The sequence below is a fragment of the Candidatus Manganitrophaceae bacterium genome (assembly GCA_016200325.1).
Lineage (GTDB): Bacteria > Nitrospirota > Nitrospiria > SBBL01 > Manganitrophaceae > Manganitrophus.
In genome coordinates, this window is the sequence record JACQEZ010000018.1 from 1 (window position 1) to 57671 (window position 57671).

The window sequence follows — 57671 nt, forward strand, 5'->3', positions numbered from 1 at the left end:
ACACTTTCGTGATCGCAGAGGTCAACGTCGTCTTCCCATGGTCCACATGCCCAATCGTCCCAATGTTCACATGCGGCTTCGTCCGCTCAAATTTCGCCTTCGCCATCTATCCCTCCAAAGTGCCGCTTCCCTGCATCTTCGTTCTCCATCTGGCCGATGTGCCCAGGGAGTCCGACCTACTCGGAAGCCTGATCAATCATAATCTGGAGCCCTCGACCGGGATCGAACCGGTGACCTCATCCTTACCAAGGATGTGCTCTGCCAACTGAGCTACAAGGGCTTAACTCACGCTCTCACATGAAGCTAAGAGCGCTCGGTCACTAGAGCGATCTCATTATTCGTTTGTTGCTAAAATGGTGTTTCTTATTTATTTGGAGCGGGAAACGGGATTTGAACCCGCGACCCCTAGCTTGGAAGGCTAGCGCTCTACCGCTGAGCTATTCCCGCACGATGCGACCATAATGCTTTACTGAACCAAAAACCCAGACCGCCCCAAGGGGGTCTCTCCCCTTCATTATTGAGGGAGTGGGGAGGGGAGGATTCGAACCTCCGAAGCCCGAAAGCGACAGATTTACAGTCTGTTCCCTTTGTCCACTCGGGTACCTCCCCAGCGAAGGTCTCGCTTTCTATAATCTCCTGCAGGACGAAGATGGCCGTTCCACATGGAGCTGGCGAAGGGAATTGAACCCCCGACCTGCTGATTACAAGTCAGCTGCTCTACCGACTGAGCTACGCCAGCAATATACTTTGCAACGAAGAAAAGATTGTGCTATAAGCTCCCGTGTTTTCTTATTGAATTTCAGATAAAATTTTGTCCCGGACAGAAGGGGAAAAGAGGCTAAACTTGCCAGATAAACGATTAATTATAGTTTTGAGCGAGCCAATTGTCAAGTGGGAAAAGAAAAAATTTCACAAAAACCGGTCCAAACCAAACTCTAACCTGAACGGGAGGCATTCATGCTGAGAGTATTCAGAGCCGACCTCTGGATCCCTGTCGGTCTCTTTGTTGTAAGCATCCTTTATCTAACGACACCGGCCCATGCCGCCGATTTCGATCTTCATCTCGCCGGCACCACCCTCAGCCAAAGTGAATTCAAAAGCCTTAGCGAGGAAGCGGGGCTGGCGCTGAGTTATCTTCCTCTGAGCCCGGCTCAACCACTGGGAATCCTTGGGTTCGATATCGGGGTCGAGGTGACGGCGGCCGATATCCATGAAGATCGCTCCTTCTGGAGAAGAGTCACGACGGATCCTCCCGGCCAAATGATTCTCCCGAAGCTCCATGTTCAAAAGGGACTCCCGTTTGGATTTGATATCGGAGCGGTTTATTCAAAAGTCCCCCAATCCAATATCTCGATGGCGGGAGGAGAACTCAAGTGGGCGTTTGTGCCGGGCAATGCCCTCTACCCGGCGGTCGCCATCCGGGGCTCTTATACAAAACTCCTTGGCGTCGGCGACTTGGACTTACAGACGATCGGTGCCGATCTCTCAGTCAGCAAGGGGATTGCATTTGTCACCCCCTACGCGGGAATCGGCGAAGTGTGGGTCAAAAGCAAAGACAAAGCGGCCGCGCCTGCCCTGGGTCAGGAAAACCTTAATTTAACAAAAGGATTCGTCGGGGTCAAGATCTCACTTCTGATCGTCAACTTCGTTGCCGAAGCCGACTTCTCGAAGATCCCTCTTTACTCACTTCGGATCAATGTCGGTTTCTAGGAGTGGTTTTAGGTAGGTTTGATGAGGATGAGGGGGGGAGGATCTGGCAACCTCCCTTCTCTTTTTTATAGAGGGTGCCGCAGGCGGAGCAGGTCGCTTTCGATCCTTTGAAGGCAAGTTTCACCCCGCATCGGCAGACCCAGCCGTGCTGAGCAGCCGGGTTTCCATAGACCAACGCGAAATCGGGTATATCCTTTGTGACAACGGCGCCGGCGCCGACGAAGGCATAACGGCCGATCGTCCTTCCGCAGACGATGGTTGCGTTCGCCCCGATACTGGCCCCCTGCTTCACCAACGTTTGCTTGAATTCTTCTTTTCGAGAAACCGCACTCCGCGGATTGATCACATTGGTGAAGACCATGCTCGGACCGCAAAAGACATCGTCTTCCAGCATCACGCCGGTGTAGATCGACACATTGTTCTGAATCTTCACGCCGTTTCCGATCTTGACTTGAGGCGAGATGACGACATTTTGGCCGATGTTGCAGTGGCGGCCGATTTCACTTCCTTTCATGATGTGAGAGAAATGCCATATCTTCGTTCCTTCTCCGACGACCGCCCCCTCATCGACCCGACTGGTCGGATCGACGTAGAACCTCTCTTGCGGCGAAGCCTCGTTCGATAGATTGCCGACGCGGACCGCTCTCCCCTGTTGCTGAAGAGAATCTTGGCAGGCCTGCAGCACCTCCAAAACGCGCAGCCCCTCGGCTCCATCCGTTTTCGGGCGCTTCCGGTTCGAGAGACACTCGAGAAAATGGAGGCATTCTTCGTGAAGCGGCTCCTTCATGGTAAAAGACACGATCTCTCCGCTTCCACGCGAGGGGACCGGCTCCCGATTGATCCATTCTATCTTATGGGGAAAGAGAAGGAGTTTCCGGTCGGGTGAGACATCATCAAACACAGCCATCTTCTTCTCCCCGACAATCACCATCTTCTGCTCTTTGTAAGGATGCAGCCAGCTGACGAAGAGATGCGCCCGAACCCCGCTCGCGAAAGAGAAATTTGTAAACGTTACATCGGCGATCGTCGGATGGAGGTAGTTTCCTCCGTGGGTCGAGACCTCTTTCGGCAGCTCGCCGAGGAGCATCAGAATCACGGAGATATCATGCGGGGCGAAGCTCCAGAGGATATTCTCCTCTCTTCGAATCTTTCCGAGATTCAGGCGGGTGGAGTAGATATAATCGATCTTTCCAAGCTCCCCGTTGTCGATCAGCTCCCTGAGCTTCAGAACGGCCGGATGGTATTGCAGAAGGTGGCCGACCATCAAGATCCGCCTTTTTTTCTCGGCCAAATCGACCAGGTGACGCCCCTCTTTGGCATCGAGGGCGAGCGGCTTCTCGACAAAGACATCCTTTCCCGCTTCGAGCGCCCGTTTTGCCAAATCGAAATGGAGCGATGCCGGCGCTGCAATCACGACCGCATCGATCTCCTTGTCTTCCAAGACCTCGGAAAACGCCGGGGTGAACGTCAAATCGGGATAGGCTTCTTGGATGACCGAGAGGCGGGTCGGATCGCTCTCGCAAACTGTCCGGAGCACACCGAGATCGTCAAAATTTCTCAGGAGATTCTTACCCCAATATCCGCTTCCGATTAATGCGATGTTCTTGGAGCGGCCCTCGTTCTCTTGTTTCATTGCTCTCCTCCTTATCGGACCTTAATCAAAAAAGTGGGGAACACAGAAGAGCAGCGCCCCCATCAATGCGATGATTAAACTTAGAGAAAGGCAGAACGCGCTGACGGTGTCGTAAGGTCGCTTGAGCGCACCCTGTCCCCACCAACTCAGCCCGATGCCGACGACGCCGAAAGAAATCATGACTAAATATAAGAGTGTCATCTTTACGCCTTCATCATCCCGATGATCCAGAGCGTGTAGAAAAAAAGGATCAGCGCTCCCACGAAAATTCCGCGTTTTAAGATTACCTGCCTCTTCACGTTAAACCCGACCCAAATGAACAGAAGAACACCGGCAACCCACCCCCAGAATCCAACCTCCAGAACGATCGACCATCCCGGGTCCGGTTTCTGCGGGACCTTTTGAATCGCTAATGCCTCCGCCGCCCGCTGTTCGACCGTCTTCTTTTTTTCCGCATCCGAATAGGGAGGCTCTTGCGCCATGAGCAACACGATCTTTTGATCCGATCGATCGATCCATGCTTTTCCCGGCGTGTAAAAACTGCGGGTTGCATAAAGCGCCGTTCGGAGCGATCGATAGGCATCCAGCGCAAGGGTTGGATCTTCCTTCTCTAAGCTCTCCCCCATTTTCCAAAGACCCTCTGCCGACGACTCCACATAACCGCCGGCCGGAAGGTACCAAAGCATCGACCGCTCATAATGCGCGATCGCCTCCCGGTAATCGCCTTTTGCCAGAGCGGTTTCCGCATTTTTGAATTCGCTTCTTGACGAAAAGAATACCTTTAAATATATCAAAAAGAAGAAGAGAACGACGAAGCAGAGACCCCAGCCGAGTTTTCTGATAAGTTCGCTTTTCATCATTTACTTAAAATCCCGCGTTTGAAAGATGACAGACGATAAAAACAGCAAAAGCGAAATATAAACCAGCGCATAAAGAGATCCTAAAAAGATCTTCCCGCTTTCCAGCGGCAGGCCGTAAACCACCTCGCCCTTGATATTAAAATTCTCCAGGTCGGGAAGGAGATAGTACATGAGCGCGGTCAGCCGTTCTAACAGAAGATTTCCGGAAAGCGCCCCCAGTCTTTTGAGGTCCGCCGTCAAATGACCGATGATGTAGATGGCCAGCGTAAACATCCCGCTCAGGAATGGCGTCGAGAAGGAGGAGAAAAGAATCGCGGCGGCGGCGACCACGGCCAGCTCCATAAAAATAAAGGCAATCGCTTCGAACAGGCCGACATCAAAAACGGGGCCGCTCCCCGCTGCATATATTCCCAACAGGAAGAATAAAAAAAATGACATCACCATCACCTCAACGGCCAACGTCAACACGATTCCGAAATATTTTCCGATTAGGAATTGGCTGCGGCGCACCGGCTTCGCCAAAATCGGATAAATCGTCCGCTTGTCGATCTCCTTATAGACGAGGCTGATTCCTACGACGATGGCAATCAAGACACCAAAAATATTAATGCTGGCGAGTCCGAAGTCTTTAATGATTTTACTTCGCTGGCCGATGGTCACCTGATCGAGAACGAGCGACAGCCCCATCATTACGAGCGCAAAAAAGATCAGACTGTACAGAATTTTATTGCGAACCGCTTCTTTGAAAGTATTCCGGGCAATCGCCCACAAGACTCTCATTGACGCGCTCCCTTCATCTCTTCCATAAAGATGTCTTCCAAACTCTCCTTTCTCGGCACGATCGAAACGATTTCCCCCCCCTGCTGCTCAGTCCAATGGATCAGCTTTGCGAGGGTCTCTTGATTATCCAGCGTCAGATAGAGCTCTTGACCGCGGATCGTGAGCCGTTCTGAAAAGGCTTTCAACGAAGTTTCTTTTTCCCGAGAGAGGCCGGTGAGGCAGACCTCAATCGACCTCAGCTTGGGATTGAGCATCTCTTCCAGCTTCCCCTTGTTTCGAAGTCGGCCTTTAATGATAATGCCGACTTCGTCGCAGATCATCTCCGCATCGGAGAGGACATGGGTGCTGAAGAAAACAGTCTTCCCTTCTTCCCTCAATCGAACAATAATATCACGAACGTCCTTCCGGCCAATCGGATCGAGCCCCGACATCGGCTCGTCCAAAATAACCAATTTCGGGTCGTTGATCAGCGCTTGCGCCAACCCGATTCTCTGAAGCATCCCCTTCGAATATTTTCGAAGCTGCTCTTTCTCCGCCCCTTGCAAATGTACCAGCTCAAAAAGTGCCGTGATTCGTCTGGACCGCTCTTTCTGGCCCATTCCAAAGAGCTGTCCGCAAAAATCGAGAAATTCGAAACCGGTCAGATAGTCATAGAAGTAAGGACTTTCAGGAAGAAACCCGATTTCCCTTTTCACGGCAATCTCAGAAATTGACTTACCGAAAATCAGCGCGTCGCCTGAAGTGGGGTAAAGGACCCCGATCAACAGTTTAATGGTCGTCGTTTTCCCGGCGCCATTATGGCCGAGAAATCCGAATATTCTTCCCTCCTCAACCTCTAGATTCAGATCGGAGAGGGAAAGCGTCTCTTTTAACCAAAAACCGGTCCGAAAGCTTTTAGTGAGATGTTGTGTCTGTATCGCCAGTGCCATATTTTTCCTCGCCCGACAAAACACGATCGATCTTTTCTTTTATCTTTTGCCGGATCATCCCATCGCTCGTATGTTGATACGCTTCTCGATAAAAGTTAAGCGCCGCTTCCTTTTGCCCCGATTTGGAACTCAGATGGGCGACCAATACCTTGAGGTAAGGGGGTGATTTGGGAAGAGAAGAGGCTCTTTCGAGGTAAGGGATCGCCTTCGATGCATCCTGTTTATGATAGAAATAATTGAACCCGACGTAGAAAGGAAATTCCCAGCGTTGAGGATAGGCCTCCATCCCCCTCTCCAGGATCTGATTGGCTTGGTCCACCTGGGATGCTTCCAACGACAGAACCACCCCTCCAAAATAATAAGGAAAATCGAAGCGGGGATCTAGGTCGATGATGAGGGTCAAAATATGGTAGAGCCAGGGATACTGCTTATCGGTCAGATAATGGCCGCCGAAATAAGAAACGGCTTTCATCCAAAGAATATCGGCGGCAACTTGGTCATATCCCAAGGCGAGCGGTCTCAGATATTTTCCGGAGGGAAGATAGATCAACGACTCGATTTCGACCGTCTTATAGGCATGGAGTTCCTTTTGAACGCCCCAGAGAGCAGTTAAGAGAGCGGCCAGTGTGATGATCGTGAATACGCGTTGTTTCAGTTCTTTTCCCGGTGAAAGAGTCCCCATGTCAAAACCAGCACCGAACAAAATAGTTCAGCCAAAATCCACCAAATCCGTGAAACCAGCGAGATCCCTATCGATTGATGCGGCGGCAGATAAAAGTTGAGAAGATAAACCAACGCTCCTTCTCGAACGCCGATACCAGCCGGTATAAAAAAAACGAAGCTGGCGACGATCCAGGCCAATGGATAGAGTCCCCATAAAACCAAGACCATTTTAAAAGGAATCGGAATGACCGCCTCGATCATTTGATAAAAGGCAATCCCCACCATTCCCCAGAAGCAAGTATAGACCAAAAGGAGAAGAGAGACCTCCTTCGATTTATTTCTGAAATCGGTGAGATCCACCGTCCCACCGACATAGCTTCCAATTTTTCGTAATACAAATGGCGAAAAAAGAAGCGAGAGGACAATCACGAGGCCGACCCAGAGAAGACCAATGATGAAATGCGGAATCGTCTTCCAGAAGAACGCGGAGAGTAAAAAGCAGACCACTCCGCTGAGGCTGAGAAAAAACACCTCCAAGAGGGTAATTAACAGAGCGATCTGCTTCTCAACCCCTTGTTGGTTCAACAGATAAACCCGTCCGACATAAGACCAGACTCCCCCTGGGACATACTTCCCTAACTGGGAATAGAAATAGGCCTGATAGCTCTTTGAAAAAGAGATTTTTCGATTTAAGATTTCAGCCGTCATCTTAGAAGCGAGCGGAAGGAGGGCCAATGCAAGAGAAAGAATAAGGATGGAGAAGATAAAATCAGCAACATTGATGTCGCGCAGGCTTGCCTGCGGAACACTCCATCCCTCGGCAAACTTCCTTCCGAGATAAAAAAGGATCAGCGAGACCACTGCAGCCTTAACCCAAAACCACTTCCTCTTTCCCGCGGTCATGCCGCTTTTTAATGTCAGCATCCAAGGGTCACTCATCAGACTCTTTTTTCCTCTCTCCGATGATCTTGGCGGGAGCCCCTGCAACAATGGCAAAGTCCGGCACATCCTTGGTGACGACCGAGCCAGCCCCCACGACCGCCCCTTCTCCGATTCGGGTGACCCCGGGTAGGATCGACGCGAAAGCCCCCACCCACGCGTCTCGGCAAATCTTCAACGTACTCAGCCGGACCTCTTGATCCTTCTTGAGGCGGCGCGTTTTGACGACATGCTTGTGGGTATCAATGAGAACAAACTGCGAAACCCAGACGTCGTCTTCGATTTCAATGCCGCCCGAATAGTCAATCTCCACATCATGATTGATGGCGACCCGTTCTCCCAATGTAAGAAAGCCGCCTGTAAATCCGTGCGGTCGGATGAAGAGGACATTTCGCGCAATAAGACTCTCACGTCCCACCTCAAAAAAAATCCGATAGGCACCCATCCTGAGATTGATCAGCCCGGGGGCGTCAAACCATTTGCTTGAAATCAGCATCTGGAGGCCCCGCCGGATATATTCGGAATTGAGACGACCCATTATCGAAGATGCTTGTTGTAGTCCATATCGAACCACATACCGAAAAAGAGAGATTGTAATCCAGAAATGATGAGAAAGGCCGAAAAAAGAGCGCTCGTCGTTGCGACGGGACCGACCAGAATTCGATAAGCCACGAGATAAAATCCCATCAGCGTGCCGAGCGGCAATAAAACCATTCCGAGGGCATAAAAAAAGATCAGTGGATGAAAATCCTTGATCACATATTTCAGTCCCATTCGTCTGAAAAAACCTTTGAAGAGAAGCCAGGAGATGACCGGAATGACCTTTTTTAGACGGATTCCGGATATTTCTCCAATGTTGTAAACCGGTCGGACTGAAACGTCGGCCACTTTAAAGGCGGCAATATTCAATTCAATCAGCAAGTCATTCGGGAAACCATATCTTGGATAAATGCGATCGAAATTCAACCGGGCGAGCGCCCGCTTTGAAATGGCGGTGTAGCCACATTGGGAGTCAGCGATATGCCAATAACCGGAGGCGAACTTTGTCAGCAGCGACAAAACGGAATTTCCCAGATAACGATAGTGGGGAATCATCTCCCATGACTCGCCTCTGAAAAGGCGGTTCCCCTTGGCATAGTCGACCTCACCGCGGACGACCGGAGCGATCAGGCGATCGAGGTCGTTTGGATCCATCTGAGCATCTCCCGCCATGACGACTACGACATCGATCTCTTCTTTGAGCGCCGCTTTATAGCCTGTGAGGATCGCCCCTCCGACCCCTTTGTTTTGTGCATGCTGAATGAGGAGAACGTGATCCGGGTGCTTCTTAACATACGATCGAACGACATCCGCGGTTTGATCCCGGCTCTGATCATCGACGATGAGAATACGATCGACATACGAAGGCATCGTTTCGATGACGCGCCCAATCAGCTTCTCTTCATTAAAGGCAGGAACCACCACCCCGATCTTTTTATTCTCTATCAAGGCCGCTCTCCTAAGAGTTCATCCGCTGTTGAAGGCTGTTCACCTTATCCTTTGCATCTTCAAAATCGGGGTTTCCTTCTAGAACCTTCTCAAAGTAAAATAGTGCTTTCTTAATATCTCCTTTTTCTTCTTCCATCACGCCAAAGTAAAAGGTGGTCAGGAAATCGGTCGGATCCATATCGGATGCTTTTTTCAAAAGTTTCTCCGCTTCTTCCGGCTTTCCCTTATAAAAATAGAGCAGACCCAAATCCCGATACACTTCATGGTCTTGCTTGTTCACTGACATGGCTTCGAGGTAGAATTTTTCCGCCTCTTCAAGCTCACCCAGTTGGATGTGCGTCGCCCCGAGCATCTTCAGGCTCCACATGTCGTCGGGAATCAGCATTCGGGCCATTTCAAAATAACCGAGTGCCAATTTAAAGTTCTTCTGATCGAAATAATACGTCCCGCGGCCATTTAAAATATTCCAATAAAAGGTTTTCTCTTCACTGTCGTGGAATTCCGTATTGCGGGTGATCTGCTCTCTGAATTTATTTAAAGAACGCTGCTTCGTCTCTACATCAAGGGTGACAGGGGATGTAGAAATCCGGAAGAAGAATCCGTCGGGAACGAGCTGATCTAAGACGAGCTTATTATATTTAAAACTCGGCTCCCAATAAATTGGATGATCGTTAATATTCGCTTTAATGAATGAGGGTCCGAGTTTCTCTCGGGTTGTGGTCGGGACCACGACATGAGGGTATTTTGCCTGCTCAACTTTCGTGAAAACCCGCGGCTGCATAAAATCGACCACACTCAACAGGGTCACGTCGGGACGAAAGCCCTCGATCTGTTGCAGATAGCTCAGTCCGAAACCTGTATTCACCATGAAGATGATGGAATTGTGTGGAACGCCATTTAAGATGGTCCTGTAAATATCTCTCGTAAACCAGTAATTCTCGTCGGCGTTGTCCTTAAAATGGCCCCAAATCAAAAAGCATAATTGAATTCCCAGCAATCCCCAGATCACCTTAATGTAATTGGGATTAAATGCATATCTTTTCTGCCACATCAGACACTGCTTGCATATGAACCGGATACCGATTCCAAGGAGGAGCGTAACGACCAGAAAGGTCGGGATAAATGCTGAGTTCCACCGCCAATAACGAACAAAAAAGATAAAAGGAGGAAAATAAAAAAGAGCAAACATCGCCAACAATTTTATTTCTTTTTTTATTACGAGATAGATCAATCCAATCCCAGCGACCAAGATACCCAGAAACGAAAAATTTTCCATGAGTAATTTTAAATAAAACAAAAACTGAGGGAGCAGCGGTTCAGGAAGGCTGAAATGATAGCTCGCATCTTTGCGATCTGTAATATGAATCAAAAAATTCGAAAGGGTTTCCGGGTCTCCCCAATTATAAAAAGGGTTCCGTGAAGAGCGAATTGGGAGATAAAGATAGACTGAGAACCCCAGCAAAAAAAAGAAAAAGAGGAGCGCGTATGTCTTAAAGATATCCTGGGAGAAAGGCCTCAGCCAAACGAAATAAACCAATAGAAGTAAAAGGGGAAGATAAAGAATCAAAATAGCATGAGCGCCCAAACTTAAGCCATATAGAAACGACAGTGTGAAGAACAATTGAAATACACCCGCATTCTGGGGTCCAGATTGTTTGGAGAACAGATCGGTTTTGAGCAGGATCAAAATAAAAAGCGCGGTAAAGAAATTTTGAAAGGCATACACTTCGGTAGAGTTTGAATTCTCCCAAAGCGCATTCGAAAACGAAAAAACAAGTGTAGCAAAAAAAGCGATCCATCGAATGCCATCGGATGAATCGAAGGCGGTGTCCTCGGTTGATATCTGTTGGAGCAAAACAGAGAGGATTAAATAAATAAGTGTCGCCACCGCTGCGCCGAAAAAGGCCGATACCAATGTGGTTTTAAAAGCGATGCTTCCTATTGGAATAAAGGTAAAAAGTTTGGCCATCATGGCATAAAGGGGCGATCCGGCTGGATGGGCGATATCCAGCAAGAACCCAATGGTCTGGAACTCAGGCGTATCTCGCCAATAGGTAGAAGGAAGGGCGGTAAAGAGGTAAGTACTGAACGAAATAAAAAAGATAAGGGGTGGGAAAGAGTCGGTGATCCTCTTTGGCGTCATAGAAACGGAATAAAAAGAGGTGGATGGACCTTTCGATCCATCCACCCCGGTGAGGTTCTTAGGCAGTAAATGAGGATGCCTTCGAATCGGTCAGCGTTTTGGTCTGATCGATTTTCCAGACGTCACCGATAACACGCCCCGCCGTCCCTGTTGCCTTGGCGGTGAACGTGGTATTGGCTAAACCGGAGAGTGTATATGTATACCGTGGCGACCCCGATGTCGTGAACCCGATGATCGGTAATGTGGCGCCGGTAAAGCCGGTCGTATTCGAGGCGGAATAGGCGACCATGCTGGTAAAGACCGCGCCTAAATTCGCCTTGGCCTCAGCCTGCTGCGACTTGGCTTGATAATTGAGAAAGTTCGGAATCGCAATCGCCGCAAGAATACCAACGATTGCAACCACGATCATCAGCTCAATCAGTGTGAAACCCTTCTGGTTCTTCGCTCTGTTAAACATGATTTCCTCCCTTTGATGTAATCTGAATCTACTCCTGAGTAATTCAGATTGCGAGTTCGTACAAGGACATTGCACGTTATGTGCCACCATTCGAACCCAGCAATAAAATGAAATAATTCACTATTTCAATAACTTACAGGACTGTATTCCCTTCCGGGATAGATTCGCATCCAAGGATTGTCACTGTTTGAATACGGATCTGACACTTTTCGTCAACAGAGACTGAATCTTTGTAAAAATTCTTTAGAGGAATGGGAGAAGGGCTGATTAGTGGAATTCTTGGGATCGCCACCTGAAAGATTTTGAATTCGTTCGGTCGTTTAAATATCACTGGCGATTCGTCCCTGAAATGCCAATTACCTTCGCGTCGGGGTTTGACGCATTTAATCATCGATTAACATCAAGTCGTGCTGCAGCCGCTGATTCTATCATTAACGTGCATTATTCTGATCATTAAAGCAACAACATTCCTACACCCTTAGTGTAAAGATCCTTTCTGGACATCTTTCTGTACAGAGGATTCAGCAGGAAAAATCTCCTGACTATCAGATCTTTTTTGAGAGCGGTCTTCAACGAGCGGTTCTCCAAAGCCGGCCTGCTTAAAGCGGGTGATTAACTTATCATTTTTCGGATCCAGTTTTAATGAGTGAGTCCATGCCTCTTTGGCAAGGTCGAGATGGTTTTGTCGAAGATAAAGCTCGCCGAGATGCTCATGAATGACCGGATCTTCGGGGACCAACGAGACCGCTTTCTGAAGCGTCTGTAGCGCTTCTTCCATCTTCCCCTTTTTATAGTATGCCCACCCGAGGCTGTCGATAAAGTAGCCGTCATCGGGTCGAATAATGAGGGCACGATTGATAAGATCAATCGCCTCATTCAGATGGACCCCTTTCTCGGCATAGGTATATCCAAGATAATTGAGTGCGTTTGCATGTCGAGAATCCAGCTCGATCGTTTTTTCCATTTCTTTCACAACGTCATCAAATCGGTTCAATTTGTCATACGTCGCGCCGAGATGGAAATGCAGATCTGCCGCCTTTGGATTTTTTTCAATTCCCTTCAAAAAAATCCGGCTGGCCTCCTCATAACGGTTTGATTCGTAAAGAACCAGCCCGTTAAAAAGATAGGCTTCCGGTTTCTGACTGTCGATCTGGAGCGCACGTTCTCCCTGCTCAAGCGCCTCGTCGATCTGTTTCAATTTATAAAAATAGAGCGCTCCCAGCCGGATTCGAACATCATACAACTTGTTATCTTTTTCCAGAGTCTCGCGATAAAGGGAGACCGCTTTTTCGTATTCCTTGTTTTCCTCATAAAGTGTCGCCAGATAGATCTTGAGGCGAATATCCTCCGGCCTTCCCTGAATGACTGTTGAAATTTTCTCGATCCCTTTAGCGTATTCTTTTTTCTCAACCCAGATCAGCGCCTCTTGCAAGGCGATGTCGAGATTGGACGGATCCAACCTGCCCAGCTCGTCCAAGAAACCGAGGGCTTCATCATACGCCTTCTGCTGGATGAGGAGTTGTACCAGCCGGCCCCTCGCTTCTCGGCTTCTCGGATTGACCTCTTGTAGAATAAAGCGGTAGACCTTGTCTGCTTCTTCCGGTTTATTCTGAAGTTCATAGACGCGGGCAATTTCAAGATGCCCATGTTCAAAATTAGGATGGAAAGAGACCGCTTTCTGATAATAGGACAATGCGCGATCAAGTGCTTTCTTCTCAACGGAAATTCGACCGAGATAGTAATACCCCAATCCGGAGGTAGGATCGACATCGATCCCTTTTTGAATCATTTCTTCTGCCTTTGTCAGGTCCCCTTGCGCCGCATAAATTCCGGCCAAACTATAGTAGACTTCTATCTTTTTCGGATCAATCTCAATGAGCTGCCGAAAGACCTTCAAACCCTTTTCAGACTGCCCCGCCGCAACATAAATATTTCCGAGCAGATTGAGGACTCGAGGATCCTTCGGATGAAGCTGGAAGGCGCGCTCCGCATAAGCCGTCGCTTGCTTCTGATCTTCCATCTGACCGTAGAGCGATGCGATCCGGGTGAGCAGAAAAGCGGAGCTGGGGTCATATCGGAGCGCCGTCATATAGGCTTTCAACGCCTGTTGGTCTTCTCCCTGATCCTCCAATTGAAGACCAATCACGGCATGATAGTAGGCGTCCGGCAGGGGAATTTCTTCACGAGAAGCTTCTCCTGCTGAAGGATCAATAGACAGATGGTTCTTCTTCAGGACAGCACAAGAAAGAGCTTGCGAACAAAGAAGAAGAATGAACAGAACTTTGGAGACAGACCTCAAAGGAAGAGACAGATAGGACATTGAACCTCTCTTAATTAACAACTCCGCCGACACTCAATGTTTTTCCGCCCCTGCCTTCTGAGCCTCTTCCTTTTCTTTTGGGGTCACATCAATGGCCTCTGCTTCGGACATCCCTTTTTTAAAACCCCGGATGGCCTTCCCGAGACCCAATCCGATTTCGGGTAACTTTCCAGCGCCGAAAATGATCATAATGATAACGAGCAGAACCAGAAGCTCAGGCATCCCAATTCCAAACATAAAAATACCTCTCAGTTAAATGATTGGAAGATCTCAAAATGAGGGGCAGGCATTGCGGTGAAACCAGAACGAAGAGCCCTTCACACCTAATTAAAACGGGGCAATCCTATCTTGATATTTTTTAGAAAGTGTTGAAGAACGCGCCGTGAGCGCAATTCTTACGCGTACCAATTTTGCCTATCTAAATGATCGCGTATTCAGCAAATTATAGGAGGAATTGAAGACCTTGTCAAATCGATTTATAGTTCCATTCCGGCGGGAAGCCGTTTGGGATGGTCGTCGGCCAGATCTTCGAATCGCGTATAGCGGTCTATAAAAGCCATCGGGACATCGCCGATGGGACCGTTGCGCTGTTTTCCGATGATGATCTCCGCCAATCCTCTTCGTCCGCAGATGCACTCTCCGTCCCGCGGACATTTACAAGGATCGTACACCTCTTCGCGATAGATAAAGAGGACGACATCCGCATCCTGCTCAATCGCGCCCGACTCTCGCAGGTCGGCAAGCATCGGCCGCTTCTTTTTTTCCGGCCGTGATTCGACGGCGCGAGAAAGCTGGGAAAGGGCGATCACCGGAACGTGGAGCTCTTTGGCCAAGGCCTTCAGAGAGCGTGAGATATCAGAAATTTCTTGCTGACGATTGTCGGCATCTTCCCGACCCCGCATCAATTGAAGATAATCGACGATGATCAAACTCAGATTGTGTTCCGCTTTCAGCCGGCGCGCCTTCGCCCGCATCTCCAGAATGGACATTGACGCGGAATCATCGATGAAGATCGGCGATTCACTCAATTTTCCTGCCGCCCGAATCAGTTGCTGCCAATTGTCATTGCCCGGCCGCCCGAGATAACCGGAACGGATCTTGTGCGAATCGACCCGCGCCTCAGAACAAAGCATGCGGAGAACCAATTGCTCTTTCGACATCTCCAAGCTGAAGACACCGACCGTTTGGCGGTTCTTAATCGCGACATTTTGTGCCATCCCTAACGCAAACGCCGTCTTTCCCATGGAGGGCCGGCCGGCCACAATGACCAAGTCACCCGCCTGGAGGCCGGAAGTCATTTTATCCAGATCTTTAAATCCGGTTGGAAGACCGGTCAGCCGCTGCTCCGCCAGTTTCTCGATGATTTCGAACCCCGCTTTCACCAGTTCTCGCATCGGAACGAAGGTTCCCTGCATCTTTTTGTCGGAGATGGCAAAGATGCTCCGCTCGGCATGGTCCAGCAGATCTTCCACCCGTCCCTGCGATTCATAACCGACGGTCACGATGTCGGTTGCAATGCTGATCAAATTTCGAAGCAACGCTTTCTCATGAATGATCTTGGCATGCAGCCGGACATTGGCCGCGGTGGCGACGCTGTTGAGGATTTCCGCAAGGTAGGACGCTCCGCCGACCGCTTCAAGCTGTCCTTTGACGCGAAGATATTCGGTTAAGGTGATCATATCCACCGCCTCATTCGACTCATTTAGCTCGAGCAGCGCGGAGAAAAGCTTCCGGTGACTCTCTTTGTAGAAATCGTCCGACCGGAGGATCTCAACGACCTTATTAATCGCCTGTTGATCGAGGAGAATTGCGGCCAACACCGCCTGCTCCGCCTCCAGGTTCTGAGGGGGAAGCTTTTGAATCGAAATTTCTGTCGGACTCATCGCCATAAGACAACTCGGAATAGAGGTTAACAAAAAATCTGACTAGGAAGATTTCAGCCACGCCAGAAGATCAGGCTCATCCTGGCGCTGCTGTCGTCCCGTTTGAACATCAATCGAGCGGATCGTTTTGTCACGTCCACCCGGAAGGAGAAGAATCTTAGCGACCTTTTGCTTGCGCGCATCGGCCAAACAAGGTTCGACATCGCCGCGGAATCCGTTTCGGCGGATCACGCGATAGCCTTCCCGGCGAAGTTGGCGGGAAAGCGCGATCGCCTCCGAGGAGGCGTCGCCGGCATGGAGGATGAGAAAATCGGCCGACGCATAATCGTTGCCGTTTCCCGATGCCTGCTCCAGCACACACTGAACCCGCTCGAGATGGAGCGCAAAACCGGTGGAGGAGGAGGGGGTACCGAACTTTTCCAACAGAGCGTCATACCGCCCCCCGCCCCCCAACTCCGCGCCGATGCCGTCGGCAAAAATCTCGAAAATCGTTCCGGTATAATAATCGAAGCCGCGGACCTCGCTCAGATCAATCAACAACGATTCTTCATGCCCCGCCTGCTTTAAGATCAGATAAACCTCATGAAGTCTCCGAAGCGCCGCTTTGCAGGCGGGGCGCGTCGAGAGCCGCTTTGCAGCATCGAAGACCTCTTCGCCGCCAAAAAGCTCAAGCAGAGCAAGGACCTGTTTCTGGACCCCGGCTCCGACCTGCGCTTCCTTCATTAATGCTTCCAAATGGGATGCATCTTTCTTCGCAACCGCCCCTAAGATTCGCTTAAAAGAGGCGGGCGATGATTCAAACGGCTGAAGCACCCCCCGGGTGAATGCCATCTGTCCAAGGGCAATCTTAAATTTCTTCAACCCCAGTTTCTGCAAAATCTCAATGGCAAGCGAGATCGTTTCCGCATCGGCTTCAGCATCGGAGGGACCGATCAACTCCCCGCCGATCTGATGGATTTCGCGCTCCCTTCCGGCATGCTCCTCCTCATGGCGGAAGACATTGGCCGAATAACAGAGCCGGAGCGGCAACGGTTGATCGGAGAGAAGCGTCGCCGCGATCCGGGCGATCTGAGGTGTCACATCGGGACGGAGAACCATCAATCGACCGGTTGCACGGTCGACAAATTTATAGGCACGATTGAGCAGTTCCTCACCCACACCCAATGAAAAGACATCGAGGTATTCAAAGATCGGGGTAATGACCTCTTGATAGCCCCATTGGGAGAAGATCGAGAGGGTTTGTCGCTCGATCTCCCGGCGCTTGGCGGTTCCCTCCGGAAGAAAAGTGGCCACCCCTTTGGGAATCATTGTTCTTGGCTTACCGGGCAGTTTCATGGGTGAGTCGGCTTAAACTCGCGATTTCCGCAGTGATGTCTCAACATGCAATCTAAACAGGGAGAGTGGGAGAAGCGGACTGTTGAACTCGTTCGTGGAGGCGGCCCCTCCCAAATTCAAAGGGGCCGCTTCACGCTTTATTGGTTTCGACCGCCTCGGCGGTTACAGTTTCACCCGCTTGACGGAAAGGACGTGAGGAAGCGCCTTGATCTCTTGGAGAACCTGCGGTGAGACCACCCCGTCGATACCGACGACCGAGATCGCTTTGCCGCCCGGCTTCTCTCTCCCGAGCTGCATCCGGGAGATATTGATCTGATTTTTGGCAAGAAGCTGACCGATCCCGCCGATCACCCCCGGCTTGTCCTCATTGAAGAGGTAGAGCATATCCCCTTCCGGAATGACTTCCAGAGACATCGAATCAATCTCAATGAAGCGCGGCTCCTTTTTATTAAAAATCGTTCCGGAGACCGCCTTGGTCTGCGTTCCGGCTTTCACGCGGATCGTGACCAGGCTCGCGAAATTCCCCGCATCGCTGCTCTTGGCCTCATTGACCTCGATGCCCCGCTCCTTCGCGATGCTCGGCGCGTTGACATAATTCACCGTCTCTTCCAAGATCGGTGCAAGCAGTCCCTTCACCGCCGCGAGCGTAATCGGGCTGGTCTGAAGGTCGGCTGCCTCGCCGTGGTACTCGATCGTCACCTTCTCGATTCCCCCTTCCGCCGTTTGACCGAGAAAAGCCCCCATCTTTTCCGCCAGCTCGACATACGGCTGAACCTTCGGAAGCAGATCGGCCGAGATAGAGGGAAGGTTGACCGCATAACGGACCACGTTCCGAACAAGGAAATCGACCACCTGCTCCGCGATGGCCCAGGCCACATTCTCCTGAGCCTCGTTGGTGGCGGCGCCCAGATGCGGCGTGCAGATAAAATTCTCAAGGGTCAGAAGCGGGTTGGAGGGATCGACCGGCTCTTTTTCGAAGACGTCAAATGCCGCCGCCCCAACGCGCCCACTTTTTAAAGCTTCATAAAGGTCGGTCTCATTGACAATCCCGCCGCGAGCACAGTTGATGATCCGAACGCCTTGCTTCATTTTCTGAATCGCCGCCGCGTTGATCATATATTTCGTCTCGGTGGTCAACGGAGCATGGATGGTAATGATATCGGCCCGGGAGAAGAGGGTATCGAGATCGACCACTTCCACCCCCAACTTTCGGGCATTCTCCGGAGAGAGAAAGGCATCATAGGCGATGACGGTCATGTTCGCCCCCTGTGCAAGCTTGGCGACATAGCTTCCGATCTGCCCGATCCCGATGATTCCGATCGTTTTATTGAAAAGCTCGATCCCCATGAACTTATTTTTTTCCCACTTGCCCGACTTGACCGACGCGTTGGCCTGGGGGGTCTGGCGGGCCATCGACATCAGCAGGGAGAAGGTGTGCTCGGCGGTGGTGACGGTATTTCCACCCGGAGTGTTCATGACGACAATGCCCCGCTTCGTCGCGGCAGGGAGGTCGACATTATCGAGCCCCGATCCGGCCCGGCCGATGACTTTCAGGTTTTTTGCCGCGCCAATCACCTCTTTCGTCACCTTCGTCCCACTCCGGATGATGAGCGCGTCATAATTCGGGATCTCTTCAATCAACTGGGCCGGCGTCAGCTTCGTTTTGACATCGACCGCAAGGCCGGCCTTCTTTAAAATCTCGACCCCCCGCTCGGAAAGGGAATCACTGATCAATACTTTCATAAGACCTCCAGAGAAAGCTGCCGGCCATCGGCGTCAACAAGCCGCTCAACCAAAAACCGGTCAGCGGATGGTTGAAAGCGGATGACTGAACGCTTCACTATTTCTTCAAAAGAATTTCTTGCGCGATTCCGACGCCGGTTCCGAGCTTGAGAGGATGCCCCATCCCCTTCAGGACCATTTCGACCGCCGCGACCGCAGTGATGATATCAAACGTGTCGGTATATCCCATCGTGGAAATCCGGAAGACCTTCCCCTTGAGCTGATCCTGTCCCCCTGCCGCCGTGATCCCATATTTGACGCGAAGATCTTTATAGATCGCCTGGCCGTCATATCCTTGGGGTGACTCAATCGCGGTCACCGCATCGCTCGGATACTCCTTCGGAAAGAGGGAGAGCCCCAAGCCCTTCATCGCCTCCCGTGTTGCTTTGGCAAGAAGGCCCTGGCGAGTAAACACATTTTGCAGCCCTTCGGCTTTTAGCATTTGAAGCGACTGATCCAAACCGAGGATAAGTGAAACCGCCGGGGTATAAGCGGTTTGGTTTTTCGCCAGCGCTTCCCGCTCCTTCTTAAAGTTAAAATAGAACTTGGCGTTCTTCGCCTTCTCCGACTGACGCCACGCCTTTTCGGAAACGGAGACGAAGGCCAATCCCGGAGGGAGGGCCAATGCTTTCTGCGAGCCGGTCACGACGATGTCGAGGCCCCATGCATCGGTCTGAATGTCGAAGACCCCCATCGCCGAGACGGCATCGACGACCATCAACGTCCCTTCAAACTGTTTGACCACTTCGCCGATCTCTCGGATCGGGTGGGCCACGCCGGTCGAGGTCTCATTCGCTTGGGTGAAGACCGCTTTGATCGACGGATCTTTCTGGAGCGCCGCCTTGATCTGCTCCGGCTTGACCGCATATCCCCACTCGACCTTAATCTCCTCCGCCTTCACGCCATAGGCGCTGCAAATCTTTCCCCAGCGTTCGCCGAACTTTCCGCCGTTGACGAAGAGCGCCTTGTCGCCGGGAGAGAGAAAGTTGGTGACCGATCCTTCCATCCCGCCGGTCCCCGAGGAGGCGATAATCAGGACATCGTTCTGCGTCTGAAAAAGCCATTTCAAATCTTGTTTAACCCGCTCAAGGATTTTCGCAAATTCAGGGGCACGGTGATGCAAAATCGGCTGAGCCATGGCCAAGAGAACTTCGGGAGAAACCTGCGTCGGGCCCGGCGCCAAGAGGTACTTCTTCATCTTTAAGACTCCTTTTGAATTGGTTCAAAATGGGGGCTTTTTAAGGGATGGACTGAAAGCTGAGAATTTTTCCACGGTAACATAGCAGGGCAAAAAATGTCAAGAAAAAGGTTCTATTTATGATAAGATAAAAAAGCTTTTAACGGCACTCTTTTAGTATGTTTTTGCGGGGATAAGGATTGATGGCTAAAGCCAAACGGGCCCCTCGGCGCCTTGGATCGTTGATCCATTTTACCCCCTTCTTTAATCCACTGATCCTCCTCATGACGATCCTTGCCATCCTCGCGGCTCCGCCGGCCATCTTCCCGGCATCTGACGGAGACGATCTCAAGGAGGCGGAGAGCTGCCGTCAATCTCTTAAGGCGAGTCCGGAGAAGAAGAAGATCCGCACCCACTGGGAGCGGTGCATTCAAAAATACAAATCATCGCGCCCCTTCATGGAGAATGACGGCCGGACGATGATGCAGGTCGCCCGCCTTTATCAAGAGCTCTATCTCTACTCCAACCGGCCGCAGGACCTCAAAGAAGCTCGGGACTATTATGCGGCGGTGGCTGAGAGATCGGCCCACGCTCCCCTCGGAAAAGAAGCGCAGCGTCAGGTCACCCGGATTGAAAAACTCCTGGGATCGGCACTCGCCGCCGACAGCCCCCAAGAAAAGAGTCCTGAGAAAGGTCCGGCCGATTCAGGAGAGACTGCCGTCGTCTCGAACATTCGGCATTGGGCCTACCCGGATTACACCCGGGTGGTGATCGACTTGAACCGCGCCGTCTCTGTCGACGTCGAGAAGACATCCTCCGTATTGATCGTTCGCCTTCCGAAGGCCTCTTTGGGAGAGCTTTTTCGGAAAAGTCATATCATTCCGGTAAGGGATGGCACGCTCAAGCAGATCGAGGCAAAGCAGAAAGAGCCGGATGCGATCGAGCTGCTCCTGACATTCAAACAGCTCGGCTCTTATAAGGTCGTCCCGCTCAGCGATCCGGACCGGCTGGTCATCGACCTTTTCACTAAAAAACAGGAGACGAACAGAGCGACGGCGGAGAAAGAAACTCAGGACGGGCGGGCGAGCGCCCCCTCCCTTCTTCCTTCGCCTCCCCCCTTCAATGTCCAGATGATCGTGATCGACCCTGGTCACGGCGGAAAAGATCCGGGTGCGATTGGAACCAGCGGCCTCGAGGAAAAGGAGGTGGTGCTCGACGTCTCCCTGCGTCTCCGAGATCTCATTCAAAAAAGACTGAAGAAAAAGGTCGTCATGACACGGGACCAAGATGTCTTCATTCCGCTCGACGAGCGGACCCTTCTCGCCAACTCGAAGAAAGCCGACCTTTTCGTCTCGGTTCACGCCAATTCGAGCCCGAAGAGAAACACGCAGGGGATTGAGGTTTACTTCCTTGGAAGGGCGAGCGACGACAGAGCGATCGATGTCGCCGCCCGGGAGAATGCGACCTCCCGGAAAGCGACCCTCAACCTTCAAGAGGTTATCTTAAACGATCTGGAACGAGATTTTAACCTGAATGAATCGCTGGAGTTCGCACACTTTACCGAGGGGGCGTTTGTGGAGCACCTAATCGCGAAGTATCCAACGTCTTTTCTCGGCGTGAAGCGGGCCCCTTTTTACGTTCTTGCAAACACGCATATGCCGGCCATCCTTGCAGAAATTTCATTTCTCACAAACCCGACGGAGGAAAAACGGCTCCGAAGCAACTCCTACCGGCAAAAAATAGCCGAGTCGCTGTTCAAAGGGATCGAACGTTACCTCGATTCGGTCAAAACCAGTTCATAGGCGAAACCCAACGCGTTCCCCATGACCGATCGGCTCATCAAACTAATCCTCGAATATGACGGCACCCATTACCACGGATGGCAGATTCAGCCGCACCTGGTCACGATTCAAGGGGTTCTCGAGCAGACCCTCCGGCAGTTAACCGGACATTCGGTCCGCCTGACCGGCGCAGGCCGGACCGACGCCGGCGTGCACGCCCGGGGTCAGGTCGCCCACTTCACCCCGCCGGTCCCTTTCGATCTCAATACCTGGGTTCGCGGACTCAATGGCTTGTTGCCGGAGGACATCGCCGTTCGATCGGCCGAAACGGTTCCTCCCTCTTTCCACGCCCGGTTCTCGGCAAAGAAAAAGAAGTATACCTATTTTATCTACCCGAACCGCCTTCGCTCCCCATTGCATCGACGAACCGCCTGGCATGTCTTCCAACCGCTCGATCTCCTTAAAATACAAGAGGCCGGTCGGCTTCTGCTCGGCCGCCATGACTTTACCTCTTTCTGCGCCGCCAAAAGCGAGGGAGACGATCGCTGGGTCGATTTAGAGACGCTGCAGGTGAAAGAGAGGGAAGATCAGATCGAAATCAATTTCGAGGCCAGCCGCTTTTTGCAGTATATGGTCCGAAACATGGTCGGTCTGCTGGTCGAGGTGGGACGGGGGCGGAGGCGGGTCGAAGAGGTTTCCGCAATCTTAGCGGGGCGCGATCGTCGTCTGGCAGGCCCCACCGCGCCGCCCCAGGGACTCTTTCTGGTTCGAATCGATTATTAATCCCGCGGCTTCTTGGCTCGACGGGGCGCCGCTCTCCAGCGGCCGACGTTGAGATAAAATCCGATGTTGGCGTCGGACCGAATGACCGGTGAAAAAAGCCCTTCCTTGCTGGAGAGAAGCGTTTGAACGCCCGGACCGTGACCTGCCAGCTGACTGTCGCCATGAACCACGACGCCGATGGAGACCGCGCCCGTTCGGTAGCTCCAGCCGAACGAGCTGTCATGATCCAAGATCGCCACGATATCGCCGAATCGAAGTCGATCGAGCCGGTGCTCTCGAATCATTCCCATGTCGCTCGTCTGGATGTCGTAATCCCCTTTAAAGACGTCGCTATGGCCCAGTCCCGAGCCCATCAGCTTTCCTGGCACAATGGCCGTGACGGGAACTTCCAATTGACCCCGCTGGGCCACGTGGAGACCGAGCTTCTTAAGTAGGCTCGGGTCGAGGCTAAAGCAGTGGACCTCGGGATAATCGAGAAGCCGAAGCCCCTGGCCGAATGCGCGAATGAGCACCTTATCGTCGTGCGTCAACTTTTCGAGGGCATGATCCGGAAAATCGGCCAGCACATGTTCGACCCCGCCGTGATGGCCGGTGACCATCCCCTTCTCCCCCTTCGCATCGCCGGAAATGATCACCGCTTCATTGCCGATACAGGAGAAGATATTAAAACCCCGATTCGGATCTTGCGTCAGCTTGGTCGGATCGCTGGTGAACGAGACCGCCGGCTCGATATGATCGCCGGCAAGACCGAAAACCGAATCGCCGACCTTCACATTGTAGGTGATCCCGCCGACGCTCGGAAGCATCATCGGCTGGCCGGTTCGCGATACCTCCCAGCCATAGCTCCGCGGATACATCACCGTTCCCTGAACGGCGAATCTGACCAATGATGCCTCATTGGTTCGAATCGGCGACGCGCTCATCTCCCTCGCGGTGCAGATCGGCCCAACGGTCGATCCCGCTCATCCTTTTGATATTGAAGCCATGCCATGATTGCGCCGATCAAAAACATCGGCAGACTCAAGAGCTGTCCCATGGAGAAGGGTCCCAAGATTAAACCGAGTTGCGGATCGGGCTGCCGAAAAAATTCGGCGATAAATCGGAACAGACCATAAAAGAGAAAGAACGCCCAGAAGAGAACCCCACGCGGGAGGTTACGATAAGATAAGAGCCAAAGAATGGCAAAGAGAGCAATCCCTTCCAGTCCGGCTTGATAAAGCTGAGAAGGATGGCGGCAGACCTCACCCCCTTGCGGGAAGATCATACACCAAGGAACATCGGTCGGCCGGCCATAAAGCTCGCCGTTGATGAAGTTGCCGATCCGACCGAGTCCCAGCCCGATCGGGACGGCCAGGATCGCGACATCGGCCACCTCATAAAACGAATAGCCGTACCGCTTACAGAAAAGGGCGCCAGCGACCAAGACCCCGATCAGTCCGCCATGAAAGGACATTCCCCCTTCCCAGACGGCGATGATTTTGGAGGGGTTCTCAAGATAGAAAGGGAGGTTATAAAAGAGAACATAGCCGAGCCGTCCTCCTAAAATAACGCCGATCGCCGCATAGAGCATCAGATCGGAAATTTCTTCCTTGGTGATCTTCAGCCCCTTCCGGATAGCCGTCACCCGAATGACGAAGATCGCCGCGATAAAGGAGATCGCATACATCAACCCATACCAGCGGAAGGCCAACGGACCGATCCGAATGAAGACCGGGTCAAGATTGGGATAACGTATCATAAAATCCTTATGGCGTGAGGCGGCTGGGAAAAGGAGAGAAAGCTTTTCCCTTGCCGCCTCACAGATTTGCGCTTTCGCTAAGGGGTCTGTAAACCGGGGGAAAAGCCGGCGGCGCTAGGACGCGTCGTTTCGCCGGCCATCCCCGGTTCTGCTTTCTTCGTCTTTTGAGTCGCCTTCTCAACCATCTTATCGATCAGTTCCGGCAACTTTTCATAAAGGACATCCAGCCCCTTACCGCGGCCGACGTTCATCAGGGAGACACTCTGATCCTTGACCACCAGGAAAGCGATCGGCTCTACTTTCACCCCGCCCCCCCCGCCGACCCCTTCATTCTGCTGGGACTGTCCGCCGCCGCCGACGCCGATTCCCATTGAGATACGTGAAACCGGGATAATGGACACCCCGCCGGCCAAAAACGCCTCGCCGATGATCGTATCGGTACTGGCAATCGCCTTCAGTTGCTCTAAAAGGGTCTTCATCAACTCTTCCGCGATACTCATGCTGAAACCTCCTCTTTTCTGACAGGACCTGGATGTCGAACTTCTTTATACACCTGATACATTTCCGAATAGGGCAGATGGATCAGAACCCGCAGCGTCGGAACAGCAAGCCGATATAAAGGGAGGGCAAATCGACCGACAAAGCGATTCTCGCCCCAAAAATTCACTGCAAGATACACCCGTTTTATCTGGACTCCCTGGAGGGCGCCGTAGCAGATCCCGTTGATCATCGGATCGTCCAAAGAGAGATCAAAATCAAGATGGGAAACCGAAAAGGCACGCAGCAGATCAATCAGATACCGCGTTGCCAGCTCGGTCAGATGGACCATCAGCGCGCGGTGCGAGAACAACACTTTCACCACCGACGGCCGCTCCGGCGCTTCCCCTTTCTCCGGCCTTTTTTCATTTTCTTCGCGCGCGCGCTCATCCCCTTTTTCCGTTGCCTCTCCGGAGGGAGGAGTGGGTGCCTTTGTACCCTTCTTTCCCCTTCCTATCGGGATGCCGACGACCCGAATCGTGAGACGCTGCCGCGTAAAATTAAATCCGATGTTTATGAAGAGCCACCGGACGGAGAAACGCTTTTCTTCCGAGTCGACGGTAAAAAAAAAGGGCACAAATAGAAAGAGAACAGTCACAATAAATAGAATCGAAACAATGGACCAGCCGATCGACATGAAGGGATCTCACACTACAGGGGGGTTCTGGATAAAGAGATCAATTCAATATAACACAAACAGAAATCAAAAAGAAAGAAAGGGAAGGGCGCAGAAGGAAGGGGGCACATCCGGCAGAGGGCTTCTCCCGGGGCGTTCATCGTAAAGGAAAGAAAGAGACAAAAGGGATCTCTCTTTCCTCATTGATATTACCAATTCACCTTCACACGAAGCGACTGATTCGACCGATCGGTGTAATAGATGAATCCATTCTCAAATCCGAAAAGATGGAGATCCCGCGTAATTCTGACATCCTCCTTGCAATAGAGGGCGATGTTGGCAAAGTTCCCTTCGCGATACCATCGGATGGCCTGGAGGCCATCGGCGCTCTTGCCCGAATTTAATGTCGCCGATGCCAGGTTATCAAGTTTTGGACGAAACCCCAGGGCGGTCCGAAGTGACACCAACAGATCGAGCGTCGGCAACGCGGAGAGGTTCACATCGGTGTAAGCGGAGAGAACGGCGTAGTCGAAGCCGAGGAGATTGTAGCCGACGATCCGGTCGGCGTCACCCAGGACGCCGATCAACTCAGGAATATCCTCTTCTTCGTATCCACGAAAGGCCTGGTCTTTTGTCGAATAGGTGACGCCGAAAGAGAAACCCATCCGCTCTTTTCGATCCCACCCGCCGACCTCCTCCGCACTCCTCTGTGTCTCTAAATCAAAGTAGACGACATTCATCGGATACCTCGATGGCCGCGGTGCAAGGGTGCCGGAGGGGAATCCTCCCGCCTTGCGATGGGGGTCAACTTAATAAAATAAGACCGCCCTGTCAAGAAATTTGAACCAAACGCAAAATACATCCGGCCCGCATTTAAAAATCTATCATTACCGACAATCTCGATGCCTCCATGCTTTTCGGTATGGACTTGAGCGATTTCCGGTGTATCGTCGGTGATGGGATGTAAAACGGCCGCTTTCACCAAAAACCGATATAGACAAAAACGCCTCTATCTTATAAAATGAAAATAATTTAGAACAGGTCGCGATTGGCTCTTCCACAAGATGAGGGGATCCCCGAAAAATGAAGGTGACGGCAGCAGGATTAACCGACGTCGGTCGAGTCCGTCGTTCCAACGAGGACAGTCTCGGACTTTTTCCAGAGTTCAATCTTTATGTGGTTGCAGACGGAATGGGGGGACATGCGGCGGGCGAGGTCGCAAGCCGGATTGCCGTCCAGTCGATCCAGGAGTTCTTTTCCTCCCCTGAGATTACCGAGCAGACGGCGGAGATGAAGCTGGCCCGCGCCATCGGGTACGCCAACGAGAAAATCTATGAGGCGGGGGAGAAAGATTCATCCCTCAGTGGGATGGGAACCACCGTCGTGGCGGTCGTCGCCCACCCGACCGAGACCATCATCGGTTACGTCGGCGACAGCCGCGTCTATCTATTTCAGGAGGACAAGACGCGGCAGCTGACGCAGGACCATTCCCTCGTCAATGAATATGTCCGAAAGGGACTTCTTACCGCAGAGGCCGCACAACATCATCCCCTGAAACATGTGATCAGCCGCGCCCTGGGAACCAGCCCCAGGGTCGACGTGGAGACCCTCCGACAGGCATCGGTTCCAAGAAATATTCTCCTCCTCTGCTCGGACGGGTTGAGCAACAAGCTGACCTTGGAAGAGATCAATACCATTCTCACCACAATGAACGACAATCTTGAGAAAGCATGCCGTGCATTGGTGGAGAGGGCGAAAGAAAAGGGAGGCGAAGACAACATTACGGTGGTCTTGATCGGCTATCAGTAAGCAGCAGCCGCGCTCTCTCCAGACGCCTCTCTCCGGAAATGTGCCGGAGGCCTGAAAGAGCGACGCATCCGTTTCCCGGTCCATTCAGATTCATATCGAATCAATCAAACTCAACCAGAAAGCGGTCGGTCGGCGAGACCCGCCAGGGCGAGATGAAGAAAATCCTCATCATCGATGATGAGAGCAGCGTCCAGGAGTCCTTCCAAGCCTTCTTAAAGAAGGACTACTCCCTTCTTTTTGCGTCGGACGGCCGAGAAGGAATCCAGCGCTTCCAAGAGAATCAACCCGAGCTGGTCCTCCTCGACCTCCAGATGCCGAGGCTGGACGGAATGGCGACGCTGAAGCGGCTGCGAGAGATCGACGAGAAAATCCCGATCATCATGCTGACGGCGACACGGACGATAAAAACGGCGGTCGAGGCGATCAAGGCCGGCGCCGATGACTACGTGACCAAACCGTTCGACCTGGAAGAACTTCAATGGATTCTGTCAAAAACGCTGGCCAATCGCGATCTGGAGAAAGAGGTCCAGTCGCTGAGGACGGAGGTCTCCAGGCGATATGGCTATGAGAATATTATTGGAAACAGCCGCGCCATGCAGGAGATGTTTGAGAAAGTCCGGCACGTCGCCGACACCAAGACGACCGTCCTGTTGCTCGGAGAGAGCGGCACCGGAAAAGAGCTGATCGCAAAAGCGCTCCACTATAACAGCAGCCGGAGCACCGCCCCGTTTGTCGCCATTAACTGCGCCGCCATTCCCGAGACCCTCCTCGAAAGCGAGTTATTCGGTCACGAGCGCGGGGCCTTTACCGATGCACAGTCACGCCGAATCGGGCGGTTCGAACAGGCCCATCGCGGCACCCTCTTTCTTGATGAGATCGCCGAGCTCTCCCTTCCGTGCCAAGCGAAGATCCTCCGTGCCCTGGAGGAGCGGAAATTCATGCGCGTCGGCGGCTCGCAACTCCTGGAGGCCGATGTCCGCCTCATCGCGGCGACGAACAAGAACTTAGAAGAGGAGATTCAAAAAGGATCTTTCCGTGAGGATCTCTTTTACCGAATCAATGTCATTCCCATCGTCCTCCCCCCGCTCCGGACCCGGAAAGAAGACATCCCTCTCCTCCTCAAGCACTTCCTTGAAAAAAAGAGCCTGGCGCATCGTCTCCCGATGAAATCGATCACCCCTTCGGCAATCGAAGTCCTCATTCAACATGATTGGCCGGGAAACGTCCGCGAGATGGAAAACATGATCGAGCAGATGAGCGCCCTGGCCGCTTCCGACCAGATCGACCTGAACGATATCCCGGCTGCAATCCGAAGAGGGTCCAACCGCGCCCCGGCGGCGGGGGCGATCCCTCTGGGTGAGATGACGCTGGAGCAGGCGGTGGAACGGCTCGAGCGGCAGATGATCTCACAGGCGCTTCATCAGACCCGGCAGGTGCAGACCCGCGCCGCCAAATTGCTTGGCATCACCCGCCGCCAGCTAAAATACAAAATGGATGCATTGGGATTAACGGAGAAATACGAAGGAGGGGAACCCGAAGAACCTCAATCGGGGATCATGGGGGATCATGAATGATCAATAAAGTTTAGAAACAGACCGTCAATTCGACGTTTTTAGCCCTTCTCTCCCGGACCTCGGACACCGCCGCTTAAAAGCCGCTCGACATATTTCCCGATCAGATCGCTCTCCAGATTTACCTGACTGCCGACCTGCTTCAGCCCCAACGTCGTCGCCTTCGCGGTATGGGGAATAATGGAAAGGGTCACCCCGCGGTCGGTGAGGGTATTGATCGTAAGGCTCACCCCATCCACGGCGATCGACCCTTTTTTGATGCAATACTTTAAAATGTCCGGCGGGACCTCAATCGTCAGAAGGATGGCATTCTCTTCCTGTTCGCGCGCTCGGATCATCCCGATTCCTTCCACATGGCCCGAGACAAGATGTCCTCCGATCCGGTCCATAATACGCATCGCCCGCTCCAGATTGACCGGATCTCCCACCCTCAAACCTCCCAAAGTGGTTACTCGCGCCGTCTCCGGAGAGAGGTCGACCGTGAAGCCGCTTTCCGTCCGTGTGGCGGCCGTCGTGCAGACACCGTTTAGTGTCACACTGTCGCCCAGCTCCAGATCCTCTAAGATCGCCGTCGCCAACAGGGTGAGCCGCATCGACCTGAGATTTCGATCGATCTCGGTCACCACCCCCATCTCTTCAATAATTCCGGTAAACATTATTTTGCTTTTCCCGTTAAATCCACGGTCACAGATGCAGGATACAGGGCACCCGGATCATGACGTCGCTTCGTCTCCTTTAAGAGAGGCACAATCTCCTCCGAAAGACGCCCTTCGAAACTCTTCTTGCCGTTGGTGAAGACGACCACCGGCTTTGAGAAATCGATCAGCTTTCGATTAAAGAAAAGGGTATAGCGTCCTACCCGCTCGGTCGTCACATTGACCCGGTTCTCCTTGACTTCGGCCGTGAGCGATGAGAACGCTCCCTTTTTCACCCGCTCCGCCTCTTCCGGCTCGAAGATCGATCCCAACACATTCGCCACCTCCCCTTCCGTCTGATTGATTTCGGTCCAATAGAACGGCTCCAGATGCTCCGAATCCCGGAGCGAGACGACCCGCTTCGGATAAGGCTGGCGGTGCTGCTGGTCAAACCAGGCGACCAGATCGGGAAGCTCCTCTTTCGGAAAAAAATGGCCGCCGGCCATCGGGTGCAATCGGTCGTGCTCTCGATAGACAAAGGGGATCTGGTGTTCCGTCAGATACTCACTGATCTTTCTGGAGAGCATCACCGGCATCACTTCGTCTTTGGCGCCATGGACGATATAAATGCCGGTGGTCGAGAGATTCTGGAGGAAGGGAAAGATCTCGTCTGGAATACCGGACGCCATCGGGGCGATGGCGGCAAAACGGTCGGCGTGGAAAATCCCGATCAAGTAGGCCCCGATCCCACCGTTCGACATTCCGGTCAAATAGATCCGATTCGGATCGATCCGATACTTCGATTGAACCGCATCGATCACCGACAAGACCAACGCCTCTCCTTCCGGCGTCCACCAGGCCCCATTGACCATGGTCGGACAGGCAAGGAGCGACTTCTCCCCAAGCCGTGCCTGCCACCGCTCCAAGTAACTGTCTCCGGTAAAACCGGCTCCATGGAGACAGATAATGAGCGGATAGGGATTCGCAGGATCATACTTCTCTGGAACATACAGGGCGTAATCGGCCTGCTCTTCTCCCATATTAATGTTGAGATGAAGCGGCCCGACCGACGGCTGCGGCGGATAGAGCACCCCCTCCTGAATGGCCGTCTCAATCTGTACGACGGTCACCCCCTTCTGCGACTGAATTTCACTAAGGAGCGCCTCCGATTGCGTGTCGTCTTCGGAGGCGAGGTATTGCTGGACAGAGAGATTGAGATTCCCCTGCGGAGCGGGACCGCCGGTCGGCCCGGCGGCCGGACTCACCCGTTGGGTCTCGGCACAGCCGGCGCAGAAGACCATTAAGAAGAAGAACATCCAAGTTCGCATCGGCCTCACGCATCACCTCCTCTTTCCCCCTTCCGGGGGTAACCTTCAATTCGTAGATCTTCTCCTACCTTCCGAGCAGTCATCTGCTGGAGATTGAGTGCATCGTTGAGATTTGGAATCGCCTTCCCGGAGACGACACTTCGCGCATCATCGCCGCAGAGGAGTTTGGGAGCGATGTAAAAAACAACCTTATCGACCACCCCGGCGCGAAGCGCCATCCCATTCACCACCCCTCCCCCTTCGATCATTACACTCGTGATCTCACGTGCTCCGAGCCGCTCGAAGAGAAGATTGAACGGGATGATTCCTTGCCTTTGAGAAAAACGGAACAGCTCGACCCCGCGCTTTTCCAGCGCCCTTGCTTTTTCGGCGGAGGCCCTCCCCGTCGTGACCACCCAGGTCGGCGCGTCTGAAATCGATGTCACCAACCTCGATCGGACCGGAATCTTCAGATGTGGGTCGATGACCACCCGCACCGGATTTTTGGCTCCCGGCCGGCGCGCGGTCAACATCGGGTCGTCGGCCAACACCGTTCCGATCCCCACCAAAACCGCATCGACCTCCGATCGAAGCCGGTGCACCTCTCGTCGGGCCGCCTCCCCGGTGATCCAGCGCGACGCCCCCTTCGCCGTGGCGATCCGGCCGTCAAGGGTGGCCGCCGCCTTCAAGATCACGAATGGCCGGCCGGTGGTGATGTACTTGATGAAGACTTCATTCAGCTGCGCCGCCTCGGGTTGCAGCACCCCTTCGGTAACATCGATTCCCTTTTTTCGGAGGAGATCCAGCCCGCCGCCGGAGACCGCCGGGTTCGGATCGATCATCGCAGCGACCACCCGCCGAAGACCACTTTTTAAGATCGCATCGGTACAAGGAAGGGTGCGCTTTCCGGCGTGACAGCAGGGCTCCAGGCTGGTGTAGAGGGTTGCTCCCTTGGCTTTCATCCCCGCTTCGGCAAGGGCCAACACCTCGGCATGCGGCGCGCCCGCTTTCGGGTGAAAACCTTCACCGAGAATGACGCCGTTTTTGACGACCACCGCGCCGACCATCGGGTTCGGCGCGGTTTTGCCGCGGCCTCGTTCGGCCAGACGAAGCGCCCGCCTCATATATTTTCGGTCTTCTGGCTCCGACATGACCGTTACTATATAAGCGGGCCGCTTCGGATGTCAAATCGATTGCATTCAGGTTAGCATTGGGAGAGAAAGAGAATCAAGGGAGGAGGTGGATAGAATTTATATTCATAAAAAACAGACGCGGGAATACTTGAAAGAAAAGGCGGACGCGCCGTTTCTCCATCACTTCTGAATTCTGACTTCTGACTTCCGACTCCTGCTTTTAAAGCCTCATTTTCAGTAGTCTTCCATCGTGTCTTCTTTTAGAATCTGTCCCATTTCATCTTCCTCCTCTTCATCCCGGAGGACGCCATATATTTTCTTCTGGAGGGCTTGCGCTTTTTCCCAGCTTTCCGTGAAGAGGATCGCTTCGGTAAAAGAGGAAGCGGGGCCAAGTTTTGCTTCCGGGAAATTGGATTGCATGAGTTCGATATGGTCTACCTTGGAAAACTTCACCCAAACGGCCGGTCTGGCCGGGATTTTTAGGACCGGGTCGGTCTCGGCCGAATCCTTTGTAAAACGATACCAGGACAGGGCGAACTCATGGAGCGCTTCGTCCTCATCGTCGGGAACAACTTTGACCGCCCAGACCGTCTGAATCTTCATTGCCGCCTCCCTGTATTGAAAAACGTAGGGGCGTATTGAAATACGCCCCTACGAATGATGAACCCGATTTGTCTAAGATAGCCGATCAGACCGTGGCGCGGTGGCCGGCCTCTTTCCCCTTGGTCTTCATCTTTCCTTTGATCGCCGCCTGCGCCGCCGCGAGCCGCGCGATCGGCACACGGAACGGAGAACAGCTGACATAATTCAAGCCGATCCGATGGCAGAACTCGATCGAGGTCGGCTCGCCCCCATGTTCGCCGCAGATTCCGATCTTCATCCCGGCGCGGGTCGAACGCCCCTTCTCTACCCCCATCTTCATCAGAAGCCCGACCCCCTCCTGATCGACGGCAACGAACGGATCTTGGTCGAGAATCCCTTTTCGGATATACTCCGGCAAAAACCGGCCGGAATCGTCCCGTGAGAGACCGAAGGTCGTCTGGGTCAAATCGTTGGTGCCGAATGAGAAGAACTCCGCCTCTTTCGCAATTTGATCGGCCACCAGGACTGCCCGCGGCAGTTCAATCATCGTTCCAATCGAATACTCCACCTTCTTTTTATACCGGGCCATCACCTCCTGCGCAATTTTGACGCAGAGCGCCCTCATGTCCGACAGCTCTTTGATGTGGGCGACCAGCGGGATCATCACCTCCGGAATCACCTTCATCCCCTCTTTCCCCAGCTCGCAGGCCGCTTCGAAGATCGCCTGCGCCTGCATCTCGTAAATCTCCGGATAGGTGATCCCGAGGCGGCATCCGCGGTGGCCGAGCATCGGGTTGAACTCGTGAAGGCTCTTGTTCTTCGCCCGAAGGAGCTCGACCGCCACCCCCATCTCGCGGGAGAGCTCCTCGAGATCGGCCTCCGTCTGCGGGAGAAATTCATGCAGCGGGGGGTCCAAGAGACGAATCGTCACCGGCAGCCCCTTCATCTCCCGGAAGATTCCGATAAAGTCGCTCTTCTGCATCGGCAGGAGCTTTGCCAATGCCCGTTTTCGCCCTTCGACCGTGTCGGCGAGGATCATCTCGCGGACCGCCTTGATCCGGTCTCCCTCGAAGAACATATGTTCGGTCCGGCAGAGTCCGATTCCCTCCGCGCCGAAGCCGCGCGCCACGCGGGCATCGTGCGGAGTATCGGCATTGGCGCGGACCTTGAGGGTCCGAGCGTCATCGGCCCATCCCATGATCGTTTTGAAAGCGGCGGAAAGCTCCGGCTGGATTAATTCGACCTGGCCCAAGATGACCTCGCCGGTCGAGCCGTTGAGGGAAATATAATCCCCCTCCTTCACCGTGACGTTGCCGGCGGAAAAAACCTTCTTCTCTTCGTCGACCATGAGCGCGCCGCAGCCGGCCACGCAGCACTTCCCCATCCCGCGGGCGACCACCGCCGCGTGCGACGTCATCCCCCCCCGGGCGGTGACGATCCCCTCCGCCGCATGCATCCCGCCGATGTCTTCCGGCGACGTCTCGGTCCGGACCAAGATCACCTTCTCATGCCGCTCCGCCATCCGCTGCGCCTCCTCGGCGGTGAAGACGACCTTTCCGATTGCCGCGCCGGGCGAAGCGGGAAGCCCTTTGGCGATGACATGCACCTTCACCTTCGGGTCGATCATCGGGTGTAAAAGCTGGTCGAGTTGGAGCGGATCGACGCGGAGCAGCGCCGTCTCCTTGGTGATCAGCTTCTCCTTCGCCATGTCGACCGCAATCTTGACCGCCGCCGCTGCGGTCCGTTTGCCGACCCGCGTCTGGAGCATGTAGAGCTTTCCCTCTTGAATCGTAAACTCGATGTCGAGCATGTCTTTGTAATGTTGCTCGAGCTTTTTGTAGACGTTGATCAGATCGCGATAGGCTTTCGGCAACTTCTGTTTTAAGGCGCCAATCGGCAGCGGCGTCCGAATCCCGGCGACGACATCCTCCCCCTGGGCATTGAAGAGGAACTCGCCGAAGAAGCGCCGCTCGCCAGTGGACGGATCGCGCGTGAAGGCAACACCGGTCCCGGAGGTCTCCCCCAGATTTCCGAAGACCATCGCGACGACGCTGACGGCGGTCCCCCAGGTATCTGGAATGCCGTTGAGCCGGCGATAGGTCATCGCCCGCTGTCCGAACCAGGAGTTGAAAACGGCGTTGATCCCAAGCCGCAGCTGATCGAGCGGGTCTTCGGGAAAGCTCTGGCCGGTTTCATTCAGGACGATTTTCTTGTAGGTCTGCACCAGCTCTTTCAGGGCGTCGGCCGAGAGCTCGGTGTCGAGCCGGACGCGGAGCTGCGATTTTTTCTCCTCCAGCGCTTTCTCGAACTTCTCCCGCTTCACCCCCATCACGACCGCGCCGAACATCGAGATGAACCGGCGGTAGGCGTCATAACCGAACCGCTCGTTCTTCGTCTTCTCGATCAGGCCGACCACCGTCTGGTCATTGAGGCCGAGGTTCAAGACCGTGTCCATCATCCCCGGCATCGAGGCGCGCGCGCCGGATCGGACGGAGACAAGCAGCGGGCTCTGCGGATCGCCGAACCGGGCCCCCATCAGTTTTTCAACCCGCTTCAGGGCAACGAGCGCCTCCTCCCAGAGCCCCTTCGGATGGCGCTTGTCGTTGTCAAAAAACGCGATGCACGCCTCGGTCGTAATCGTAAACCCCGCCGGGACCGGAATACCGAGCCGTGTCATCTCCGCCAGACCGGCCCCTTTCCCGCCGAGGAGTTCTTTCATATCCCCCCGTCCATCCGCTCGGCCGTCGCCGAAAAAATAGACAAACTTTTTCTTTGTTGCCATTCCTGCCTCCCATTTCTCTTCTGAGATCAGAATCGTTGTGAAAAAACCTTCCCAACATCCACGATATTTATTCTAATGATTTCCTCGTTTCAAATCAGCAGATTCTTTTACAAGCGGGATCTGAATATTAATTCCACTTTTCGAGGCAAGCGGAACGACCACCAGCCGCTGCTCCGCAGCGTAGAAACCGACCGGCTCTCCGGCATCCCAAAGATGATTCCCGTTGAGATCGACAAAAGCCCTCAGATAATAAATCCCCGGACGGACGTGAAGGGCGTAAGCGCCCGATTGCATTACGGCGGTGGAAAAGACCGGCCGCGGCGAGAATTGGGGGCGATCATAGACTTCGATGACGATCGGTCCGGGAGGGTTTCCGACATAGATCACCTCCCCGCTGATCGTCAAGATCTCCGTCTGGATCCCGGCTCCCCCCGACGCAGACGCCCAGAGAAGGCCGAGCAGGCCGGCGAGGAGCCCTCCCAGCGTGGCCACTCGAAATCTCATTTTTGCTCCGGTTTGGTCGCGCCCTCTCCTTCCACAATCTTCGAAAAATCACCAAACGCATCAAAGCGTTTTTTGATTCTGAATAAGAGACTCAATCGATTCCGCTGGACCTCGGGATTCGGGTCCATCACCATGACCCCCTCAAAGAAGCGATTCAGCGGCTCGTACAGCGTCGCCAAGATCTCCAAGACCTGCTCATACCGGCCCTCCGACAGATCGGCGCGGATCGTATTGTCGACGCGGGAGATCGCCGCATAGAGATCTTTTTCAACCTGTTCTTTAAGAAGGGAGGGATCGACCTCCCCCGAAAAACCTTTCGGCAAAATTCGAATCGCCCGTTTGAAGCCGGTCATCAGCGGGCCGAAGAGGGGTTGCTTCGAGAAGCGGACCAGCGCCCGGGCCCAATCGATCATCACCTGGGGGCGGTCGAGCTCCCCGGCGAGGACGGCATCGATCAGATCATACCGAATTCCCTCGGACTGAAGATAAGAGGCGACCCGCTGCTTGAGAAAGCCGGTCACCTCCGCCGCGACCTGTCCGGCGGAGAACTTCTGCTGCATTTCATAGAGCCGGATCGACTCGCGCACCGCCGCCTGGAGGGAGAGGGTCCGAAGCGGAGAAGACTCCATCACCAAAATCTGAATCAGTCCGAGCCCCTGACGCCGCAAGGCATACGGATCTTCCGAGCCGCTCGGGATCAGCCCGACGCCGAAGCAGCCGACGAGGGTATCGAGTTTGTCGGCCACCGCCACCGCCTGGCCGAGCGGGCTCTTCGGCAACGCGCCGCCTGAATACCGGGGGAGATAATGCTCCTCGATCGCCGAGGCGACTGCGGCCTCCTCTCCGTCGAGCCGGGCGTAGGTCCGGCCCATGACCCCCTGCAGCGCGGGAAACTCACGAACCACGCCGCTGATCAGATCGGCCTTGCAAAGGAGCGCGGCGCGCCCGATTGCCTCGGGCGACGTCCCTGCCTCCACCCCGATCTGCTGGGCGAGCGGGACCAGCCGCTCGACTTTCTCATGGAGTGTCCCAAGCTTCGCTTGGAAGGTCACCCCCTTGAGCCCTTCGACCCGGTCGGCCAATCGGCTCTTGCGGTCTTGGCTGAAATAAAATTGGGCATCGACGAGCCGCGCGCGCAACACCCGCTCGTTCCCCTTCCGGATCGTTTCCGGTTGGTCGGTCGGATTGTTGACGATGGTGACAAAGTGGGGCAGGAGCGCGCCTTGTTGATGATGAAGGGGGAAGTAGCCTTGGTGCTCTTTCATCGCCGTGATGATCACCTCCTTCGGAACCTCCAGGAAGGAGGGATCAAAGGCGCCGCAGATTGCTTTCGGATACTCCACCATAAAAGCCGCCTGCCAGACGAGCGCTTCGTCTTCTTCAATCTCCCCTTTTTTCTCTCGGGCGAGATCGCTCATCTCTTGGATGATCAAATCATATCGCTCTTTGGGGTCGATGAGGACAGACCGACGCCGCATCTCTTTTTGGTAAGAGGCGAAGTCGGCGACCTGGAACGATTCCGGGGCGAGGATCCGGTGGCCGTAGGAGATCCGATCGGAGGCGACCCCCGCGAACGAAAAAGGAACCACCTCGCCATTATAAAGCGCGACGATCCAGCGGACCGGCCGGACGAAGGAGACCCCTTCATCGTTCCATCGCATCGATCGGGGGAAGGAGAGCGAGGAGATCATTTCGGGGAGGAGCTTTTGAAGAAGGGTCGCCGTCGGCTCACCGCGGATCTCCTTCTCGACCGAAAGGTACTCTCCCTTCTCGGTCTGCCGGACCTTTAATTCCAACACGGCGACCCCTTGCGATTTGGCAAAACCGATCGCCGCGGGGGTCGGATTCCCCTGCGCATCGAAGCCGACCTTTTTGGAAGGGCCGGTGGCCACCTCGGTCCGGCGCTCCTGTTGCGGGGCGAGCGAGGGGAGGGTCAGGATCAGCCGTCGCGGCGTGCCATACACCTGCGGCGGATCGAACGGGATCCCCAGGGCGGAGAGACGCGCCGTCACCCCCGCTTTCAGCTGCTCCAGCGCCGAGGCCATGACATTGGAAGGAATCTCCTCCACACCGATTTCAAGGAAGAGCTCCCGAGGTCCCTTTCCGGTCGCCTTGGAAACGGCGCTCTTTTTTCCGGGACGGCTCCCCGCGCTCCCTTCTGCGGAACCCTTAGGAGCCATGGTTCTTGTCCTTTAAGAGAGGGAACCCGGCCGCTTCACGTTGTTTGAGATACCCTTCAGCGCAAAGCCGGGCCAATCCGCGGACGCGGGCGATATAGCTGGTTCGCTCGGTCACGGAGATCGCGCCCCGGGCATCGAGCAGGTTGAAGAAATGGGAGCTCTTCATGCAGTATTCATAGGCGGGAAGAATGAGGCCTTTGGAGATCAGCCGTCGAGACTCTTCCTCGGCGCGATGGAACGCTTCTTTCAGGTGGACGATGTTCGCCTCTTCGAAATTAAACCGGGAAAACTGGACCTCCCCCTCATGATGGACTTCGCCATAAGAGACCTGGTCATTCCAGGCGAGATCGTAGACGTTGTCGACCTGCTGCAGGTACATCGCAACCCGCTCCAGCCAATAGGTGATCTCCACCGAAATCGGATTGAGCTGAATCCCGCCGATCTCCTGGAAATAGGTGAACTGGGTGATCTCCATCCCGTCTAATCGGACCTCCCAGCCGAGTCCCCAGGCGCCGAGGGTCGGCGACTCCCAATCGTCCTGGACAAATCGGATGTCGTGCTCCTCCATCTTGATGCCGAAGGAGGAGAGGCTCTGAAGATAAAGCGCTTGGATGTTCTCGGGCGCCGGTTTGAGGATCACTTGGTATTGGTAGTAGTGCTGAAGGCGGTTCGGGTTCTCGCCGTAGCGGCCGTCGGCGGGGCGGCGCGAGGCCTGAACATAAGCGGCATTCCAAGGCTCCGGCCCGAGCGCGCGCAAAAAGGTCGCCGGATGAAAGGTTCCGGCGCCGACCTCGGTGTCATACGATTGAAGGATCAGACAGCCTTGCGCGGCCCAGTAGCGGTGAAGCGACAAAAAAAGCTCTTGAAAGGTAAGCGGCTTGCGGGCTGTTTGAGACGTTTTGTGGACAGAGGCCGTCGCGCTCTTTCTCTGAGAAGTGGTGGCTTTCAAGGGGTCCTTCATTAGAATAGCGCAAGGTGAGCGTTCGAGCTACAAGTTAACAAAAGATTTCGGAGATTGTCAAGCAAATCAAGCGAATTTAGATGCAGGACCATCGGTTCCGAGTTGCGAAATGAACCCGGCTTTTTCTTACTCCGCATTCCGCAATTAAAACTTTTTTAGGAGTGGACCGGCTCCGGAACAAATTTTGGGGAAGGCGCCCCGGTGATATAGGTAATGTGATCCCCGAAGAGGACCTCAATTTCCGACCGCATCGCGGCAGTGAGTTTAATCCGATGCGCGGCGGCATAGTCCATCCGCTGCGATCCCCTAAGAAAAGCGAGGGTCCCTTGGGAGATCGATGCGAGCCGCTCCATCCGCTCGGCACAGGGGGGGCAGACGGTTCCGCCCTGGCCGGGGGAGAAGTAGATTTTGGGCTCGGTCAGCCGCTTGCGGCATTTTAAGCACTGGTCGAGCCTCGGTTGATATCCGCTATAGGCGACCAGACGGATGACAAAGAGGATCGCGGAGAGCTGCCGGTCGGCCCCCTTCTCCAAATAGGTGAGCGCTTCGAGCAAAAGACGAAAGATCGCCGGGTTCGGCTCCTCATCCGGGGTCAACTTCTGGACCATCTGAACCATATGGGAGGCGAGATGAATCTCGGACCAGTTCTCCCGGAGCAGCTGAAAAGAGTGGACGATGTCCGACTGGTTGATCCGGGCGAGTTTGTCCCCCGGTTTTTCGAAGACAACGAGATTGCAGTGGGTAAACGGCTCCAGCGCGGCACCGAACCGGCTCTTCATCCGACGGGCCCCCTTCGCCACCCCTTTTAGCTTCCCTTTTTTAGCGGTAAAAAAAGTGACCAGCTTATCGGCCTCACCGAGCTTAATGCTCCCGAGAACGATCGCCGGCGTGGTCAGTAACGACATGCCTCTCCTTATAAAATAATAAAGTAAGAAAAATTTTATTTTACTTCATAGACGGTCTATTTACAAGGAGGAGGTTCGGTTTGGATGGTTCTCATTTTCTGAACTTAGGGAGGAAGGAAAAGGTAGGTGGAGCGATTGATTATAACCGAGGGAAGCTGCGTCCTCGCTCCACCCCTCCCCCAGTAGGGCTCTTTCTCTCCGACATAGCACGCCACCGAGGAGATAAACCTAGAGCTAGTGATTTCTGAATCAAAAAAAAGATCGTAAGCGCCTGCGCGGCAAGGGCGCACTACGCCCCCCCCCCACTCTGCTGCGTTTTATATCAGACGTTCCATCGACCGAATCAGGTCACCTGTCGAAGCCCCATCCGCGGTGCTCTCCCGCACGTGGTGCAAGTTGTGACCGTGGGGGGGAGCCCCCCCGCTGCACGGGAGGCCGCAGGGGAGCCCAAGGCGCGACCGGCTATTGATTCAGACGGCAGGGAAGGAACACCGTAAAGGTCGATCCTTTTCCTTGCTCACTTTCGACGCGGATCTCCCCCTCGAGCAGATTCACCAGGTCCTTAACGATCCGCAATCCCAACCCGACGCCGCCGAACTCCCGGGTGAGGTCGGCATCGAGCTGATAAAAGGCCTCGAAGATTCTCGGCAGCGCCTCCGGCTTCATGCCGATGCCGGTATCACTCACCGCCACCTCGACGCCGTCGCGTCGCGGTGCCTTCCGCGCCGTCAAGGTAATGCCGCCGTGGCGTGTGAATTTGACCGCATTTGAAAGAAGGTTGACGAGAATCTGCTTGACCTTCCCCGCATCGGTCTCCAGCGTCGAAAGGGTCTCTTCCACCTCCTGCTTGAGATAAAGTCCCCGTTCATCGATCAGGGGTTGCATCCCGGAGATCACCTCCTCGATGAGGTCGTGAAGGTCGAACGAAGAGCGCTGAATTTTCAGCCGCCCCGCCTCCATCCGGGAGAGGTCGAGGACCTCTTCGATCAGATGCAGCAGGTCGTCGGCGTTTCTCAAAATTCCTTCAAGCGGCTTTTTCTGATCCGATCCGACGGGACCGAAGGTTTCATCGTGCATCAAGGTGGCATAGCCGAGGATGGAATTCAACGGGGTTCGAAGCTCATGTGAGACGTTTGAGACAAACTGCGATTTCAAACGGCTCGCCTCTTCCGCCTCATGCGTCCGCCGCTGGAGCGCCTCGTTCGCCGTCTGCAACTCCGCCGTCCGCTCCCGCACCCGAATCTCCAGCTCTTCATTCAATTTACGGATCGCATTCTCCACCTGTTTCCGTTCGGTGATATCCTGCGCCGTCCCGAACATCCGCACCGGCTTTCCTTCTTTGTTGAGGAGGACCTCTCCCTGGCTGTGAAGGATCCGTACGATTCCATCCGGGCGGACGATTCGGTGCTCGAAGGCGAAAGTCTGGCCGTTCTGATATGCCTTCTCGATGATCTCTTTTACGGAAGCAAGGTCCTCCGGATGAAGAAAGGTGAGATACCGATCATAGGTCATCCCTTCCGATCGGGAAGAGAGCCCATAGATCCGATAGAGCTCGTCGGACCAGGTCAGCGTGTTAGAGGCGATCTCCCACTCCCAGCTCCCGATATGGGCGATCCGCTGGGCAACGGAAAGCTGCGCCTGACTTTTCCGAAGCCGCTCCTCCGCCTCTCTTCGCTCGGTCAGGTCGCGGGTGAGCTTCGAGAAGCCGATCAGCTCTCCCTCTTCATTCCGAATCGGGGTGATCACCGCGCTGGCCCAAAACCGGGAGCCGTCTTTTCGGACGCGCCATCCTTCATCTTCAAACTGACCGTCTTCAACGGCCCGCTTTAACTCATATCCCGCTTTGTCCCACACTTTATCTTCATCCGGATAGAAGACGGAGAAGTGCTTTCCGATAATTTCGTCGAGCTGATATCCCTTGATCTGCACCGCCCCCCGATTCCAGCTCACCACCCGCCCTTGGGGATCGAGCATAAAAATGGCATAGTCTCGGACCCCCTCCACCAGAAGACGGTGACGCTGCTCCGCCTGTCTTCGCTCCGTCAGGTCCCGGGTAATCTTTGCAAAGCCGATTCGCTTTCCTTCATCATTCTCTAAGCGGGTAATCACGATATTGGCCCAGAATCGGGAGCCGTCTTTCCGAATCCGCCAGCCCTCTTCCTCGAATCGCCCCTCTTCCAAAGCGCGGGACAGGTTGTACGCCGGTTTCCCTCGACGCTGATCGTCCTTGGTATAAAAGGCAGAGAAATGTTTGCCGATGATCTCCTCAGGACGGTATCCCTTGATCCGCTCCGCCCCCTGATTCCAGCTCATCACCTTTCCCTGAAGATCGAGAAGGTAAATCGCATAATCCTTCACCTCCTCTACCAGGTGGCGATAGCTTTCTAAACTCTGCAGAAGCGGTTCTGAATCGCGACGCGCTTTCCCCATTATGTGACTTCCCCCATTATTTTAGATATTTGGTTGAAGACCCTTTCTGCGGTCACTTTCGGCTGAGTCGGATCGGCAGCGTGAAGGTGAAGGTCGATCCTTTTCCAGGGTCGCTTTCCACCCGGATCCCCCCTTCCAACAAAGAGAGCAGCTCTTTAACGATCGCGAGCCCCAGACCGACCCCGCCGAACTCCCGGGTGGCGGCGCCGTCCACCTGATGGAAGGTGTCGAAGATCCGCGGCAAATGTTCGGGACGGATGCCGATTCCGGTATCCTGAACGGCAATCTCGACTCCGGTCCCGTCTGCCTGCATCCTCGCTCGGATGGTGATTTCCCCGTTGGAGGTAAACTTCACTGCATTCGAAAGAAGGTTAACCAAGATCTGTTTAATCTTCCCGACGTCGCTTTCAATCGAGGGAAGCCCCGAAGCAATACCGCAAGAGATCGGGAGCCCCTTTTCCTCGGAGAGGGGATAAATTCCGCTCACCACCTCGTCAATTAAAACGGCTAGATCGACCTTCGAAGGGGTCACCGACATCTTTCCCGCCTCAATCTTCGCCAGATCGAGCACATCGTTCACCAGCTGGGTCAGGTCATGCGCATTGCGTCGAACCCCTCTGAGGGCAAGCCGCTGCTCTTCTCGGACCGTTCCGTAGACCTCTTCCATCAAAAGATGGGTATAGCCGATGATCGCATTGAGCGGGGTTCGAAGCTCGTGGGAAATATTGGAAAGAAAGTGCGACTTGAGCCGGCTTGCCTCCTCCGCCTCGATCTTCTTGCGCTGCAGCTCCTCATTGATTTGCTCAAGATGGCCGGCATATTGCTGATTTGCAATCGCCAAGGCGATTTGATTGGCTATCGTCTGCATCAGCTGAATGTCCTCGGAGGTAAACGGCTCCTGCTGCTCCTTATCGCAAATCCAGAGGACGCCGAGCGGAATGCCCCGGATTTGGAGCGGAACGGCGAGAATCGATTCAATGCCGAGCCGCTCGATAAAGGGCCGATACCGTTCCATGCCGGGGTCGCTCCAGATCGGATGAAGCCTCAGCATCTCCCCCCGGTAGAGAAGGCGATAGATCGGATCCCCCTCCTCCTCGATGAGCGGCGCTTCGAGCCGCTGCATCACCCCCTCCTCAAAGCCATAAAACGCGTGGGGACGGATCGTTTTCCGGTTTGAATCGATCAATGAGATCCCACAGCGGGTTGCCTTCGTCAGTTCGGCGATCCGCCTCACCACCTCGGTCAGGAAGAGATCGCTCTTCTCCCCCAACGCAAATCGACTGGAGAAGTGGTGGAGGGCCTGCGAGATATCGAGCTGCCGCCGAAGCTGCTCCATCCCGCCCGCCAAGGCATCGTGCGCCTTTTGAAGGGCCGCTTCCGCCTGCTTCCGCTCCCACGTCTCCAGGGCGAGGGCGGTGACATCGGCAATCGACGCTGAAAAGTGCTGCTCCTCGGAGGTCCACCGTCGGGCGGGGCCGACCTGCTCATGGCAAACGACCCCGACCATCTTTCCATTCAGCCAGATCGGGGCGTCGAGCATTGAAGTAATCCCGAGCGGGGCAAGGTAAGACTCCGAGAACTCTTCCGTGCGCGGATCGGCATGGGCATCGTGCGCCGGGATGATCCGCTCCAATTCCAACGCTTCAAAATAGGCCGGATATCGTTCTGCAGGGAGCTCCATCCCTTCCGAATGGCGGGAAAGGCTTCGTTCGTAGAGGTCGAAACAGCGGATTTTAGAACGCGCGTCGTCATAAAGCCAGACGCTGGCACGCTCGACCTCTAAAACATGCGCCGCCGCCCTCGTGATTTCTCCGAAGGAAGCCTTCAGATCGACCCCCTCGGACAACCGGCTTCTCGCGAGCCGTCCCAACACCCGGTTCTGGCGACGCAAGCGGTTTTCTCCCTTCCGCTGCTCCGTGATATCGCGTGTAAAACAGCGGACATGGACGAACTTTCCGTCTTCCCAAAAAACGTTGGAGTCGATGAGCAGATGCTTAATCGAACCGTCTTTGCACCGAAACCGGGCTTCATAGTGACGAAGCGTCTCCCCCTGCGAGAGCCGCTGCAGGAGATCGTTGGCCACCTCCACATCGGCATGAAATTCGGAGATATGGCGGCCGACATACTCTTCGCGTTGATACCCGAGCAGATCGAGCTCCGCCCGATTGGCCCGTAAGATCATCCCGTCCGGCCCGATCCAATGCAGACCGACCGCCGCATTTTCGAAAAAGTCGGCCAACGTCTGCTCGCTTCGACGCAGCGCCCGCTCTATCCGCTTCCGCTCGGTAATATCCCGTTTCACACCGACGTGACAGACCACGTCGCCCGCGTCGTCTTTCATCGAGAAGGCGGTGAGCTCGATCTCGATCTTCTTCCCCGACTTGGTCCGGCTGACATGCTCGCCCTGGTAGCTTCCGCTCTTCTGCAATTGCTCCGCAATCCGTCGGAAGGGTTCCTCTCCGAGATGGATTTGAGGCGTTTTGCCCTGGAGCGCTTCATCGGAATAGCCGATCAGCATCCGATGGGCGTAGTTCTGCTCGAGATAGTATCCTTTGGCATCAATGATCGCGATGGCATCGCTCGCGGAAGCGATGATCCGCTGATAGAGATGCAGCCGCGCATCGGCCCGCCGGCGCTCGGCGGTCTCTTCCTCCAGCTGCCGTTTCTTGAGCGCGAGCGCAGCTTTTCCCTCGCTCAGTGCGACCGCATCGCGCTCCCGCTCGACGATATGACGAATCAGCCGCTCCACTTCCTGGGCGGCGCCCCGATCTGTAAGAAACTCATCGGGTGGGATGTAATACTGATTCTGGCAGACGAGCCCGCCGGAAATGACCTTCGGATGGGTCCGGATGACATCCTGGATGAGCTCCGGCTGGAACCGGTTTCGATTGTACTGGCAAATGGCCACGACATTGTTGCTGGGGAAAAACCGATTCAGCTTTGCCTCATACTCCATCAACCGTTCTGCTCCCGGGTCCCCCCCCAATGCCCAGGTCATCTCCCCCGTGATCCTCAATGCCGTATACCCGGCCCGTTCGGCCGCCTCGACCGCCCCTTTTAAAAAAGCGATCATTCCATCCGGATCAAAATATCCCTTATTGAGGTAGACCTGTTTGTCGGCAATGGTCAGGGCGCCCGATTGGATCGCGGCATCGACATTGATCCCCTCCTGGTGCATGGCGTCGATCACCGTTGCCGCGACATTCTCATCGACAATATAAACGCACTGCTCCCCCCGCTCTAACCCGATTCGGATAAAGGAGACGGCGGCGGCGAGCTGCTCTTGAAGGGTCTCATAGATCAGACAGAGGTGATCGTGCGGCGCGGCCTGTTTGATGGCCTGAACGAGGGAGGAGTGGCTCTCTTTGGAATAATGCATCAGTTCTCCGTGACGTGATTCTGTTGTGATGGCAAGAAGGGAGGGAGCGCGTTTTAGGCGACTTTTATCACGTCATTTATCGCATGAAAATCATGCAGATAAGGGTTCTATTTTTAAGAGAAAAGGGATCTGAGTCATTATAGGAGAAAGACCGGTAATGATGCAAGAGGAGGATTTTCGTGATCCACCCGATCCCACGCCGGATTTTACGCCAGCCGATAAATCGGGGTAAATTTCTCCTTCAGATATTGGACGAAATAATCGGGGTTCAGCGTCTCTCCCGTAATGCGAAGGATCAGTTCATCGCTCGCATATTGTTTGCCCCAGCGATGGATCTTTTCATTGAGCCACTGCTTCAAAGGCAGCAGATTCCCTCGCGCACTCTCCCCTTCCAGGTCGGGGATCTCCTTCTTTGCCTGATTCAAAAATTGAATTGCATAGAGGTTGCCGAGCGTGTAGGTCGGAAAATAGCCGAATGCCCCTCCCGACCAATGAATATCTTGCAAGACCCCCTGCGCATCCGAAGGGGGGGTCAGGCCGAGGTAGAGGCGCATCTTTTCATTCCAAAGAGCGGGGAGCGCCTCCACCGGAAGATTCTCCTCAATCAGTGCACGCTCGATTTCGAAGCGGATGATGATGTGAAGGTTGTAGGTCAGCTCGTCGGCTTCCACCCGGATCAGCGACGGCTGCACCCGATTGATCGCCGCGTAGAAGCGCTCCAGATCGACCCCCTCCAGCCCTTCCGGAAAGGTCTTCTGGAGGATCGGATAAAAATGCCGCCAGAGGGCCTTTGACCGGCCGATCCCATTTTCCCAAAGGCGGGACTGGCTCTCATGGATACCGAGCGAGCGCGCCTCACCGAGCGGGGTTCCATAGAGGTCGGGGTTCAGTCCCTGGTCATAAAGGGCATGTCCTCCCTCATGAATCGAGCTGAAAAGGGAGGAGAGCAGATCACCTTCATCCACCCGGGTGGTAATTCGAACGTCGGTCGGATGAAACGAGGTCGTGAAAGGGTGGGCTGAAATATCTTGACGGCCGCAATTGAAATCATAGCCCATCGCCTCCAGCACCTTCTGGCCGAACGCCAGCTGCTTCTCCGGCGGATAGGAGCGATGCAAAAAATCACCGTTCGGCTGAATGGGGGAGTGAACGATCTGCTCCAGCAGCGGCACCAACTTCGCCCGAAGCGACGCGAAGAGCGGGACCAGCTGCGCCACCGTCATCCCCGGCTCGTAAGCGTCCAACAGCGCATCATACGGGGAGCGTTGATAGCCGAGGTAGTCGGCTTCTTCTTTTTTCAGGGCGATCATCGTCTTCAGATGCGGGGCGAACCGAGAGAAGTCGCTCTTTTTTCGCGCCTCAACCCAAACCTGCTCCGAAATCGAGGCCGCTTTTCCAAACCGCCGAACAAACTCGGACGGCAACTTGGTTGCCTTATGGTAGTCGCGCCAGCTCTCCCGCAGGAGGGCGCGCGCCGCCTCGTCCCACGTCTCCTCATTCCCTTTAATCGCTCCGCTTTCCAGATCGACCCACTGGGAGAGGATCCGCTGCATCTCCGGCCCGACGCTCTTGTCGTGCGCCAATCCCCCCAACGCCGACAACTGCTCCGCCCGCGCCCCCCCCGCCCCCGGCGGCATATAGGTCTCCTGATCCCAATGAAGCAGCGAGATCGCGCTCGAAAGATGTTGTATGTCTTGAAGGTATTCAATCAACGGCTTGAGATCTTTCACACCCTTCACGGCAGCCCCCTCCAAACGTTTTTTGCCATTGTAGCCAATCTCTTCAGAGAAGACAATGCGGGGGCGATGGGAATGGGCCATAGCATAAAACGTCTGACGCCGACAGCAGCGCGCTCCCGACATGATGATTGACAAGCCACTCCCATCAGTTTAGAATTTTTTATTACCCTTATTTTTGAAGGAGAGACCCCCATTAGCGATTCATCCAAATTTTATCGACCCGAACGCGATAACCCAAAAGAGAAGCGCTCTCAAAACCCGCTCCAATTGATTGATCATATTTTGTCGATCACAACGCAGGACGATCCCCGCCATTCGCTTCTCTATGCGCTGCGGGGCAAGATTCTCGAGGGCGATCTCAGCCTGCAACAGGTCCAGCAGGAGATCCAAAAGCTGAACCAGGTGGTCGAGAAGGTCACCGCGCCGGCCAACCGGATCGGCACGCTGTTGAGCCTTCCCGCCCCCGATTTGGCGCACATCGTCGTCGGCGGCGCCGACTACTATACCAATCTCGACCCGCGCCTCACGCCGGAAGAGCTACCGGTCGGCACGCAGGTTCTGGTGAATGAGGCGTTTGTCGTCCTCCGAGCGATCGGATATGACCGGAACGGATCGATTCAAAAAATCACCGACGTCCTCCCCGACGGCCGGCTGCGCGTCGGGCAGGACCTCGGGGCACAGTCATCGTTGGTGATCCGATCGGCCCAACTAGCCGACGCGCCATTGAAGACGGGAGAGGAAGTTCGCATCGACGCGAGCCACCGTGTGGCGGTCGAAAAGGTGAACAATGCCCAGCGGCGCGAATATTTCCTCGATGAGACACCGAAAGTCGGCTGGGAGGAGATCGGCGGTCAGAAAGAGGCGATCGACGCGATCCGCGATACCCTAGAGCACCCGCTTCTTTATCCCGATCTCTACAAAAAATATAACTTTTCTCAGCCGAAAGGCTTCCTCCTCTATGGTCCCCCCGGCTGCGGCAAAACATTAATCGGCAAGGCAACGGCGTATAGCCTGGTGCAGAAGCTGAAGGCACAGGGAAATCCGCAGGTCGAAGAGTTCTTTCTCCACGTGAAGGGGCCGGAGATTCTCAACATGTGGCTCGGCGAGTCGGAGCGGATGGTCCGGGAGCTCTTCTCCCGCGCCCGCGAAAAACGGGGCGCCGGCTTTCTCCCCTTCATCTTCATCGATGAGGCCGAATCGATCCTCGGGACGCGCCGATCGAGCCGCTCCCACAACATTTTAAGCACCCTCGTCCCGATGTTCTGCGCCGAGATGGACGGAATCGAATCACTCAAAGAGATGGTGATCATCCTCGCTTCCAATCGGCCCGACCTGATCGACCCGGCGGTCCTTCGGCCCGGACGAATCGATCGGAAGATTAAAATCAACCGGCCCGACCGGGTTGGGACCGAGGAGATCTTCGGTATTTACTTGACCCCGGAGACCCCCCTCTCCCCGGCGCTCCTGGCGGCGCATGGAGCCGATCCGGCCGCCGCCCGGCGGTCCTTGATCACCGCCGCCGTCGACGCGATCTTTACAAAAAGCCCGGCGCAGCAATTTATGGAGCTTCAGCTCCGAAGCAGCCGCCGCCAGATCCTCTACCGATCCGACTTCATCAGCGGGGCGCTGATTTCCTCGATTGTACAGCGGGCGAAGGAGAAAGCGATCAAGCGAACGATCGCCGGGGGGGAGGAAGGGGTCCGACTCGACGATCTCCTCACCGCGGTCGAGACCGAGTTCCGGGAGGGAGAGATTCTCCCGCCCAACGACATCCTCGAAGATTGGCTGAAGTTGATCGACGCCGACCCCGAAAACGTGGTCGGACTCTCGCTGCTTGATAAAAAAGAGCGTCCGCGATCGGAAAAAAGAGTGATCTGATCCCCCCACACTGGGGACCAGAAGGCGATTATTCCTGCGAATGGACCGGAGCGGATGATTAAGCTTTTCGGAATTGAAACGGAATATGGGATTACCCGGGAAGATCTCGACCAGGTCGATCCGGTCGTCGAGTCGATGGAGCTGGTCCGGGCCTATCTCAACCGGCCGTTCCGCGCCGGCTGGGATTACAGCGCCGAAGATCCGCGGCAAGATGCCCGCGGTTTTCGCGCAGACCATCTGGCGCAAGACGAAGAAGAGACCGCCTTCGAAAAACTCGATCGCCACCGCCCTTTTTCGTTTCATGAGATGAAGAGCGATCTTGCCTTGACCAACGGCGCCCGTTTCTACAACGATCATACCCATCCCGAATATTCCACCCCTGAATGCCGCTCGTTACGGGACCTGATCATTCATGACAAAGCCGGCGAGCGGATCGTCCAGCAGTGCGCCGACCGGCGGAACGCCGCCCTCGGAAACCCCGTGGTTCAAGTCTACAAAAACAATACCGATTTCTACGGCCACAGCTACGGCTGCCACGACAACTACCTCCTCCCCCGGTCGATTCCGTTTGATCGGATCCTTCGCTCTCTGACCCCGTTCCTGGTGACCCGCCAGATCTTCGCCGGCGCAGGAAAGGTCGGAATCGAAAGTCCGGAGGGATACCGATCCGGTGTTTACCAGCTCTCGCAACGGGCCGACTTCATCGAGGTCGAGATGTCGGTCGATACGATGGACCGCCGGCCGATCATCAATACCCGAGACGAGCCGCACGCCGACCGGAGCCTGTATCGGCGGCTTCACCAGATCTTGGGGGATGCCAACCTCTCGGAGACCGCCACCGCGCTGAAGGTCGGGACGACCTGGTTGGTGCTGCGCCTGATCGAGGGAGACGCCGCCCCCGATGCCGCGATCCCCGAACCGGTCGCCGCCGTGCATGCCGTCTCGCTCGACACCACTTGCAAAAAGCCGGTCCCCTTAATGAACGGCAAAACGATTACCCCGATCGATCACCAGCGTCTTTATCTCGCCGCCGCGCAGAAAGCGTTCGGACAGGAGGCCGACCCCGACACGCAGTGGGTCCTCTCTAAATGGGAAGAGGTTCTGAACGATCTGGAGGTCGATCCGATGTTGTTGACGAACCGGCTCGACTGGGTCGCCAAGAAATGGCTTCTGGAGACCTTTTTGGAAGCGGAGGGGTGCGGCTGGGACGACCCGCGCCTCCGAGGACTCGACCTCGAATACCACAACCTCGCCCCCGATCGGGGCCTCTTCATCGGACTCGAGATGGAGGGGACGATGGAGCGGCTTTCCAATGAGGTCGACATCAAGGAGGCAATGACCGCCCCTCCCTCCGACACCCGCGCCGCCATCCGGGGACTCTGCATCGAGAAATTCTATGACGACATCCATCGGATCCAGTGGGAACAGGTCGTCTTTCAAAATGGCCTTTTCAAGAAGACGCTTGAGATGAACACCCTGTTTGATCCGGCGGAGATTGCTTCCCTCCGGACGCGGATCGCCGCGGCAGGCAGTTTCAAAGAAATTTTTAATTAGTCCGCCGTCCTTCCGCTTTCGCGGGAAGGACGGCAACGAAGAAAACGCTTGTTAAGGAGAACAACGATGATCGAATTCGAACGACGCGAGCGGCCGGTGAATCCGCTCGAAAAACCCCGAGAAGAGACAGGACCGAAGCGTCCCGACACCGACTCCAGCAAGGAGAATCTTTTAAAGCGGATGCGGAAGGTCGATCCGAAACAGGCCGAGCGCTACCGCCAGCGAACCGGAGAATAAAAGCGGGAGTTCCGATGCATAATGGAGATTTTTGGTCGCTGCTGAAGACGACCGGTTACCAGCTCGGGCCGGGGGCCCTCCCGGAGGGTCGGGAGCCGATGGGGACCCGCCTGCCCTTCACCCAAGGAACGACCATCTTCGCATTGAAATACAAAGGGGGGGTCCTCGTCGCCGGCGATCGGCGCGCAACCGCAGGGACGACGGTGATGTATGACCGGACCGACAAGGTCCTGGTGATCGATCGTTACTCGGTGATGGCGATCGCGGGGGTTCCTGCCACCGCCTTCGAGATCGCACGGGTGATGGAGCATACCTTCAAATATTACCGGCGAAGCCAGCTTCAAGAGCTGAGCCTCGAAGGAAAGGTCCGCGCTCTCTCGAGGCTGCTGAAAGAGAACATCCCGATGGCGCTCCAAGGGATCGGCGCCGTCGCCCCGATCTACGCCGCGTATGACCTGCAGCGGAAAGAGGGGAAAATTTTCTTCTACGATATCCTCGGAGCGGAGTTCGAAGTCGTTGAATTTGCCACCTCCGGCTCCGGCTCGCCGGCGATTCGCGGCGTTCTTCACTACGAGAACCGATGGGGAAAGCGGGCCCTGGGTGATCTGCCGGAAGAAGAGGCGCTCACCCTCTCGATGCGGCTGCTCGAGACCGCTTCCGAATTTGATTCGGCAACCGGCGGAAGCAACCGGGACGCCCATCTTTATCCGATCATCAAGCTGGTCACTCAAGAAGGGGTCCGCGAGGTGGCGCAAGCGCAGCTCGAATCGCTCTTTGCAAAAAAGGTAATCGGCCGCCCCGTCGAAGGGGGACCGGGTCTGAACGTCGGGTAAATACCTTCACTTTTAGAAAAGGAAAAAACAATGGCGTTCGATGAGCCTTACCGTTGGGTGGAAGCGGTCCGGAACCGACGCGATTATCTCGAAGAGCAGCTCTCCGCCGGCAGCCCGATCGTCGCCCTTCCCTTCCAAAACGGCATTTTAATCGCGACGCTCGGTACCGGCACGTCGAAGCTCTATGAGGTGTACGACCAGATCGCGTTCGGTGGAATCGGACATCCGGCCGATCTTGAAAAGCTCCGGAACGTCATGTTGGACACCGCCCACGTGGAGGGATTCAACCGCTCCCCGGCCGATGTCACCGTCCGGCGGCTGATGAAATTCGTCTTGGCCCCGATGGTCAAACAGGCGTTCGAGGAGGTCTTGCACGCCCCCTACATTGCGAAGATCGTGATGGCGGAGATCAGTCTCCCCTCGGGCAAGCCGCTCTTCTTTCGTTTGAACTACGATGGGGTCTTCGAAGAAGAGGAAAAAGGGACCGTCCTGACATCGACGCCGATCATGGCGGAGCGGATGGAGGCTTTCCTCAATACGGTCGGCGACACCTCCGCCACGTCGTTTTCGGAGGCCCTCCGGACCTCCCTCCGAACCTGGGCGATCTCGCAATTGGAGACCGATCTGGAGGCGGAAAAACAGGCCGGCGCCGTCCCGACCCCGGAGGCACTCGACCCCCTCCTCAAGCGAAGCCTCGAATCACACACGATTGAGGTCGCCCTCCTCGATCGAACCGAGCCGGGAAGCTCCAAATACCGGACCCCTTCCCGCGACGAAATTGAGCAGGCGCTGAAGGGGTGGCTGAAATGACGTCGCGGATTATCGGGCTGGAAACCGAGTATGGCTGCCTGATCAAACAGGAGCAGCCGAATGCATCGCCGGAGCGGATCGCCTATCGGATCCGGGATGCGATCTTCAAAAAGGGAAAGCGCGGTCTGATCGATCTGCATCACCGGGCGCACGACGAGCCGCCCGGAAACGGCGGGTTTCTTCTCAACGGCGGCCGGATTTATATCGACATGGGTCACCTCGAATATGCCTCTCCGGAGTGCCTCTCCCTCACCGATCTCGTGGCCTATGATCGGGCGGGAGATCGCATTTTGCTCGACGCGGTCGAATCGCTCGGCCTCTCGGATCAGGTCTCCATCATTAAGAACAACATCGACCATGAGACCGGCGCCACCTTCGGGTCGCACGAGAATTATCTCGTTCCCCGAAGCTTTCCTTTTTCATACGACGGCCTCGGACAGTTGATCCCTTTTCTGGTGACCCGTCAGATTTTCACCGGCGCAGGCCGGGTCGGCGCTCACCTCATCCCCGACGGGTGGGTCCTCCTCGGAGAGCAGGCCCTCCCGCAAATCGATTTTCAGATCTCTCAACGGGCCGACTACATCGTCAACGATTTCTACCAATGGGTCCAGTTCAACCGCGCCATCATCAATACCCGCGACGAGCCGCTCGCCGATCCGAACCACTACCGAAGAATCCATCTGCTTCTCGGCGACTCCAACATGCTCGAATATGCCACCGCGCTGAAGTTTGGAACCACCTCCGTCATGCTGTCGTTGATCGAAGAAGGGACCGCACCGACCGATCTGGCGCTGCAAGACCCGGTGGCCGATCTCCGGCAGCTCTCCCGCGATCCGGAGCAGCATTGGATGGTGACCCTTCAGGGGGGGAAAAAGATGCCGGCAATCGAACTTCAAAGACGCCTTCAGGAAACGGCGGTGCGCGCGTTGATGGGCAAGGATGAAGAGACCGATTGGGTTCTCACGGCATGGGGAGAGACCTTGGCGGCGCTTGCCGACGATCCCCGCCGGCTGATCGGCAAGATCGACTGGATCTCCAAAAAATGGCTTCTGGAGACGTTTATGGAATCGGAGCAGGTCGGATGGAACGATCCCTGGATCGCCAGCCTCGATCTGGAATACCACGATTTGAATCCGGCGCGCGGACTCGCCTTTGCGCTGGAAGAGGAGGGCAAGGTCGTCCGGAAGACGACCGACGCGGCGATCGATCTTGCGACCGGCGCTCCGCCTCGCAACACCCGCGCGTCGGCACGAGGCGAGTTCATCCGTGCCCTGTTGGCTAAAAAAATGCCCTACGTCATCAATTGGTCGAATATTCACATCGACGGCAGGAGAGCGTTGTCGATGGATAACCCTTTTAAAACTTATCTTTCCGAGATTGAGACCTATCTTCGGGGCTAGCTCGATCGCTCGCCGCAGGGTCGGAGCGCTTCAATCTTCTCCAACAGCAGCTCAAACGAAAATGGTTTGGCAAGGTAATCATTGGCGCCGGCCCGACGTCCCTCGTCCTGAACATGCGGGGCGTCTCTTGCCGTCATGATTAAAATAGGGGTCGCCAATCCCTGAAGCCTTAACTTCCGGCAGAGATCAAGGCCGCTGATTCCGGGAAGATAAATATCGAGGAGGAGGACATCGTACGAATGGGTTTTCGCCAGATCGAGACCGATCTCGCCGGTGGGGGCGGTCTCGATCTCATGTTGCTCGGCCTCCAGCCCTCGCTTCAAAAAACCCAATATCCGCTCATCATCCTCAACGATCAAAACACGCATTCTGGTCTCCTCCGGCTCAATGCGACAGGCAAGACCTTCTATGAAGATCGACGCGCCGGTCTGTGGATCTCGCTGCAAATTTCTCGTTGAATGGCAGCGCGTCCGATCTCCGGCCCTGGCCGTTCTTTTGATTAGAAAAATGGGATCGAACGGAGAACACCGACGCGCATTCGGGAGGCGGCGGACGATGAACCGACCTCTCTCACGACATCTTCTTAGTAGATAAACCTCGCACCGATCTTAAAGTGAGCGTTAGGCATTTTTTCTACCCATCGGATCTCAATAAGGGTCGGGATACTGATCGGGAGGGATTCCAGCTTAAAGGCCAATCTTAAGAACTGATTTACTTCCAGCTTTGTTTTCGTGATGAGACAGATGCCGCCGTTGCTGACATTCTGCGCACGTGCGCCGATAGAGGCGCGGGGCGGCCGATTGGATTGAAACGTCCCCCCTCTCCAAAGCACCACCTCTTCTTTAAAGGCCATCCGCCTGTTTTCTCGCGCCGGATTGAAAGTGGTTTCATCTATCGTCGTGTCCATGATCGTTGAAGACATTTTTTTCTCCTTCACTTTCTCCTTACCCGCTCTCAATCGCATCGAGGTGACACTCAATGATTTATCCTACGGCAAACCGCTCCTGTCTCAACAATATCCTAATCGGGAAAGATGAAATCTGGATGAGGAACAAATTAGAAATTTATTAAAATAGAAAAGACGATAAAGATCTTTAAGAGGGGTCTCTCTGAATCGACTTGGACTGAACGGAGATCGGGAAAGCGGGAACGTTGAATGACGAATTCAATCCGAGATTTTATAGCCGATGTCCCGGATGGTCTGGATGAGCCGCTTCGGATAGCCTTCGTCGACTTTTTTCCTAAGATACCGGATATAAACATCGACGACATTCGTAAGGGTATCGTAATGATATCCCCAGACTTTCTCTAAAATCGAGGTGCGGCTGAGGACTTTGTTCGGATTGGACATTAAGTATTCGAGGAGGGCGAATTCCTTAGCGGTTAATGGAATCACCTTCCCTCCCCTTTGAACCTCGTGCAGGTCGCGGTTGAGCGTTAGGTCGGCGACTTTCAGCTCCGAATGCGCCTCTCGATAGGGGCCTCGGCGCAAAAGCGCCTTCATCCGGGCGAGGAGCTCTTCAAAAACAAACGGCTTGGTCAAATAATCATCGGCGCCGATTCGGAGTCCCTCTACCTTCTCTTCGATGGTATCCTTTGCCGTGAGCATTAAAATCGGAATCCCGATCCGCTCTGACCGCAGCGCGAGACAAACATCGATGCCGCTCTTCAAAGGAAGCAGCAGATCGAGGATAATTAATTGATAGGGAATCGCCCGGGCCATGTCGATTGCCTCCTGTCCGTCGCGGGCCACATCGACACGGTAGTGCTCCGCTTCGAGGCCTCTCTTAACGAAACTGACAATCCGCTCATCGTCTTCGACGAGGAGAATTTCCATCAGGCCTGGACCCTCTCAAAAATAGGAAGACGCACCGTCACCCGGGTTCCGATATTCACTTCGCTGGCAATCGCAATCTTACCATCATGGGCTTCCGCAATCCACTTCGCAATCGGCAGCCCCAGTCCGGTTCCTTTGGCCATCGATTTGGTTTTCTCAACCCGATAGAACCGCTCAAAGACGTGTGGAAGGGCTTCCGGAGCAATGCCGACCCCCCGGTCGGTCACGGTGATACTTCCCCACCCCTCCTGCTTTTCCCAGCTGATTTCAACCACCCCTCCCCCTTTGGAGTAGTTGATTGCATTGTCGATGATAATGACAAAAAGCTGCCGGAGCCGCTGCGGATCACCTTGAATGACCAATTCCTCTTCCGGAAACCCTCTAAGAAAAAGGGTGATCCCTTTTTTCAAAGCGAGGACCTCTCCCTCGTGTAAGGCCTCGCCGATGATTTCTTGAAGGGTCACCTCTCTCTTTTCAATTTGCAGATTTCCCGCTTCCGAGCGGGCGAGGAAGAGGAGGTCGCTGACCAATTTATTGAGTTGATCGACAAGAAGAATGATATACCCGAGCACCTGCTTATACTCCGGGACCGGTTTTTCTTTGCCCCGGAGCGTGATCTCCGCCTCCCCGCGAATGACCGCCAGAGGGGTTCGAAGCTCATGGCTGATATCGGCAAAAAATTGTCCTTTGAGGTATCCAAGCTCCTTCAGCTTCTTATTTGAAATTTCCAACGCCGTTCTCGACTCCTCCATTTTATAACGGGATTCAAACTCCTGATAACGGAGCCGGGAGACGAAATAAGCGCCGGTCAGCGCGATGAGCATGGTCGAAATCAGAAAGGCATTGTTGTTGATTAAGATTTCCGGATAAACGATATGGTCGTAAAGAAGGATTGGAATAATATAAAAACCATAGATGATAAGGCAGATCGCGGCGGTAATCCGGACCTCCCAGACAAAGAGCATGGCAATGGCGAGCATGACCAAATTGAGACCGGCATAGTAACGGGATTCATACCCGCCGAGATAACGAACCATCACCGCAATGGTTCCGCCGATGAGGAGGGTGGCAACCGCACCGACAAAATCAATATATCTTTTCCCAAAAGAAGTGAACGAAAACAGAAAAAGCAGAAAGGTGAGGAGGGAAGTGGACAATCGGATCAGGAGGAAAGCCTGAAAATGATTGGGAACCGCAAAATAATCGAGAAGACCAAAGACGGGAACAAGCGTAAATCCTAATATACAGCCGATTCGAATCCGAAAGGTATTAATCTCTTTTAAGTAGATATGAAAGGAAGGGAGAAGTTTTGGATCTCTAATTTTTTCCATAGAAATGTGAGGTGGCTTCCTGCCCTCTATAAATAGGTGAGGTCAGCCCTTTCCATTTTTTTACAATCAGGTAAAGTTGTGCCTCCTCCGCGTCGGCCTCCACCTCCACATGCAAGGGAGAGGTCAATCCCTCCGCCATCTCCATCATTTCCTGAGAGGTTCGATAGATCACATACCACTCCGCCCCGTATTCCATGAAATAGCGGGCGTCATTGGAAGCGTTGAGGTTTCCGATAATCAGCTCCCCCTCGTCGGAGAGCAGGCGATAAAGCTTCTGCAATAGCCGTTTTGCAATGTGCGTCGGGAGGTAATCAAACAAT

Annotated in this window: 51 protein-coding genes and 4 tRNA genes (1 of these 55 running past the window's edge); 11 read left to right on the plus strand and 44 right to left on the minus strand. The window is 54.6% G+C overall.

Features of this window, described 5'->3' with window-relative positions; genetic code table 11:
• The 5 genes from HY282_14695 to HY282_14715 form a co-directional block, all read right to left on the minus strand.
• Positions 1–106, minus strand: a 106-nt coding sequence (locus tag HY282_14695; protein MBI3805000.1) for a hypothetical protein, incomplete at its 3' end; no start/stop codon positions are given.
• Positions 107–204: 98 nt separating this feature from the next.
• Positions 205–280 (minus strand) — tRNA-Thr (locus tag HY282_14700).
• A gap of 92 nt (positions 281–372) precedes the next feature.
• Positions 373–447 (minus strand) — tRNA-Gly (locus tag HY282_14705).
• A gap of 79 nt (positions 448–526) precedes the next feature.
• Positions 527–609 (minus strand) — tRNA-Tyr (locus tag HY282_14710).
• 54 nt (positions 610–663) lie between these two features.
• Positions 664–739 (minus strand) — tRNA-Thr (locus tag HY282_14715).
• Between the two features lie 218 nt (positions 740–957).
• Here HY282_14715 and HY282_14720 point away from each other — a divergent pair.
• The gene (locus HY282_14720) at positions 958–1710 is read left to right on the plus strand and encodes a hypothetical protein (GenBank protein MBI3805001.1); all 753 of its coding nucleotides are present in this window, start codon (positions 958–960) and stop codon (positions 1708–1710) included.
• Here HY282_14720 and HY282_14725 read toward each other — a convergent pair.
• The 17 genes from HY282_14725 to HY282_14805 all read right to left on the minus strand — a co-directional run bounded on the left by HY282_14725 (position 1694) and on the right by HY282_14805 (position 20120).
• The gene (locus tag HY282_14725; protein MBI3805002.1) at positions 1694–3343 is read right to left on the minus strand and encodes a Gfo/Idh/MocA family oxidoreductase; all 1650 of its coding nucleotides are present in this window, start codon (positions 3341–3343) and stop codon (positions 1694–1696) included. The two genes, HY282_14720 and HY282_14725, sit on opposite strands and share 17 nt — an antisense overlap.
• Positions 3344–3364: 21 nt before the next feature.
• The gene (locus HY282_14730; protein ID MBI3805003.1) at positions 3365–3544 is read right to left on the minus strand and encodes a hypothetical protein; all 180 of its coding nucleotides are present in this window, start codon (positions 3542–3544) and stop codon (positions 3365–3367) included.
• Between the two features lie 2 nt (positions 3545–3546).
• Positions 3547–4029, minus strand: coding sequence for a hypothetical protein (locus HY282_14735; GenBank protein MBI3805004.1), 483 nt, complete (start codon positions 4027–4029; stop codon positions 3547–3549).
• Positions 4030–4203: 174 nt separating this feature from the next.
• Positions 4204–4983 (minus strand): ABC transporter permease, encoded by a 780-nt coding sequence (locus HY282_14740; protein MBI3805005.1) that lies wholly within the window; start codon positions 4981–4983, stop codon positions 4204–4206.
• Entirely contained in the window at positions 4980–5912 is a 933-nt protein-coding gene (locus HY282_14745; protein MBI3805006.1) for an ABC transporter ATP-binding protein, read from the minus strand. Before HY282_14745 ends, HY282_14740 begins: the two co-directional genes overlap by 4 nt.
• Positions 5878–6594, minus strand: a complete 717-nt coding sequence (locus HY282_14750; protein ID MBI3805007.1) for a hypothetical protein — start codon at positions 6592–6594, stop codon at positions 5878–5880. The genes HY282_14745 and HY282_14750 overlap by 35 nt, the downstream gene beginning before the upstream one ends.
• Positions 6564–7514, minus strand: a complete 951-nt coding sequence (locus HY282_14755; protein MBI3805008.1) for a flippase-like domain-containing protein — start codon at positions 7512–7514, stop codon at positions 6564–6566. Before HY282_14755 ends, HY282_14750 begins: the two co-directional genes overlap by 31 nt.
• Positions 7507–8052 carry an acyltransferase gene (locus tag HY282_14760; protein ID MBI3805009.1) on the minus strand — a complete coding sequence of 182 codons (546 nt, stop codon included), beginning with the start codon at positions 8050–8052 and terminating at the stop codon, positions 7507–7509. Before HY282_14760 ends, HY282_14755 begins: the two co-directional genes overlap by 8 nt.
• Positions 8052–9002, minus strand: a complete 951-nt coding sequence (locus tag HY282_14765; protein MBI3805010.1) for a glycosyltransferase family 2 protein — start codon at positions 9000–9002, stop codon at positions 8052–8054. The genes HY282_14760 and HY282_14765 overlap by 1 nt, the downstream gene beginning before the upstream one ends.
• 10 nt (positions 9003–9012) lie before the next feature.
• Complete coding sequence (locus HY282_14770) at positions 9013–11190, minus strand: DUF2723 domain-containing protein (protein MBI3805011.1); 2178 nt, start codon at positions 11188–11190, stop codon at positions 9013–9015.
• 13 nt (positions 11191–11203) lie between these two features.
• Entirely contained in the window at positions 11204–11602 is a 399-nt protein-coding gene (locus HY282_14775; protein ID MBI3805012.1) for a prepilin-type N-terminal cleavage/methylation domain-containing protein, read from the minus strand.
• 478 nt (positions 11603–12080) lie between these two features.
• Positions 12081–13748: a tetratricopeptide repeat protein gene (locus tag HY282_14780; GenBank protein ID MBI3805013.1), complete on the minus strand. Its 1668-nt coding sequence runs from the start codon at positions 13746–13748 to the stop codon at positions 12081–12083.
• 207 nt (positions 13749–13955) lie between these two features.
• Positions 13956–14159: a twin-arginine translocase TatA/TatE family subunit gene (locus HY282_14785; GenBank protein ID MBI3805014.1), complete on the minus strand. Its 204-nt coding sequence runs from the start codon at positions 14157–14159 to the stop codon at positions 13956–13958.
• Positions 14160–14398: 239 nt separating this feature from the next.
• Positions 14399–15805, minus strand: a complete 1407-nt coding sequence (dnaB, locus tag HY282_14790) for a replicative DNA helicase (protein ID MBI3805015.1) — start codon at positions 15803–15805, stop codon at positions 14399–14401.
• 42 nt (positions 15806–15847) lie between these two features.
• Entirely contained in the window at positions 15848–17140 is a 1293-nt protein-coding gene (hisZ, locus tag HY282_14795; protein ID MBI3805016.1) for an ATP phosphoribosyltransferase regulatory subunit, read from the minus strand.
• Between the two features lie 162 nt (positions 17141–17302).
• Positions 17303–18883, minus strand: a complete 1581-nt coding sequence (locus tag HY282_14800; GenBank protein ID MBI3805017.1) for a phosphoglycerate dehydrogenase — start codon at positions 18881–18883, stop codon at positions 17303–17305.
• 97 nt (positions 18884–18980) lie between these two features.
• Positions 18981–20120, minus strand: coding sequence for an alanine--glyoxylate aminotransferase family protein (locus HY282_14805; protein MBI3805018.1), 1140 nt, complete (start codon positions 20118–20120; stop codon positions 18981–18983).
• 182 nt (positions 20121–20302) lie between these two features.
• Between HY282_14805 and HY282_14810 the strand changes: the two genes are divergently transcribed.
• Positions 20303–21901, plus strand: coding sequence for an N-acetylmuramoyl-L-alanine amidase (locus tag HY282_14810; protein MBI3805019.1), 1599 nt, complete (start codon positions 20303–20305; stop codon positions 21899–21901).
• Between the two features lie 21 nt (positions 21902–21922).
• Positions 21923–22663, plus strand: a complete 741-nt coding sequence (truA, locus tag HY282_14815) for a tRNA pseudouridine(38-40) synthase TruA (protein MBI3805020.1) — start codon at positions 21923–21925, stop codon at positions 22661–22663.
• On the opposite strand, the gene HY282_14820 is transcribed toward truA, so the two are convergent.
• From HY282_14820 to HY282_14840, 5 genes are all read right to left on the minus strand, one after another.
• A complete protein-coding gene (locus HY282_14820; protein ID MBI3805021.1) occupies positions 22660–23571 on the minus strand; it encodes a DUF4438 domain-containing protein in 912 nt (303 codons plus the stop codon). The genes truA and HY282_14820 overlap by 4 nt on opposite strands.
• A gap of 11 nt (positions 23572–23582) precedes the next feature.
• Entirely contained in the window at positions 23583–24398 is an 816-nt protein-coding gene (locus tag HY282_14825) for a prolipoprotein diacylglyceryl transferase (protein MBI3805022.1), read from the minus strand.
• 80 nt (positions 24399–24478) lie between these two features.
• Positions 24479–24901: a sporulation protein gene (locus HY282_14830; GenBank protein MBI3805023.1), complete on the minus strand. Its 423-nt coding sequence runs from the start codon at positions 24899–24901 to the stop codon at positions 24479–24481.
• A complete protein-coding gene (locus HY282_14835) occupies positions 24898–25575 on the minus strand; it encodes a hypothetical protein (protein ID MBI3805024.1) in 678 nt (225 codons plus the stop codon). The genes HY282_14830 and HY282_14835 overlap by 4 nt, the downstream gene beginning before the upstream one ends.
• A gap of 188 nt (positions 25576–25763) precedes the next feature.
• Positions 25764–26294 carry a ribonuclease H-like domain-containing protein gene (locus HY282_14840; GenBank protein MBI3805025.1) on the minus strand — a complete coding sequence of 177 codons (531 nt, stop codon included), beginning with the start codon at positions 26292–26294 and terminating at the stop codon, positions 25764–25766.
• A 343-nt stretch (positions 26295–26637) separates the two neighbouring features.
• On the opposite strand from HY282_14840, the gene HY282_14845 reads away from it, so the two are divergent.
• Both HY282_14845 and HY282_14850 read left to right on the plus strand, forming a co-directional pair.
• On the plus strand, positions 26638–27363 hold the full coding sequence (locus tag HY282_14845) for a Stp1/IreP family PP2C-type Ser/Thr phosphatase (GenBank protein ID MBI3805026.1): 726 nt from the start codon (positions 26638–26640) through the stop codon (positions 27361–27363).
• Between the two features lie 152 nt (positions 27364–27515).
• Positions 27516–28937, plus strand: a complete 1422-nt coding sequence (locus HY282_14850) for a sigma-54-dependent Fis family transcriptional regulator (protein MBI3805027.1) — start codon at positions 27516–27518, stop codon at positions 28935–28937.
• Positions 28938–28975: 38 nt separating this feature from the next.
• Here the strand turns inward: HY282_14850 and HY282_14855 are convergent, their stop codons facing one another.
• The 12 genes from HY282_14855 to HY282_14910 all read right to left on the minus strand — a co-directional run bounded on the left by HY282_14855 (position 28976) and on the right by HY282_14910 (position 47552).
• Positions 28976–29590, minus strand: coding sequence for a riboflavin synthase (locus tag HY282_14855; protein MBI3805028.1), 615 nt, complete (start codon positions 29588–29590; stop codon positions 28976–28978).
• The gene (locus tag HY282_14860; GenBank protein ID MBI3805029.1) at positions 29590–30906 is read right to left on the minus strand and encodes a hypothetical protein; all 1317 of its coding nucleotides are present in this window, start codon (positions 30904–30906) and stop codon (positions 29590–29592) included. Before HY282_14860 ends, HY282_14855 begins: the two co-directional genes overlap by 1 nt.
• The gene (gene ribD, locus HY282_14865; GenBank protein ID MBI3805030.1) at positions 30903–32027 is read right to left on the minus strand and encodes a bifunctional diaminohydroxyphosphoribosylaminopyrimidine deaminase/5-amino-6-(5-phosphoribosylamino)uracil reductase RibD; all 1125 of its coding nucleotides are present in this window, start codon (positions 32025–32027) and stop codon (positions 30903–30905) included. Before ribD ends, HY282_14860 begins: the two co-directional genes overlap by 4 nt.
• Positions 32028–32243: 216 nt before the next feature.
• Positions 32244–32612, minus strand: a complete 369-nt coding sequence (locus HY282_14870) for a hypothetical protein (GenBank protein ID MBI3805031.1) — start codon at positions 32610–32612, stop codon at positions 32244–32246.
• Between the two features lie 85 nt (positions 32613–32697).
• Positions 32698–35373: a pyruvate, phosphate dikinase gene (locus HY282_14875; protein MBI3805032.1), complete on the minus strand. Its 2676-nt coding sequence runs from the start codon at positions 35371–35373 to the stop codon at positions 32698–32700.
• 72 nt (positions 35374–35445) lie between these two features.
• Positions 35446–35877, minus strand: coding sequence for a hypothetical protein (locus HY282_14880; GenBank protein MBI3805033.1), 432 nt, complete (start codon positions 35875–35877; stop codon positions 35446–35448).
• Positions 35874–38057: a glycine--tRNA ligase subunit beta gene (locus HY282_14885; protein MBI3805034.1), complete on the minus strand. Its 2184-nt coding sequence runs from the start codon at positions 38055–38057 to the stop codon at positions 35874–35876. The genes HY282_14880 and HY282_14885 overlap by 4 nt, the downstream gene beginning before the upstream one ends.
• Positions 38047–39018, minus strand: a complete 972-nt coding sequence (locus tag HY282_14890; protein MBI3805035.1) for a glycine--tRNA ligase subunit alpha — start codon at positions 39016–39018, stop codon at positions 38047–38049. Before HY282_14890 ends, HY282_14885 begins: the two co-directional genes overlap by 11 nt.
• A gap of 155 nt (positions 39019–39173) precedes the next feature.
• Positions 39174–39923 (minus strand): DNA repair protein RecO, encoded by a 750-nt coding sequence (gene recO, locus HY282_14895; GenBank protein MBI3805036.1) that lies wholly within the window; start codon positions 39921–39923, stop codon positions 39174–39176.
• A gap of 462 nt (positions 39924–40385) precedes the next feature.
• The gene (locus HY282_14900) at positions 40386–42353 is read right to left on the minus strand and encodes a PAS domain S-box protein (protein MBI3805037.1); all 1968 of its coding nucleotides are present in this window, start codon (positions 42351–42353) and stop codon (positions 40386–40388) included.
• 52 nt (positions 42354–42405) lie between these two features.
• On the minus strand, positions 42406–45732 hold the full coding sequence (locus tag HY282_14905) for an MEDS domain-containing protein (GenBank protein ID MBI3805038.1): 3327 nt from the start codon (positions 45730–45732) through the stop codon (positions 42406–42408).
• A 206-nt stretch (positions 45733–45938) separates the two neighbouring features.
• Positions 45939–47552 carry a carboxypeptidase M32 gene (locus HY282_14910; protein MBI3805039.1) on the minus strand — a complete coding sequence of 538 codons (1614 nt, stop codon included), beginning with the start codon at positions 47550–47552 and terminating at the stop codon, positions 45939–45941.
• A 201-nt stretch (positions 47553–47753) separates the two neighbouring features.
• On the opposite strand from HY282_14910, the gene HY282_14915 reads away from it, so the two are divergent.
• The 6 genes from HY282_14915 to HY282_14940 all read left to right on the plus strand — a co-directional run bounded on the left by HY282_14915 (position 47754) and on the right by HY282_14940 (position 54183).
• Positions 47754–49349 (plus strand): AAA family ATPase, encoded by a 1596-nt coding sequence (locus HY282_14915; GenBank protein MBI3805040.1) that lies wholly within the window; start codon positions 47754–47756, stop codon positions 49347–49349.
• 57 nt (positions 49350–49406) lie between these two features.
• The gene (locus tag HY282_14920; protein ID MBI3805041.1) at positions 49407–50903 is read left to right on the plus strand and encodes a proteasome accessory factor PafA2 family protein; all 1497 of its coding nucleotides are present in this window, start codon (positions 49407–49409) and stop codon (positions 50901–50903) included.
• A 66-nt stretch (positions 50904–50969) separates the two neighbouring features.
• Positions 50970–51140: a ubiquitin-like protein UBact gene (locus HY282_14925; protein MBI3805042.1), complete on the plus strand. Its 171-nt coding sequence runs from the start codon at positions 50970–50972 to the stop codon at positions 51138–51140.
• A 14-nt stretch (positions 51141–51154) separates the two neighbouring features.
• Entirely contained in the window at positions 51155–51973 is an 819-nt protein-coding gene (locus HY282_14930) for a proteasome subunit alpha (protein ID MBI3805043.1), read from the plus strand.
• A gap of 30 nt (positions 51974–52003) precedes the next feature.
• Positions 52004–52783 carry a hypothetical protein gene (locus HY282_14935; protein MBI3805044.1) on the plus strand — a complete coding sequence of 260 codons (780 nt, stop codon included), beginning with the start codon at positions 52004–52006 and terminating at the stop codon, positions 52781–52783.
• Positions 52780–54183: a proteasome accessory factor PafA2 family protein gene (locus tag HY282_14940; GenBank protein MBI3805045.1), complete on the plus strand. Its 1404-nt coding sequence runs from the start codon at positions 52780–52782 to the stop codon at positions 54181–54183. Before HY282_14935 ends, HY282_14940 begins: the two co-directional genes overlap by 4 nt.
• Here the strand turns inward: HY282_14940 and HY282_14945 are convergent.
• The 5 genes from HY282_14945 to HY282_14965 form a co-directional block, all read right to left on the minus strand.
• Entirely contained in the window at positions 54180–54551 is a 372-nt protein-coding gene (locus HY282_14945) for a response regulator (protein ID MBI3805046.1), read from the minus strand. The two genes, HY282_14940 and HY282_14945, sit on opposite strands and share 4 nt — an antisense overlap.
• Positions 54552–54766: 215 nt before the next feature.
• Positions 54767–55120, minus strand: a complete 354-nt coding sequence (locus HY282_14950; GenBank protein MBI3805047.1) for a PilZ domain-containing protein — start codon at positions 55118–55120, stop codon at positions 54767–54769.
• Positions 55121–55348: 228 nt separating this feature from the next.
• A complete protein-coding gene (locus tag HY282_14955) occupies positions 55349–56020 on the minus strand; it encodes a response regulator transcription factor (protein ID MBI3805048.1) in 672 nt (223 codons plus the stop codon).
• Positions 56020–57351, minus strand: coding sequence for a hypothetical protein (locus HY282_14960; GenBank protein ID MBI3805049.1), 1332 nt, complete (start codon positions 57349–57351; stop codon positions 56020–56022). Before HY282_14960 ends, HY282_14955 begins: the two co-directional genes overlap by 1 nt.
• Positions 57338–57671: the end of a class I SAM-dependent methyltransferase gene (locus HY282_14965; protein ID MBI3805050.1), read on the minus strand. The gene runs 872 nt beyond the window's last position; 334 of the gene's 1206 nt are visible here — the last part of the coding sequence; its start codon lies off the right edge, out of view; its stop codon occupies positions 57338–57340. The genes HY282_14960 and HY282_14965 overlap by 14 nt, the downstream gene beginning before the upstream one ends.

Coding starts and splice junctions, on each gene's coding strand:
- HY282_14720 (MBI3805001.1), top strand. CDS start 958: ATGCTGAGAGTATTCAGAGCCGACCTCTGGATCCCTGTCGGTCTCTTT.
- HY282_14725 (MBI3805002.1), bottom strand. CDS start 3,343: ATGAAACAAGAGAACGAGGGCCGCTCCAAGAACATCGCATTAATCGGA.
- HY282_14730 (MBI3805003.1), bottom strand. CDS start 3,544: ATGACACTCTTATATTTAGTCATGATTTCTTTCGGCGTCGTCGGCATC.
- HY282_14735 (MBI3805004.1), bottom strand. CDS start 4,029: ATGCTTTGGTACCTTCCGGCCGGCGGTTATGTGGAGTCGTCGGCAGAG.
- HY282_14740 (MBI3805005.1), bottom strand. CDS start 4,983: ATGAGAGTCTTGTGGGCGATTGCCCGGAATACTTTCAAAGAAGCGGTT.
- HY282_14745 (MBI3805006.1), bottom strand. CDS start 5,912: ATGGCACTGGCGATACAGACACAACATCTCACTAAAAGCTTTCGGACC.
- HY282_14750 (MBI3805007.1), bottom strand. CDS start 6,594: ATGGGGACTCTTTCACCGGGAAAAGAACTGAAACAACGCGTATTCACG.
- HY282_14755 (MBI3805008.1), bottom strand. CDS start 7,514: ATGAGTGACCCTTGGATGCTGACATTAAAAAGCGGCATGACCGCGGGA.
- HY282_14760 (MBI3805009.1), bottom strand. CDS start 8,052: ATGGGTCGTCTCAATTCCGAATATATCCGGCGGGGCCTCCAGATGCTG.
- HY282_14775 (MBI3805012.1), bottom strand. CDS start 11,602: ATGTTTAACAGAGCGAAGAACCAGAAGGGTTTCACACTGATTGAGCTG.
- HY282_14785 (MBI3805014.1), bottom strand. CDS start 14,159: ATGTTTGGAATTGGGATGCCTGAGCTTCTGGTTCTGCTCGTTATCATT.
- dnaB (MBI3805015.1), bottom strand. CDS start 15,805: ATGAGTCCGACAGAAATTTCGATTCAAAAGCTTCCCCCTCAGAACCTG.
- hisZ (MBI3805016.1), bottom strand. CDS start 17,140: ATGAAACTGCCCGGTAAGCCAAGAACAATGATTCCCAAAGGGGTGGCC.
- HY282_14800 (MBI3805017.1), bottom strand. CDS start 18,883: ATGAAAGTATTGATCAGTGATTCCCTTTCCGAGCGGGGGGTCGAGATT.
- HY282_14805 (MBI3805018.1), bottom strand. CDS start 20,120: ATGAAGAAGTACCTCTTGGCGCCGGGCCCGACGCAGGTTTCTCCCGAA.
- HY282_14810 (MBI3805019.1), top strand. CDS start 20,303: ATGGCTAAAGCCAAACGGGCCCCTCGGCGCCTTGGATCGTTGATCCAT.
- truA (MBI3805020.1), top strand. CDS start 21,923: ATGACCGATCGGCTCATCAAACTAATCCTCGAATATGACGGCACCCAT.
- HY282_14830 (MBI3805023.1), bottom strand. CDS start 24,901: ATGAGTATCGCGGAAGAGTTGATGAAGACCCTTTTAGAGCAACTGAAG.
- HY282_14835 (MBI3805024.1), bottom strand. CDS start 25,575: ATGTCGATCGGCTGGTCCATTGTTTCGATTCTATTTATTGTGACTGTT.
- HY282_14840 (MBI3805025.1), bottom strand. CDS start 26,294: ATGAATGTCGTCTACTTTGATTTAGAGACACAGAGGAGTGCGGAGGAG.
- HY282_14845 (MBI3805026.1), top strand. CDS start 26,638: ATGAAGGTGACGGCAGCAGGATTAACCGACGTCGGTCGAGTCCGTCGT.
- HY282_14850 (MBI3805027.1), top strand. CDS start 27,516: ATGAAGAAAATCCTCATCATCGATGATGAGAGCAGCGTCCAGGAGTCC.
- HY282_14855 (MBI3805028.1), bottom strand. CDS start 29,590: ATGTTTACCGGAATTATTGAAGAGATGGGGGTGGTGACCGAGATCGAT.
- ribD (MBI3805030.1), bottom strand. CDS start 32,027: ATGTCGGAGCCAGAAGACCGAAAATATATGAGGCGGGCGCTTCGTCTG.
- HY282_14870 (MBI3805031.1), bottom strand. CDS start 32,612: ATGAAGATTCAGACGGTCTGGGCGGTCAAAGTTGTTCCCGACGATGAG.
- HY282_14875 (MBI3805032.1), bottom strand. CDS start 35,373: ATGGCAACAAAGAAAAAGTTTGTCTATTTTTTCGGCGACGGCCGAGCG.
- HY282_14880 (MBI3805033.1), bottom strand. CDS start 35,877: ATGAGATTTCGAGTGGCCACGCTGGGAGGGCTCCTCGCCGGCCTGCTC.
- HY282_14885 (MBI3805034.1), bottom strand. CDS start 38,057: ATGGCTCCTAAGGGTTCCGCAGAAGGGAGCGCGGGGAGCCGTCCCGGA.
- HY282_14890 (MBI3805035.1), bottom strand. CDS start 39,018: ATGAAGGACCCCTTGAAAGCCACCACTTCTCAGAGAAAGAGCGCGACG.
- recO (MBI3805036.1), bottom strand. CDS start 39,923: ATGTCGTTACTGACCACGCCGGCGATCGTTCTCGGGAGCATTAAGCTC.
- HY282_14900 (MBI3805037.1), bottom strand. CDS start 42,353: ATGGGGAAAGCGCGTCGCGATTCAGAACCGCTTCTGCAGAGTTTAGAA.
- HY282_14905 (MBI3805038.1), bottom strand. CDS start 45,732: ATGCATTATTCCAAAGAGAGCCACTCCTCCCTCGTTCAGGCCATCAAA.
- HY282_14910 (MBI3805039.1), bottom strand. CDS start 47,552: ATGGCCCATTCCCATCGCCCCCGCATTGTCTTCTCTGAAGAGATTGGC.
- HY282_14925 (MBI3805042.1), top strand. CDS start 50,970: ATGATCGAATTCGAACGACGCGAGCGGCCGGTGAATCCGCTCGAAAAA.
- HY282_14930 (MBI3805043.1), top strand. CDS start 51,155: ATGCATAATGGAGATTTTTGGTCGCTGCTGAAGACGACCGGTTACCAG.
- HY282_14935 (MBI3805044.1), top strand. CDS start 52,004: ATGGCGTTCGATGAGCCTTACCGTTGGGTGGAAGCGGTCCGGAACCGA.
- HY282_14940 (MBI3805045.1), top strand. CDS start 52,780: ATGACGTCGCGGATTATCGGGCTGGAAACCGAGTATGGCTGCCTGATC.
- HY282_14945 (MBI3805046.1), bottom strand. CDS start 54,551: ATGCGTGTTTTGATCGTTGAGGATGATGAGCGGATATTGGGTTTTTTG.
- HY282_14955 (MBI3805048.1), bottom strand. CDS start 56,020: ATGGAAATTCTCCTCGTCGAAGACGATGAGCGGATTGTCAGTTTCGTT.
- HY282_14960 (MBI3805049.1), bottom strand. CDS start 57,351: ATGGAAAAAATTAGAGATCCAAAACTTCTCCCTTCCTTTCATATCTAC.